55 protein-coding genes (2 of these 55 running past the window's edge) are annotated in these 54,689 nt (G+C 68.8%); 32 read left to right on the top strand and 23 right to left on the bottom strand.

Annotated elements, in window-relative coordinates:
* The 3 genes from rpmA to proB form a co-directional block, all read left to right on the top strand.
* Positions 1-65: the final stretch of a 50S ribosomal protein L27 gene (gene rpmA / locus ABID77_RS12460; protein WP_429595907.1), read on the top strand. 205 nt of this gene lie to the left of the window's left edge; only the last 65 of its 270 coding nucleotides appear in the window; its start codon lies off the left edge, out of view; the stop codon is at positions 63-65.
* 96 nt (positions 66-161) lie between these two features.
* Positions 162-1,217: an Obg family GTPase CgtA gene (gene cgtA / locus ABID77_RS12455; protein ID WP_429595904.1), complete on the top strand. Its 1,056-nt coding sequence runs from the start codon at positions 162-164 to the stop codon at positions 1,215-1,217.
* Positions 1,214-2,380, top strand: coding sequence for a glutamate 5-kinase (proB, locus tag ABID77_RS12450; protein WP_429595901.1), 1,167 nt, complete (start codon positions 1,214-1,216; stop codon positions 2,378-2,380). Before cgtA ends, proB begins: the two co-directional genes overlap by 4 nt.
* A gap of 70 nt (positions 2,381-2,450) precedes the next feature.
* Here proB and ABID77_RS12445 read toward each other — a convergent pair whose 3' ends face one another.
* Positions 2,451-2,966, bottom strand: coding sequence for a CNP1-like family protein (locus tag ABID77_RS12445; RefSeq protein WP_429595898.1), 516 nt, complete (start codon positions 2,964-2,966; stop codon positions 2,451-2,453).
* A complete protein-coding gene (locus tag ABID77_RS12440) occupies positions 2,947-3,627 on the bottom strand; it encodes an RNA pyrophosphohydrolase (RefSeq protein ID WP_429595895.1) in 681 nt (226 codons plus the stop codon). The genes ABID77_RS12445 and ABID77_RS12440 overlap by 20 nt, the downstream gene beginning before the upstream one ends.
* 191 nt (positions 3,628-3,818) lie before the next feature.
* Here ABID77_RS12440 and ABID77_RS12435 point away from each other — a divergent pair, with 191 nt between their 5' ends.
* Together ABID77_RS12435 and ABID77_RS12430 are read left to right on the top strand one after the other, a co-directional pair.
* Positions 3,819-5,567, top strand: a complete 1,749-nt coding sequence (locus ABID77_RS12435) for a proline--tRNA ligase (RefSeq protein WP_429595893.1) — start codon at positions 3,819-3,821, stop codon at positions 5,565-5,567.
* Positions 5,564-6,211 carry a lytic transglycosylase domain-containing protein gene (locus ABID77_RS12430; protein WP_429595891.1) on the top strand — a complete coding sequence of 216 codons (648 nt, stop codon included), beginning with the start codon at positions 5,564-5,566 and terminating at the stop codon, positions 6,209-6,211. The genes ABID77_RS12435 and ABID77_RS12430 overlap by 4 nt, the downstream gene beginning before the upstream one ends.
* Before the next feature lie 111 nt (positions 6,212-6,322).
* On the opposite strand, the gene ABID77_RS12425 is transcribed toward ABID77_RS12430, so the two are convergent.
* The 5 genes from ABID77_RS12425 to hemA all read right to left on the bottom strand — a co-directional run bounded on the left by ABID77_RS12425 (position 6,323) and on the right by hemA (position 11,692).
* Positions 6,323-7,633 carry a hemolysin family protein gene (locus tag ABID77_RS12425; RefSeq protein WP_429595888.1) on the bottom strand — a complete coding sequence of 437 codons (1,311 nt, stop codon included), beginning with the start codon at positions 7,631-7,633 and terminating at the stop codon, positions 6,323-6,325.
* 115 nt (positions 7,634-7,748) lie between these two features.
* On the bottom strand, positions 7,749-8,078 hold the full coding sequence (grxD, locus tag ABID77_RS12420; RefSeq protein WP_429595885.1) for a Grx4 family monothiol glutaredoxin: 330 nt from the start codon (positions 8,076-8,078) through the stop codon (positions 7,749-7,751).
* A 36-nt stretch (positions 8,079-8,114) separates the two neighbouring features.
* Positions 8,115-9,098, bottom strand: a complete 984-nt coding sequence (gene prmC / locus ABID77_RS12415) for a peptide chain release factor N(5)-glutamine methyltransferase (RefSeq protein ID WP_429595882.1) — start codon at positions 9,096-9,098, stop codon at positions 8,115-8,117.
* On the bottom strand, positions 9,095-10,183 hold the full coding sequence (gene prfA / locus ABID77_RS12410; RefSeq protein WP_429595879.1) for a peptide chain release factor 1: 1,089 nt from the start codon (positions 10,181-10,183) through the stop codon (positions 9,095-9,097). Before prfA ends, prmC begins: the two co-directional genes overlap by 4 nt.
* Positions 10,184-10,402: 219 nt before the next feature.
* On the bottom strand, positions 10,403-11,692 hold the full coding sequence (gene hemA / locus ABID77_RS12405; RefSeq protein ID WP_429595876.1) for a glutamyl-tRNA reductase: 1,290 nt from the start codon (positions 11,690-11,692) through the stop codon (positions 10,403-10,405).
* A gap of 117 nt (positions 11,693-11,809) precedes the next feature.
* On the opposite strand from hemA, the gene ABID77_RS12400 reads away from it, so the two are divergent.
* Positions 11,810-12,085 (top strand): hypothetical protein, encoded by a 276-nt coding sequence (locus ABID77_RS12400; protein ID WP_429595874.1) that lies wholly within the window; start codon positions 11,810-11,812, stop codon positions 12,083-12,085.
* A gap of 132 nt (positions 12,086-12,217) precedes the next feature.
* Here ABID77_RS12400 and ABID77_RS12395 read toward each other — a convergent pair whose 3' ends face one another.
* The 6 genes from ABID77_RS12395 to ugpB all read right to left on the bottom strand — a co-directional run bounded on the left by ABID77_RS12395 (position 12,218) and on the right by ugpB (position 19,993).
* Entirely contained in the window at positions 12,218-14,791 is a 2,574-nt protein-coding gene (locus ABID77_RS12395) for a DUF3772 domain-containing protein (RefSeq protein WP_429595871.1), read from the bottom strand.
* A gap of 29 nt (positions 14,792-14,820) precedes the next feature.
* Positions 14,821-15,609 (bottom strand): glycerophosphodiester phosphodiesterase, encoded by a 789-nt coding sequence (gene ugpQ, locus ABID77_RS12390; RefSeq protein WP_429595868.1) that lies wholly within the window; start codon positions 15,607-15,609, stop codon positions 14,821-14,823.
* Positions 15,610-15,643: 34 nt separating this feature from the next.
* Positions 15,644-16,651: a sn-glycerol-3-phosphate ABC transporter ATP-binding protein UgpC gene (gene ugpC, locus ABID77_RS12385; RefSeq protein WP_429595866.1), complete on the bottom strand. Its 1,008-nt coding sequence runs from the start codon at positions 16,649-16,651 to the stop codon at positions 15,644-15,646.
* Positions 16,652-16,795: 144 nt separating this feature from the next.
* Positions 16,796-17,647 carry a sn-glycerol-3-phosphate ABC transporter permease UgpE gene (gene ugpE / locus ABID77_RS12380; RefSeq protein ID WP_429595863.1) on the bottom strand — a complete coding sequence of 284 codons (852 nt, stop codon included), beginning with the start codon at positions 17,645-17,647 and terminating at the stop codon, positions 16,796-16,798.
* A gap of 1 nt (position 17,648) precedes the next feature.
* Positions 17,649-18,530, bottom strand: coding sequence for a sn-glycerol-3-phosphate ABC transporter permease UgpA (gene ugpA / locus ABID77_RS12375; protein WP_429595861.1), 882 nt, complete (start codon positions 18,528-18,530; stop codon positions 17,649-17,651).
* Positions 18,531-18,673: 143 nt separating this feature from the next.
* Positions 18,674-19,993: a sn-glycerol-3-phosphate ABC transporter substrate-binding protein UgpB gene (ugpB, locus tag ABID77_RS12370; RefSeq protein ID WP_429595858.1), complete on the bottom strand. Its 1,320-nt coding sequence runs from the start codon at positions 19,991-19,993 to the stop codon at positions 18,674-18,676.
* Between the two features lie 281 nt (positions 19,994-20,274).
* On the opposite strand from ugpB, the gene serA reads away from it, so the two are divergent.
* The 12 genes from serA (at position 20,275) to aspS (ending at position 35,010) form a co-directional block, all read left to right on the top strand.
* Complete coding sequence (gene serA, locus ABID77_RS12365) at positions 20,275-21,504, top strand: phosphoglycerate dehydrogenase (protein WP_429595855.1); 1,230 nt, start codon at positions 20,275-20,277, stop codon at positions 21,502-21,504.
* A 108-nt stretch (positions 21,505-21,612) separates the two neighbouring features.
* Positions 21,613-25,488, top strand: a complete 3,876-nt coding sequence (locus tag ABID77_RS12360) for a DUF3683 domain-containing protein (RefSeq protein WP_429595852.1) — start codon at positions 21,613-21,615, stop codon at positions 25,486-25,488.
* Positions 25,485-25,958, top strand: coding sequence for an HIT family protein (locus ABID77_RS12355; protein ID WP_429595850.1), 474 nt, complete (start codon positions 25,485-25,487; stop codon positions 25,956-25,958). Before ABID77_RS12360 ends, ABID77_RS12355 begins: the two co-directional genes overlap by 4 nt.
* 21 nt (positions 25,959-25,979) lie before the next feature.
* On the top strand, positions 25,980-26,399 hold the full coding sequence (locus tag ABID77_RS12350; RefSeq protein WP_429595847.1) for a gamma-butyrobetaine hydroxylase-like domain-containing protein: 420 nt from the start codon (positions 25,980-25,982) through the stop codon (positions 26,397-26,399).
* Between the two features lie 82 nt (positions 26,400-26,481).
* Positions 26,482-27,213 (top strand): bifunctional demethylmenaquinone methyltransferase/2-methoxy-6-polyprenyl-1,4-benzoquinol methylase UbiE, encoded by a 732-nt coding sequence (gene ubiE / locus ABID77_RS12345; RefSeq protein ID WP_429595845.1) that lies wholly within the window; start codon positions 26,482-26,484, stop codon positions 27,211-27,213.
* 43 nt (positions 27,214-27,256) lie between these two features.
* Entirely contained in the window at positions 27,257-28,318 is a 1,062-nt protein-coding gene (locus ABID77_RS12340) for a Tim44 domain-containing protein (protein ID WP_429595843.1), read from the top strand.
* Positions 28,319-28,385: 67 nt separating this feature from the next.
* On the top strand, positions 28,386-28,961 hold the full coding sequence (locus ABID77_RS12335; RefSeq protein WP_429595840.1) for a ubiquinone biosynthesis accessory factor UbiJ: 576 nt from the start codon (positions 28,386-28,388) through the stop codon (positions 28,959-28,961).
* Complete coding sequence (gene ubiB, locus ABID77_RS12330) at positions 28,958-30,523, top strand: ubiquinone biosynthesis regulatory protein kinase UbiB (protein WP_429595837.1); 1,566 nt, start codon at positions 28,958-28,960, stop codon at positions 30,521-30,523. Before ABID77_RS12335 ends, ubiB begins: the two co-directional genes overlap by 4 nt.
* Positions 30,524-30,572: 49 nt before the next feature.
* The gene (locus ABID77_RS12325) at positions 30,573-32,021 is read left to right on the top strand and encodes a sodium:solute symporter family protein (RefSeq protein WP_429595834.1); all 1,449 of its coding nucleotides are present in this window, start codon (positions 30,573-30,575) and stop codon (positions 32,019-32,021) included.
* Positions 32,022-32,151: 130 nt separating this feature from the next.
* Positions 32,152-32,526, top strand: coding sequence for an FmdB family zinc ribbon protein (locus tag ABID77_RS12320; protein ID WP_429595832.1), 375 nt, complete (start codon positions 32,152-32,154; stop codon positions 32,524-32,526).
* An 11-nt stretch (positions 32,527-32,537) separates the two neighbouring features.
* Positions 32,538-33,161 carry a DUF502 domain-containing protein gene (locus ABID77_RS12315; RefSeq protein ID WP_429596161.1) on the top strand — a complete coding sequence of 208 codons (624 nt, stop codon included), beginning with the start codon at positions 32,538-32,540 and terminating at the stop codon, positions 33,159-33,161.
* 43 nt (positions 33,162-33,204) lie between these two features.
* Positions 33,205-35,010 (top strand): aspartate--tRNA ligase, encoded by a 1,806-nt coding sequence (aspS, locus tag ABID77_RS12310; protein ID WP_429595829.1) that lies wholly within the window; start codon positions 33,205-33,207, stop codon positions 35,008-35,010.
* A gap of 112 nt (positions 35,011-35,122) precedes the next feature.
* Here the strand turns inward: aspS and mqo are convergent, their stop codons facing one another.
* Positions 35,123-36,796, bottom strand: coding sequence for a malate dehydrogenase (quinone) (mqo, locus tag ABID77_RS12305; RefSeq protein ID WP_429596158.1), 1,674 nt, complete (start codon positions 36,794-36,796; stop codon positions 35,123-35,125).
* Positions 36,797-37,107: 311 nt separating this feature from the next.
* Here mqo and nudB point away from each other — a divergent pair, with 311 nt between their 5' ends.
* The 6 genes from nudB to ABID77_RS12275 all read left to right on the top strand — a co-directional run bounded on the left by nudB (position 37,108) and on the right by ABID77_RS12275 (position 40,066).
* Positions 37,108-37,569 (top strand): dihydroneopterin triphosphate diphosphatase, encoded by a 462-nt coding sequence (gene nudB / locus ABID77_RS12300; protein ID WP_429595827.1) that lies wholly within the window; start codon positions 37,108-37,110, stop codon positions 37,567-37,569.
* On the top strand, positions 37,566-38,327 hold the full coding sequence (locus ABID77_RS12295) for an endonuclease/exonuclease/phosphatase family protein (RefSeq protein ID WP_429595824.1): 762 nt from the start codon (positions 37,566-37,568) through the stop codon (positions 38,325-38,327). The genes nudB and ABID77_RS12295 overlap by 4 nt, the downstream gene beginning before the upstream one ends.
* A gap of 71 nt (positions 38,328-38,398) precedes the next feature.
* Complete coding sequence (gene folE / locus ABID77_RS12290; protein ID WP_429595821.1) at positions 38,399-39,130, top strand: GTP cyclohydrolase I; 732 nt, start codon at positions 38,399-38,401, stop codon at positions 39,128-39,130.
* 9 nt (positions 39,131-39,139) lie between these two features.
* Positions 39,140-39,562, top strand: a complete 423-nt coding sequence (locus tag ABID77_RS12285) for a BLUF domain-containing protein (RefSeq protein ID WP_429595818.1) — start codon at positions 39,140-39,142, stop codon at positions 39,560-39,562.
* Between the two features lie 155 nt (positions 39,563-39,717).
* Complete coding sequence (locus ABID77_RS12280; RefSeq protein ID WP_429595815.1) at positions 39,718-39,915, top strand: CsbD family protein; 198 nt, start codon at positions 39,718-39,720, stop codon at positions 39,913-39,915.
* 13 nt (positions 39,916-39,928) lie between these two features.
* The gene (locus tag ABID77_RS12275; protein WP_429595812.1) at positions 39,929-40,066 is read left to right on the top strand and encodes a hypothetical protein; all 138 of its coding nucleotides are present in this window, start codon (positions 39,929-39,931) and stop codon (positions 40,064-40,066) included.
* A 34-nt stretch (positions 40,067-40,100) separates the two neighbouring features.
* Here the strand turns inward: ABID77_RS12275 and ABID77_RS12270 are convergent, their stop codons facing one another.
* The 4 genes from ABID77_RS12270 to ABID77_RS12255 all read right to left on the bottom strand — a co-directional run bounded on the left by ABID77_RS12270 (position 40,101) and on the right by ABID77_RS12255 (position 42,965).
* Positions 40,101-40,604 carry a hypothetical protein gene (locus tag ABID77_RS12270; protein WP_429595809.1) on the bottom strand — a complete coding sequence of 168 codons (504 nt, stop codon included), beginning with the start codon at positions 40,602-40,604 and terminating at the stop codon, positions 40,101-40,103.
* A complete protein-coding gene (locus tag ABID77_RS12265; protein ID WP_429595806.1) occupies positions 40,594-40,974 on the bottom strand; it encodes a phage holin family protein in 381 nt (126 codons plus the stop codon). Before ABID77_RS12265 ends, ABID77_RS12270 begins: the two co-directional genes overlap by 11 nt.
* 103 nt (positions 40,975-41,077) lie before the next feature.
* Complete coding sequence (locus tag ABID77_RS12260; RefSeq protein WP_429595803.1) at positions 41,078-41,449, bottom strand: hypothetical protein; 372 nt, start codon at positions 41,447-41,449, stop codon at positions 41,078-41,080.
* A gap of 202 nt (positions 41,450-41,651) precedes the next feature.
* Positions 41,652-42,965, bottom strand: coding sequence for a CHASE3 domain-containing protein (locus tag ABID77_RS12255; RefSeq protein WP_429595800.1), 1,314 nt, complete (start codon positions 42,963-42,965; stop codon positions 41,652-41,654).
* Between the two features lie 131 nt (positions 42,966-43,096).
* On the opposite strand from ABID77_RS12255, the gene ABID77_RS12250 reads away from it, so the two are divergent.
* Entirely contained in the window at positions 43,097-43,729 is a 633-nt protein-coding gene (locus ABID77_RS12250; RefSeq protein ID WP_296308520.1) for a response regulator, read from the top strand.
* A 115-nt stretch (positions 43,730-43,844) separates the two neighbouring features.
* Here ABID77_RS12250 and ABID77_RS12245 read toward each other — a convergent pair whose 3' ends face one another.
* Positions 43,845-44,243, bottom strand: coding sequence for a response regulator (locus ABID77_RS12245; RefSeq protein WP_429596155.1), 399 nt, complete (start codon positions 44,241-44,243; stop codon positions 43,845-43,847).
* A 288-nt stretch (positions 44,244-44,531) separates the two neighbouring features.
* On the opposite strand from ABID77_RS12245, the gene ABID77_RS12240 reads away from it, so the two are divergent.
* On the top strand, positions 44,532-46,541 hold the full coding sequence (locus tag ABID77_RS12240) for an AsmA family protein (protein ID WP_429596153.1): 2,010 nt from the start codon (positions 44,532-44,534) through the stop codon (positions 46,539-46,541).
* 13 nt (positions 46,542-46,554) lie between these two features.
* Here the strand turns inward: ABID77_RS12240 and ABID77_RS12235 are convergent, their stop codons facing one another.
* The 3 genes from ABID77_RS12235 to gpmA all read right to left on the bottom strand — a co-directional run bounded on the left by ABID77_RS12235 (position 46,555) and on the right by gpmA (position 49,679).
* Positions 46,555-47,322, bottom strand: coding sequence for a HesA/MoeB/ThiF family protein (locus ABID77_RS12235; protein WP_429595797.1), 768 nt, complete (start codon positions 47,320-47,322; stop codon positions 46,555-46,557).
* Between the two features lie 67 nt (positions 47,323-47,389).
* Positions 47,390-48,835, bottom strand: a complete 1,446-nt coding sequence (locus ABID77_RS12230) for a S41 family peptidase (protein ID WP_429595794.1) — start codon at positions 48,833-48,835, stop codon at positions 47,390-47,392.
* A gap of 100 nt (positions 48,836-48,935) precedes the next feature.
* Positions 48,936-49,679 carry a 2,3-diphosphoglycerate-dependent phosphoglycerate mutase gene (gpmA, locus tag ABID77_RS12225; RefSeq protein ID WP_429595791.1) on the bottom strand — a complete coding sequence of 248 codons (744 nt, stop codon included), beginning with the start codon at positions 49,677-49,679 and terminating at the stop codon, positions 48,936-48,938.
* 81 nt (positions 49,680-49,760) lie between these two features.
* Between gpmA and ABID77_RS12220 the strand changes: the two genes are divergently transcribed.
* The 6 genes from ABID77_RS12220 (at position 49,761) to nadA (ending at position 54,309) form a co-directional block, all read left to right on the top strand.
* Entirely contained in the window at positions 49,761-50,168 is a 408-nt protein-coding gene (locus tag ABID77_RS12220) for a rhodanese-like domain-containing protein (RefSeq protein ID WP_429595789.1), read from the top strand.
* 84 nt (positions 50,169-50,252) lie between these two features.
* A complete protein-coding gene (gene grxC, locus ABID77_RS12215) occupies positions 50,253-50,513 on the top strand; it encodes a glutaredoxin 3 (protein WP_429595787.1) in 261 nt (86 codons plus the stop codon).
* 142 nt (positions 50,514-50,655) lie between these two features.
* Positions 50,656-51,114: a protein-export chaperone SecB gene (secB, locus tag ABID77_RS12210; protein WP_429595784.1), complete on the top strand. Its 459-nt coding sequence runs from the start codon at positions 50,656-50,658 to the stop codon at positions 51,112-51,114.
* Positions 51,115-51,181: 67 nt separating this feature from the next.
* Complete coding sequence (locus ABID77_RS12205) at positions 51,182-52,201, top strand: NAD(P)H-dependent glycerol-3-phosphate dehydrogenase (RefSeq protein WP_429595781.1); 1,020 nt, start codon at positions 51,182-51,184, stop codon at positions 52,199-52,201.
* Between the two features lie 107 nt (positions 52,202-52,308).
* Entirely contained in the window at positions 52,309-53,190 is an 882-nt protein-coding gene (nadC, locus tag ABID77_RS12200; protein ID WP_429595778.1) for a carboxylating nicotinate-nucleotide diphosphorylase, read from the top strand.
* A 3-nt stretch (positions 53,191-53,193) separates the two neighbouring features.
* Positions 53,194-54,309: a quinolinate synthase NadA gene (gene nadA, locus ABID77_RS12195; RefSeq protein ID WP_429595776.1), complete on the top strand. Its 1,116-nt coding sequence runs from the start codon at positions 53,194-53,196 to the stop codon at positions 54,307-54,309.
* 39 nt (positions 54,310-54,348) lie between these two features.
* Here nadA and ABID77_RS12190 read toward each other — a convergent pair whose 3' ends face one another.
* A protein-coding gene (locus ABID77_RS12190) for a 5-carboxymethyl-2-hydroxymuconate Delta-isomerase (RefSeq protein ID WP_429595773.1) crosses the window boundary here: on the bottom strand, positions 54,349-54,689 show its 3' portion. 22 nt of this gene lie beyond the right edge of the window; the window shows 341 of its 363 coding nt (coding positions 23-363); its start codon lies off the right edge, out of view — the gene reads right to left on this strand; the stop codon is at positions 54,349-54,351.

Genomic DNA, 54,689 nt, shown 5'->3' with positions numbered 1-54,689 from the left:
TCGGCTTCAAGGGTTCGCTGAACAAGCACACGATCAGCGTGACGCCGGCGGCCGCACAGGCCTGAGCGCGTCGTCCTGACCGGATCGAAGCCCCGCTCGTCGGGGCTTCTTCGTTTCTCGCCGCGCCTCCCTGCGGCACTCATTTGTAGACTGAGTCCATCATGAAGTTCGTCGACGAAGCCTTCATCGACATCGCCGCGGGCGATGGCGGCAACGGCTGCGTGTCGTTCCGTCATGAGAAGTACAAGGAATTCGGCGGCCCCAACGGCGGCGACGGCGGCCGGGGCGGCCACGTGTTCGCGGTGGCCGACATCAACCTCAACACCCTGGTCGATTTCCGCTATTCGCGCCGGCACGACGCCAAGCGCGGCCAGCACGGCATGGGCTCCGACATGTTCGGCGCCGCCGGCGACGACGTGGTGCTCAAGATGCCCGTGGGCACCATCGTCAGCGACGCCGAGACCGGCGAGGTGCTCTACGAACTGCTGGTGCCCGGCGAGATGGTCATGATCGCCAAGGGCGGCGACGGCGGCTTCGGCAACATGCGCTTCAAGAGCGCCATCAACCGCGCACCGCGCCAGAAGACGCCCGGCTGGCCCGGCGACAAGAAGAGCCTGAAGCTCGAACTGAAGGTGCTGGCCGACGTCGGCCTGCTGGGCATGCCCAACGCCGGCAAGTCGACGCTGATCAGCGCCATCTCCAACGCCCGGCCGCGCATCGCCGACTATCCCTTCACCACCCTGCACCCCAACCTGGGCGTGGTCCGCGTCGGTCCCGAGCAGAGCTTCGTCGTCGCCGACCTGCCCGGCCTGATCGAAGGCGCGTCCGAGGGCGCCGGTCTGGGCCACCTGTTCCTGCGCCACCTGCAGCGCACGCGATTGCTGCTGCACGTGATCGACATCGCGCCCTTCGACGAGGGCGTGGACCCGGTCGCGCAAGCCAAGGCCATCGTCGGCGAGCTCAAGAAATACGACGCCGGCCTGCATGCCAAGCCGCGCTGGCTGGTGCTCAACAAGCTCGACATGGTGCCCGGTGACGAACGCGCCGCGCGCGTGAAGGATTTCGTCAAGCGCATGCGCTTCAAGGGCCCGGTCTTCGAGATCTCGGCCCTGACGCGCGAGGGCTGCGAGCCGCTGGTGCAGGCGATCTACCAGCACGTGAAGGCGCAGCAGGTGGCCGAGCAGCCGCCTGAGGACATCGACCCGCGCTTCGCATGAGCACGCCGCAGAACGTCATCGCTTCCTCCTCGACGGCGCTGCGCAACGCGCGGCGCATCGTGGTCAAGGTCGGCTCCAGCCTCGTCACCAACGAGGGCCGGGGGCTCGACGACGTCGCCATCGGCGAGTGGTGCCGACAGCTCGGCGCGCTGATGCGCGAGGGCCGCGAGGTGGTGATGGTCTCGAGCGGCGCCATCGCCGAGGGCATGAAGCGCCTGGGCTGGCGCACGCGGCCGAAGGAGATCAACGAACTCCAGGCCGCCGCCGCCGTCGGGCAGATGGGCTTGGCGCAGATCTACGAGACCAAGCTGCGCGAGCACGGCGCGGGCAGCGCGCAGGTGCTGCTCACGCACGCCGACCTGGCCGACCGCGAGCGCTACCTGAACGCGCGTTCGACCCTCGTGACCCTGCTCAAGCTCGGCGTGGTGCCGGTCATCAACGAGAACGACACCGTCGTCAACGACGAGATCAAGTTCGGCGACAACGACACCCTGGGCGCGTTGGTCGCCAACCTGGTGGAAGCCGATGCCCTTGTCATCCTGACCGACCAGAAGGGCCTGTTCACCGCCGATCCGCGGCGGGACCCCGACGCGCGCTTCGTGCACGAGGCCGTCGCCGGCGATCCGGCGCTGGAGGCGATGGCCGGCGGCGTCGGCTCGGCGATCGGCAGCGGCGGGATGATCACCAAGATCCTGGCGGCCAAGCGCGCGGCGGGCTCCGGTGCGTCGACCGTCATCGCCTGGGGCCGCGAGCCCGACGCCCTGCTGCGCCTGATGCGCGGCGAGTCGATCGGCACGCTGCTGGTGGCGCAGACCGCCAAGCACCAGGCGCGCAAGCGCTGGATGGCAGACCACCTGCAGTTGCGCGGGTCCGTGACGGTCGACGGCGGCGCGGCCGACAAGGTGCGTGCCGAGGGCAAGAGCCTGCTGCCGATCGGCATGACCGGCGTCGAGGGCGATTTCTCGCGCGGCGACGTGATCGCGGTGCGCGATGCGCAGGGCATCGAACTGGCGCGCGGACTGGCGAACTATTCGAGCGCCGAGGCGCGCCTGCTGTGCCGCAAGCCGTCGGCCGATTTCGAGCGGCTGCTGGGCTATGCCGCCGAGCCGGAGATGGTGCACCGCGACAACATGGTGCTCGCCCGGGACGCCACGCCTCGCTGAGCCGCGTCGCCTCCGTCGTCGCCCCTGGTCGGCAAGCGGCAACGGGAGCGATGGCAGGCCGTCGTTCCCGTCACTCCGATTCGCGGACCGGTTTCTTCAAGCGGCCGATCATCTCGCTCACGGAAGAGCGCGGCGCGCCGCCCTGGCACAGGGCCTGCTGTGCGATCGCCTTGGTGTAACTCGAATTCATGGCGCGGAAGGATCGCCATTGCGGATCTGCCACCGTCTCCCAGCCCCCGCCGCTCGATCGCGCGTAACCCTTCATCTCTTCCGTGGCGCAGCGCACGCCCTCGTAGAAGGCATTGACCGCGCCGCCCGCCGGATTGCGTGCCACGACGACGTAGCGCACGACGCCATCGCCGGTGATGACGATCGTCGCCGGATCGACGCCGAAATTGAGCGTCATGTAGCCCGGCATGCCGATCGTCACCAGGCGGGCGACGTCGAAGGCGGGCGGCGGCGGTGCCGGGCTTTCCTGCCAATCGGTGTTGGCGAACAACTGCGCCGAGGCGCTGCCGGCCATGCACGACAGGCAGACCGCGAGCAGGGCCGCGAGACGACGGGGGCTACCGATCGCCCGATCCACGGAGACCGTCGGCGGAAGAGGCGGTGAAAGGCGGGAGATCGTTCGCGGCAGGTGGAAGGCTGGCATTGGGGTCCGGGTCGAAGGTGGCGCCCGGGGGCAGGTCGAAGTGGGGGTCCATGCCGTTCGCGGACGAACGGTCGAGATCGCGCGCACGCGAGTTGCTGCGCAGGAAGCGGTTGCGGAAGTCCTGGCGCGGTAGGTAGCGCGACAGCTCGGTCAGCGCCATCTCGTAGACGCCGCGCTTGAATTCCACCACGACGTCGAGCGGCACCCAGTAGTCGTGCCAGCGCCAGGCGTCGAATTCCGGATGGTCGGTGGCGCGCAGGTTGAGATCCCAGTCGTGGCCGACCAGCTGCAGCAGATACCAGATCTGCTTCTGGCCCTTGTAGTGACCACGGGCGTCGCGTCGGATGAAGCGATCCGGCACCTCGTAGCGCAACCAGTCACGGGTACGGGCCATGATCCGCACGTGCTCCGGGTGGAGGCCCACCTCTTCATGCAGTTCCCGGAACATGGCCTGCTCGGGACTCTCGCCGCGGTCGATGCCGCCTTGCGGAAACTGCCAGGAGTGGGTGCGGATGCGTTTGCCCCAGAAAACCTGGTTTCTCTGGTTGAGCAGGATGATGCCGACGTTGGGCCTGAAGCCGTCACGGTCGAGCATAATCAAACCCCAATTTTTAAACTGCTTTGATTATGCATGCCGGGCCACATTCGTGGCCCGTCTCGTCGGCAGTGAACCCACCGTCGTGTCGTCGGTGCGGTCCGGGAAGGTCGGGGCATCGCCATCCGGCCGCTTGTCCCGGAGCCTCCGTCGCGACGCTTCCTCCTTCCCTCTTTTTCCGAACGCGATCGATGAAAGCTTCCCGTTTCTTTGTCTCCACCCTGAAGGAAGCGCCGGCCGATGCCGAGGTGGCGAGCCACCGACTCATGATGCGCGCCGGCATGATCAAGAAGCTGGGCGCGGGCGTCTACACGTACATGCCCATGGGCCTGCGGGTGATCCGCAAGGTGGAAGCCATCGTGCGCGAGGAGATGGACCGCGCCGGCGCCGTCGAGCTGACCATGCCGGTGATCCAGCCGGCCGAACTCTGGCAGGAGACCGGGCGCTTCGAGGCCATGGGCCCGGAGCTGCTGCGCATCAAGGACCGCCACGACCGCGACTTCGTCGTGCAACCCACCAGCGAGGAGGTCGTCACCGACATCGCGCGCCAGGAATTCCGCAGCTACAAGCAGCTGCCGAAGAACTTCTACCAGATCCAGACCAAGTTCCGCGACGAGCGCCGGCCGCGCTTCGGCCTGATGCGCGGGCGCGAATTCATCATGAAGGACGCCTACAGCTTCGACCGCAGCCCGGACGCCGCCAAGGCCAGCTACCAGGTCATGGCGCAGGCCTACCGCCGCATCTTCGACCGCTTCGGGCTGCGCTACCGCGCCGTGGCGGCCGACAGCGGCGCCATCGGCGGCGATCTGAGCGAGGAGTTCCAGGTCATCGCCGCGACCGGCGAGGACGCCATCGTCTACTGCCCGGAGAGCGATTACGCCGCCAACATGGAGAAGGCCGAGGCGCTGGCGCCCGCTGCCCCGCGCGGTGCCGCGACGCTGCCGCTCGCGAAGACGCCGACGCCGGGCGCGAGCACCTGCGCCGACGTCGCCGCGCTGCTGGGCGTGCCGCTCGCGACCACCGTGAAGTCGCTGGTGCTGGCCACCGACGCGCTCGACGCCGCCGGCAACCCCCGGGCCGCGCAGGTCTGGCTGCTGCTGCTGCGCGGCGACCACGACATGAACGAGATCAAGGTCGGCAAGCTGCCCGGGCTCGACCAGGGCTTCCGCTTCGCGACGACGGCGGAGATCGAGGAGCACTTCGGCTGCCGCCCCGGCTACCTCGGCCCGCTGAACCTCCTGCGGCCGGTGAAGGTGGTCGCCGATCGCGAGGTCGCCGTCATGGCCGACTGGATCTGCGGCGCCAACGAGGTCGACTTCCACGTCACCGGCGTCAACTGGGGCCGCGACCTGCCCGAGCCCGACCTGGTGGCCGACCTGCGCAACGTGGTCGCGGGCGACGCCTCACCCGACGGCAAAGGCACGCTCGCGATCGAGCGCGGCATCGAGGTCGGCCACGTGTTCTACCTCGGCACCAAGTACAGCAAGCCGATGGGCGCCACCTTCCTCGACGAGGGCGGCAAGCCGCAGTTCCTGGAGATGGGCTGCTACGGCATCGGCGTCACCCGCCTGCCGGCCGCCGCCATCGAGCAGAACCACGACGAGCGCGGCATCGTCTGGCCCGACGCCATCGCGCCGTTCACGGTGGTGGTCTGCCCGATCGGCATGGACCGCAGCGCCGAGGTCAAGGCCGCCGCCGAGTCGCTCTACGAGCAGCTGCGCGCGGCCGGTGTCGACGTGCTGCTCGACGACCGGGGCGAGCGCCCGGGCGCGATGTTCGCCGACTGGGAACTCATCGGCGTGCCGCACCGCGTGGTGCTCTCCGACCGGGGGCTGAAGGAAGGCGAGGTCGAGTACCAGGGCCGCCGCGACACCGCCGCGACCAAGGTGCCGGTCGCCGCGATCACCGGCTTCATCGAGAAGCGGCTCGCCGCGCGATGAATCCGGGCCCGTCGCGGCGCCAGTGTCTCGGCGGCGCGGCCGGCGCGGTCCTGATGCCGTGGCTGGCGGCGCTGCCACGCCCGGCGCGGGCCGGCGCGCAGATCGAGGAGCCGTTGATCGATTCGGTGCGCACGGCGCTGAGTTCGGCGGTGCGCAACACCGCGCCTCCGGTGCCCGAATTCGCCAGCACCGAGGCCCGGCTCGCCCACCTGCGCTGGCTCGGCGAGATGAGCGAGCGGTTGAAGAAGAAGCTGCCCGACGCGGCGACGCGGATCGAATTCCTGCAGACGGCCTGGTACGAGGCCAAGCGCTCCGGACTCGACGTCAGCCTGGTGCTGGGGCTGGTGCAGGTGGAGAGCAACTTCCGCAAGTTCGCCGTCTCCAGCGCCGGCGCGCGCGGCTACATGCAGGTCATGCCCTTCTGGACCCGCGTGATCGGCGACGCCGACCCGGCCAAGCTCTTCCACATGCAGACCAACCTGCGCTTCGGCTGCGTCATCCTGCGCCACTACCTCGACCGCGAGCGCGGCGACCTCTTCCTCACCCTCGGCCGCTACAACGGCAGCCGCGGCCGCGCCCCGTACCCCGACGCCGTCTTCGCCAACCAGCGCCTCTGGCTGTTCAAGGACCGTGCGGACGCCTGACGGCGCTATCTCGCTGCCGCTTCAAACGGCTCCCCTTTTTCAACGCCGGAGACACCGCGGAACCGGCTCCGCCGGGCCGCCGGTGTCGCCCCTGGAAAGGGGTTGGCGCTGCTACACGGAGTGAGCAAGCCTGGGGTCGAGCCTTGTCACCATGACCTGGTCGATGCGGTGGCTGTCGACATCCATCACCTCGAAGGTGTGGCCGGCGCAGGTCACGCTGTCGGTGCGCTTGGGCACGCGGCGCAGCATCGTCATCAGGAAGCCCGCGAGGGTCTCGTACTCGTCGGGATGGGGCAGGGCGTCGATCTCGAGCGCGCGCAGCACGTCCTGGATCGGCGTCACGCCGTCGATCAGCCAGGAGCGCTCGTCGCGCCGCACGATCTGCGGCTCCTCGTCCTGCGGGCCGACCAGGTCGCCCATCACGGTGCTCATGACGTCGTTCAGGGTGATCACGCCCACCACCAGGCTGTACTCGTTGACGACGATGGCGAAGTCCTCGCGCGCCTGGCGGAACTGCTCCAGCACCTCGGTGAGCGAGAGCCGGTCGGGCACCACCAGCGCCTTGTGCAGCGGCACGCCCTGGTCGAGCGCGAGCGGCTGGCCGCTCAGCACGCGCTGGAACATGTCCTTGGCGTCCACGTAGCCCAGCACGTGGTCGATGTCGCCGTCGCACACCGGGTAGGCGGAGAAGGGTTCGGCCACGATGCGCGCGCGCAGCACCGACTCCGGGTCGTCGTCGAAGAACCAGGCGACGCGCTCGCGCGGCGTCATGACGCTGCTGACCAGCCGCGTGTCGAGCTCGAAGACGTTGGCGATCACCTGCTGCTCGCGCAGCGCCAGCACGCCCGCGCGGGCGCCGGCCTCGGTCATGGCCAGGATGTCGGCCGAGGTAATCTGCTCGACGCGGTGCAGCGGCAGCCCCATCAGCTTGAAGAGGCCGTCGGTGCTGCGCGTGAACAGCCACACCAGCGGCTTGAAGGTGGTGATGAGCACCTGCATCGGTCCCACCATGCGCACCGCCAGCCGCTCCGGCTCGCTCATGCCCAGGCGCTTGGGGAACAGGTCGGCGAAGACCAGGAAGACCGAGATGATGGTGACGAACGAGGCCGCGAAGGCGGCGCCGGCGGCGGTCTCGGGACTCAGCCACAGCGCGAAGAGGCGCGCGAAGTACGGACTCAGGGCGCCTTCGCCGACCACGCCGCCGAGGATCGCGACCGCGTTCAGGCCGATCTGCACGACGGTGAAGTAGTGCCCCGGCTGTTCCTGCACGCGCAGCACGCGTTCGGCGCGCGCGTCGCCCTCGTCGGCCATCTGACGCAGCCGCAGGCGGCGCGAGGCCGCGAGCGTGATCTCCGCCAGCGAGAAGAAGGCGCTCGTGACGATCAGCGCCGCGATGAGCAGCAGGCTCTGGATCAGGCTCATGGGAGAGAGGTGGCGGCCCGGGGCGGCACGGCGCTTGAGGCGTGCGCGCGGCCCGGCCGGGCACGGGCATGGACGCGGGAGGCCGCCGTGGCCCCGGTGCGCGCCGGGCGGCCGGTCAGGCCGCGGCGCCGCCGCCGACGACCTGCTGCAGCTCGCCCGACTCGTACATCTCCATCATGATGTCCGAGCCGCCGATGAATTCGCCCTTGACGTAGAGCTGCGGGATGGTGGGCCAGTTGCTGTATTCCTTGATGCCCTGGCGGATCTCGGCGTCGTCGAGCACGTTGACCGTCTTGAGCGAGCGGGTGTCGACGCCGACGGCCTTGAGGATCTGGATGGCGCGGCCGGAGAAGCCGCACATCGGGAAGCTGGCGTTGCCCTTCATGAAGAGCACGATGTCGTTGGTCTTGACGAGGTCGTCGATGCGTTGCTGGGAATCGGACATGGGAAGGCTCCTGAAGGGAAGAATGGACTGCGCGGATTATTTCACCGTGGCGGCGGCGGCGCCCGTCGCGGGCCCCAAGTCCTCGCCCGTCGGAAGCCCGGACGGCGCGGCCCGCCGGCCGCCGGAGCAGCGCTCGATGCCGGCGAGGTCCTCCCGGCTGGCGACGTCGATGAAACCGTGCGCCGCCAGCAGGGCGCGCACCGCGGCGGCCTGGTCGTGGCCGTGTTCGAGCAGCAGCCAGCCGCCCGTGCGCAGGTGGGACGGGGCGGCGGCCACGATGCGGCGCAGGTCGTCGAGCCCGTCGGCGCCCGCGACCAGCGCCGACGCGGGCTCGTGCGCCAGGGCCGGCAGGTGCGGATCGCCGGCGGCGATGTAGGGCGGGTTGGAGACGATCAGGTCGCAGGCGCCGGCGGGGGTGCCGTCGAGCCAGTCGGCCTGCCGGAAGCGCACCGGCAGCCCGAGCCGGGCCGCGTTGTCGCGCGCGACCTCGAGCGCCTCGGCGCTCGCGTCCACCGCCTCGACCCGGAGGTCGGGCCGGGCCCGCTGCAAGGCCAGCGCGATGGCGCCGCTGCCGGTGCCCAGGTCGAGCACCGACGGCGCGGCCGCCTCGTGCAGGGCGGCGGCCGCACCGGCCGCACCCGTCGTTTCGGCGGCATCGACGAGCGCGTCGGCCGACCGTGCCGGCCGCGCCGGAGGCAGCACCGCCAGCGCCCATTCGACCAGCGTCTCGGTGTCCGGACGCGGCACCAGCACCCGGGTGTCGACCCGCAGCGCGAGGCCGTGGAACTCCTTCTCGCCGACGAGGTAGGCCACCGGCTCGCCGGCGGCGCGGCGCGCGGCGTGGGCGTCGAAGCGCACCCGGACCGCGTCGGGCAGGGCGTCGTCGTCGTGCGCCAGCAGCCAGGCGCGGTCGTGGGCGGGACGGCCGAGGGCGTGCAGCAGCAGCAGCTGGGCGTCGAGCCGGTCGAGGCCCGCCGCCGCCGCGGCGCGCAGCGCCTGCGCGAGCGTCGCGGCGCTCATGCCGGCAGGCTCGATTCGAGTTCGGCCAGCTGCTCGGCCTCGTGCGCGGCGACCAGCGCGGCCAGCACGTCGCCGAGATCGCCTTCCATGATCGACTGCAGCTTGTAGAGCGTCAGGTTGATGCGGTGGTCGGTGAGCCGGCCCTGCGGGAAGTTGTAGGTGCGGATGCGGTCGCTGCGGTCGCCGCTGCCCACCAGGCCCTTGCGCAGGGCGGCGTCCTTGGCGGCGCGCTCGCTGCGGTCCTTCTCCTGGATGCGCGCGGACAGCACCTGCAGCGCCTTGGCCTTGTTGCGGTGCTGGCTGCGGTCGTCCTGGCACTCGGCCACGATGCCGGTCGGGATGTGCGTGACGCGCACGGCCGAGTCGGTCTTGTTGATGTGCTGGCCGCCGGCGCCGCTCGCGCGGTAGGTGTCGATGCGCAGGTCGGCCGGGTTGATCTGCACGGCGACGGCCTCGTCAGGCTCGGCCAGCGCGGCGACGGTGCAGGCGCTGGTGTGGATGCGGCCCTGCGTCTCGGTGGCCGGCACGCGCTGCACGCGGTGGCCGCCGGACTCGAAGCGCAGCCGGCCGAAGACGCCCTCGCCGACGATGCGGATCACCACCTCCTTGAAGCCGCCGAGCTCGCTCGGGCTCTCGCTGACGATCTCGCAGCGCCAGCCGGCGCGCTCGCAGTGGCGCGTGTACATGCGCAGCAGGTCGCCGGCGAAGAGGGCCGACTCGTCGCCGCCGGTGCCGGCGCGGATCTCCAGGAAGGCGTTGCGCGCGTCGTCTGGGTCCTTGGGCAGCAGCAGGCGCTGCAGTTCGTCCTCCAGCCTGAGCAGGTCGGCCTCGGCGGCGGCGATCTCCTCGTGCGCCATCTCGGCCATCTCGGGGTCGGCGAGCATCTCGCGCGCGCCGGCCAGGTCGGCCTCGCGCTGCACGAAGCGGGCGTGGCGCCCGGCGATCTGCGTGACCTCGGCGTGCTCGCGCGAGATGGCGCGGTACTGCGCCATGTCGGCCATGATGTCCTCGCGCGAGAGCAGGAAGTCGAGTTCGCCCAGGCGCTGGGCATAGCGCTCGAGCTGGTGGCGGAGGAAGGGTTTCACGGCGGACCTCGAAGGACGGAAAGCGGAAGGCTGGAAAGATTCGAAGGACGGGGGGTCGGCGGGCCGGGTAGGGCGGTATCGCGGTCGACGCGGGAGGCGGCCGGCCTGTCCGACCCGTCTCGCCGAGGGAGTGTCCGGATCGACCGGGAAGCGGACCCGGCGCCGGAGCGCTTCGCCGCCGCCCGTCGCCAGGCCCGTCCGTGTGGAAGGACGGCGTCGCTAACGCTCTTTGCGCGTGGCGTCGCCGCGCAGGAACAGGCGCGAGAGGGTCTGCGCGGTCTGCTCGCGCGCGTCGGCATCGCCGGCGTGGAGCTCGGCCATGGCGCCGTGCAGCATCTTCTGCGTCAGGCCGCGTGCCAGGGCCTCGAGCACGGCCTCGACCGGCTCGCCCTTGGCCAGCAGCTTGCGGGCGCGCGCCAGTTCCAGCGTGCGCCACTCTTCGGTGCGCGCCTGGAGCTGGCGGATCAGGGGCACCGTGCCGCGCTGGCCGAGCCAGTGCATGAAGCTGTCGACGCCGGCGTCGATGATGACCTCGGCCTGCGCCACCGCCGCCTGCCGGCTGGCCTGGCCCTGCTGCACCACGGCGGCGAGGTCGTCGACGGTGTAGAGGTAGACGTCCTCCAGGTCCTTGACCTCGGGCTCGATGTCGCGCGGCACGGCCAGGTCGACCATGAACATCGGGCGGTGCCGGCGCTGGCGCAGGGCGCGCTCGACCGCGCCCAGGCCGATCAACGGCAGGGTGCTGGCGGTGCAGCTGACGACGATGTCGAACTCGCCCAGCCGGGCGGGCAGGTCGGCCAGCCGCATCGCCTGGCCGCCGAAGCGCACGGCGAGCTGCTCGCCGCGCTCGGCCGTGCGGTTGGCGATGGTGATCGACTTCGGCTGCCGGGCGGCGAAGTGCGTCGCGGCCAGCTCGATCATCTCGCCGGCGCCGACGAACAGGACGCGCGTCTCGCGCAGGTCCTCGAACAGCTGCCCGGCCAGGCGCACGGCGGCGGCGGCCATGCTGATGGAGTGCGCGCCGATCTCGGTGGCGGTGCGCACCTCCTTGGCGACGGCGAAGGAGCGCTGGAACAGCTGGTTGAGCGTGCTGCCCAGGGCGCCGGCGGTCTCGGCGGCGCGCACGGCGTCCTTCATCTGGCCGAGGATCTGCGCCTCGCCCAGCACCATCGAGTCGAGTCCGCTGGCGACGCGGAAGGCGTGGCGCGCGACGGCGTCGTCGTGCAGGGCGTAGGTGTGCGAGCGCAGGACGTCGCGGCTGACGCCGCCGCTGTCGGCCAGCCAGCCGACGGTGTGGTCGAGCGCGGCCTGGTGGTCGGAGACCCAGTAGATCTCGGTGCGGTTGCAGGTGGAGATGATGGCCGCCTCGACCTCCGGGTGATGGCCGGAGGCGAAGGACTGGCGCAGGCTGTGCAGGGTCGGGGGGATCTGATCGACCGCGAACGCGAAACGACCGCGCAGATCGAGCGGCGCGGTCGTGTGGTTCAAGCCGAGGGCCCAGACTGACATGGTCTCCGATTATAAAATTTGTCGTCGCCCCTGCCCGCGGGCGCCGCGCATGCCCCGCCCGGGGGCTGCGGAATGCCACTCCCTCTCATCGCCGGGCCATCGCCGGCCGCTCGCGCCATGTCCTTCCTCCAGCTCCTCGACGCCCTGTTGAACTTCGTCGCGCCCGCCCTGGTCCTGGCGCCGGTGCTGGCCCTGGCCGCGCGCTGGATGCTGCGCCGCGACGCCGGTGCGCCGGGGTTCTGGGCGCAGGCGGGACTGAACTTCGCCGCCGGCGTGGCGGTGCTGGCGCTCGGGCTGTTCTTCTTCGGACGCGACGGCCGGATGGCCAGCTACGTCGCGCTGGTGGTGGTCTGCGGCAGCGTGCAGTGGGCTTCGGCACGCGGCTGGAGGTAGGTTCCACCCCCAGTCTGCGCGCACTTCGTGTCGCTTCGCCAACCCCCTCGAGGGGGCGATACCGGCGGACCGGCGGAGCCGGTTCCGCGGTATCCCCCGCCTGGAATGCGCCAGTTTTGACGGGTGGGGGTATCAGCCCGCCGCGGCGACGGGCGGGGGCAGGGGACTCGACGGCGACGACGGGGCGACGGGGGCGGGCGCCGGCGCGGCGGCGTAGGCGGCCAGGGGGAGGTCGCGTTCGCGCAGGCGCTCGAGCATCGTGAAGAGCAGGTCGCTGCGCACGCCGCCGGCCAGGCGCGGGCTGGCGACATAGGCGATGACCTGGAAGATCAGGAAGCCGCCCTCGATGCCGTCGAGCGTGACCGAGGGTTCGGGCGTCGCCAGCACGCCGGTGTGGTCGGTGCAGGCGCCGAGCAGCACCTCGCGCGCCTGGTTGGCATCGGTGGACAGCGGCATCGGCAGGCGGATCAAGACCCGGCCCTCGGCGTTGACCAGCGTCATGTTGCGGACCGTCTTGGTGATGAATTCCGAGTTGGGCACGATCAGGGTGGAGCGGTCGCCCAGCTGGATCTCGGTGGCGCGCACGTTGATGCGCCGCACGTCGCCCTCGGCGTTGCCCAGCACCACCCAGTCGCCGACCTTCACCGGCCGCTCGGCCAGCAGGATGAGGCCGGAGATGAAGTTCTGCACGATCGCCTGCAGGCCGAAGCCGATGCCCACCGACAGCGCGCTGGCCACCCAGGCGATGCGCTCGATGCCCAGGCCCAGCGCCGACAGCGCCGAGCCGATGACCACCGCCCCGCCCACGTAGCCCAGCAGCGTGAGCAGCGAGCTGCGCATGCCGGGCTCCAGCGTCGTCGTCGGCAGGTAGCTGTCGTCGAGCCAGCGCTTGGTCACGCGCATGGCGACGAAGCCGCCCACCAGCACCGCGAAGGCGCCCAGCAGCGCGCCGGGCACGAGTTCGAACTGGCCGACCTTCAGGCTGGCGCCGAGGGTGCCGCTGCGCTGGAACAGCTCGTCGGGCGTGGTGCCCAACGGCGCCAGCAGGGCGATCACCAGGTAGAAGAACAGCGTGACGCGGCTGACCGCCGACAGCACCACGGCGGCCTGGTCGAGCGTGTGCGGCGCGATGTTGAAGCTCTTCTGCAGCCGCTGGCCGGTGGGGCCGCGCGAGGACAGCAGCGCCATGAACAGGTCGTCGGCGAACTTGAACAGCAGATAGGCCGCGGCGGCGACGATGCCGGTCCAGGTCAGCTGGCTGGCCACGAAGCTCGCCAGCGAGACGAAGCCCAGCGCGACCAGCGCGCAGATCGCGATCAGCACGGCGGTCATCACGCCGGTGACGATGCCCACCCAGAGCGGCCGGCCGGCGGCCACCGCCTCGTGTTCGGTCGGCGGTGCGTCGGCGTCGGTCCGGGCGGCGGCCTTCGCGTCCGGCGCGCCCGACTTGTTCGATGCGTCCGCTGCGGCCGCCACCACCGCCGTGCCGCCCGCCGCGTCGACGACGCTGGAGCTGCGCAGCCGCAGCAGCATCCAGGCCGACAGGGCGGCCAGCGCCAGCGCGGTCAATGCGTGCGTGGCCACGACCGCCGCCAGGCTCGCCTCGACGGCGGTGTTGACCTGCGTGACCGTCCAGATCAGCGTCGCGACCCCGGCGATCACCCAGGGCAATGGCGCCAGGCGTGAGGCGATGGCGTCGGACATCGGCGGCAGGCGCCAGCTCGTGCGGTGATTGGCCAGCAGCGCGCGGCCTAGACCGACCACGAAGCCGATGAAGGCGGCGAAGCGGGTCGCCGAATCGCCCAGGGCCTGCGCGACGGGCGACCAGTCGCCCTGGCGCAGCAGCGTCTGCCAGGCCCATTCGGTGCCCAAGGCGGTGATCGCGGTGGTGGCCGCCACGGTGGCGACGGCCAGCAGCGAGCGCCGCAGCCGCCCGACCGGGAAGACCCGCACCGCCAGCTTGATCAGCGCGTGCTCGGCGGCCCAGCTGCCCAGCACGACCAGCAGCAGCGCACCGGCGAGCGAGGCCAGGAACACGCCGCGCCCGTCGTCGCGCCAGGCGCTTGCCAGGCCGGCGCGCAGGTCGTCGCGCAGCGCGCGCAGGCGCGCCTGGTCGGCCGGCCAGGCCGCGCCGATGCGCCGCCAGAAGACCGCGCCCAGCGGGGACTCGACGCGTTCCAGGATGCGCGCCTCGAACAGCGCGCGGCGCCGCGCCTGCAGGTCGGCGGTGCGCTGCTGGGCGTCGACGGCGACCAGGCGGGCCAGGCGGATGTCGGCGTCGAGCGCGTTGCGCTCCTTCTCCAGCGCGGCGCGCTGGCGCGTGATGTTGGGGTCCTCGGTCGCGCCGGCGGCCGGCGCGGCGCCGAGTTCGCCCAGGCGCGCGTTCAGGTCGGCCAGCTGCCCTTCGCGCGAGCCGACGAAGCGCTGCGCCTGCGCGACGATGTCCTGCGTCTCGCCGATCAGGCGCGGCACGTCCGCGCTGTCGTCGACGGTCTCGGGCAGCTGGTCGAGGCGCTTGCGCAGCGCGGGCACGGTGACCTCGGGCGCGGCCTGGGCGGCGTCGCCGCCCGCCGCCGACGGTGGCTGCTGCTGCTGCGCGGACTGCGACGTCGACGGCTGCTGCGCCGCGGCCGGAGCGCCCAGAGCGAGCGTCAGCCAGAGGAAGAGGAGGGCGAGGAAGGAGGTCGGTCGGGAGGTCGTTCTCATCGGTGACGGGGCGGCGGGCGGGAAACCCGCTAGCTTGCCGGAGCGAAGAGGTCGACGCGGTCGGTGATGACGCCGTCCGTGCCGAGCGCGATCAGCCGTTGCGCCGCCCAGTCGTCGTTCACGGTGTAGCTCAGGGTGCGCAGGCCGGCCTCGCACGCCCGCGCCACCGTCCGCTCGTTCCACAGCGCCTGGTGGCAGACCACGGCGACGCAGCCCAGGCGCAGCGCCTCGTCGAGCCAGCCCTCGGGCAGGGTGTCGAGCAGCAGGCCGCGCGGCAGGTGCGCGGCGCCGTGGCGCGCGCCTTCGAGCGAGAGCGGCTGGAACGAGGTCAGCAGCGGCGGCACCGGCTGCCCGTCCCACAGGCGCGCGGCCTCCTGCGCCACCACCTCGCCGGTGCGGCGCTCGGTGCCGGGCGTGGGCTTGATCTCGATGTTCAGGTGGTGGCCGTTGCGCAGGCAGAAGCGCGCCACGTTCTCCAGCCGCGCCAGCGGCTCGCCGGCGTGGGCGCGCGAGTGCCAGCCGCCGGCGTCGAGCCGCGAGAGCTGGGCCCAGTCGAGCTCGCCGGCGTCGCCGTGGCCGTCGGTGGTGCGCCCAAGCGTGGCGTCGTGCAGCAGGAAGGGCACGCCGTCGGCGCTGAGCTTGACGTCGCACTCGAACATGCGGAAGCCGTGGGCGGCGCCGGCGCGGAAGGCGGCCAGCGTGTTCTCGGGCGCGAGGCGGCCGGCGCCGCGATGGGCGATCCAGCGCGGATAGGGCCAGTCGGCCCGGGGGGCGGCGGCGACCGGGGAATCGGGCGAGGGCGAGGGAATGGCGGTCATGGTGGGGTCCTGATCCGGATGACGATGCCCGAGTTCAGTCCACGCGCTTTCCGGAGCCGGCGTCGAAGGCGTGCAGTCGCTCGGGCGGCGCGCCCACGTGCACGGTGTCGCCCGCGCGCGGCGGCGCGTCGGCCTCGTCGATGCGCACGATGACCGGCTCCTCGCCGATGTGGCCGTACACCAGCCGCTCGGCACCCAGCAGCTCGACGTACTCGACCTGCACCGACCAGCCGGCCGGGTCGAGCTTCAGGTGCTCCGGCCGCACGCCCAGGATCTGCCCCGGGCGCACGCCCGGCGCGTGGCGCAGCAGGTTCATCGGCGGCGAGCCGATGAAGCTGGCCACGAAGGTGGTGGCGGGGCGGTTGTAGACCTCCTCGGGCGTGCCGAACTGGTCCATCACGCCGCCGTTCATCACGATGATGCGCTGCGCCAGCGTCATCGCCTCGACCTGGTCGTGCGTGACGAACAGCGAGGTGATGCCGAGCTCGCGGTGCAGCTTCTGGATCTCGATGCGGGTCTGCGCGCGCAGCTTGGCGTCGAGGTTGGACAGCGGCTCGTCGAACAGGAAGACCTGCGGCTGGCGCACGATGGCGCGGCCCATGGCCACGCGCTGGCGCTGGCCGCCGGAGAGCTCGCGCGGCTTGCGCGCGAGCAGGGCGCCGAGCTCGAGGATGCGTGCGGCCTTGTCCACGCGCACCTTGATCTCGTCGCGCGGCACCTTGGCGATCTTCAGCCCGTAGGCCATGTTGTCGAAGACCGTCATGTGCGGGTAGAGCGCGTAGTTCTGGAACACCATCGCGATGTCGCGCTCGGAAGGCTCGAGCTGGTTGACCACGCGCCCGCCGATGGCGATCTCGCCGGCGGAGACCTCCTCCAGCCCGGCGACCATGCGCAGCAGCGTCGACTTGCCGCAGCCCGACGGCCCGACGATGACTACGAACTCCCGGTCCCCGATCTCCGCGCTCACCCCGTGGATGACCTGGTTGGCCTTCGGGCCGGCGCCGTAGCGCTTGATGACATTGCGAAACGAAAGAGCAGCCATTTTTTTCCGTTAAACGCCCTCTGCCGGGAGGGCCCTGAATCCTGTGCCAGAAATACCGCGGAACCGGCTCTGCCGGGCCGCAGGTATTGCCCCCGGGCAGGGGGTTGGCGAAGCGACACGAAGTGCGCGCAGCCTGGGGGCGAGCTATTTCTCAGTGTCCACGAGACCCTTGACGAACCACTTCTGCATGGCGACGACGACGATCGCGGGCGGCAGCATCGCCAGGATGGCCGTGGCCATCACCACGTTCCATTCGTTCTGGCCGTCGCCGCCGGCGATCATCCGCTTGATGCCCACCACCACCGGGTACATGTCCTCGCCGGTGGTGGCGATCAGCGGCCAGAGGTACTGGTTCCAGCCGTAGATGAACTGGATCACGAACAGCGCCGCGATCGAGGTCTTCGACAGCGGCAGCAGCACGTCGAAGAAGAAGCGCATCGGGCTCGCGCCGTCCATGCGCGAGGCCTCGGTCAGCTCCTCGGGCACCGTCATGAAGAATTGGCGCAGCAGGAAGGTCGCCGTCGCCGAGGCGATCAGCGGCACCGTGAGCCCGGCGTAGGTGTTGAGCAGGTGCAGGTCGGCCAGCACCTTGTAGGTGGGCAGGATGCGCACCTCCACCGGCAGCATGAGCGTCACGAAGATGGCCCAGAACACCGTCTTCCTGAACGGGAAGCGGAAGTACACGATGGCGAAGGCCGACAGCAGCGAGATCGCGATCTTGCCCACGGCGATGACCAGCGCCGTCACCAGGCTGACCCACATCATGTGCGCCACCGGCGCGTTGGAGCCGACGCTGCTCTCGCGCCCGAACAGCGCCGCCGTGTAGCTCTCCTTCAGGTGCGAACCCGGCAGCAGCGGCATCGGCGCCTGCACGATCTCCTGCGCCGTGTGCGTGGAGGCGACGAACGCCAGGTAGAGCGGGAAGGCGACGATCAGCACGCCCAGCATCACGATGACGTGCGCCAGGAGGCCTTGGGTTCCGCGTTTTTCGACCATGTCAGTAGTTGACCTTTTTCTCGACGTAGCGGAACTGGATGACGGTCAGCACGACCACGATCCCCATCAGCACCACCGACTGCGCGGCCGAGCCGCCCAGGTCCATGGCCTTGAAGCCGTCGTAGTAGACCTTGTAGACCAGGATCGCCGTGTCCTTGCCCGGGCCGCCCTGCGTGGCGGCGTCGACGATGGCGAAGGTGTCGAAGAAGGCGTAGACGATGTTGATGACCAGCAGGAAGAAGGTGGTGGGCGACAGCAGCGGGAACTGCACCGTCCAGAAGCGGCGCCACGGGCGCGCGCCGTCGATGGCGGCGGCCTCGATGAGCGACCTCGGGATCGACTGCAGGCCGGCGAGGAAGAACAGGAAGTTGTAGGAGATCTGCTTCCAGATCGCCGCCATCACGATCAGCGTCATGGCGTGGCCGGAGTTCAGCAGGTGGTTCCAGTCGATGCCGAGCCGGCCCAGCGCATAGGCCACCACGCCCAGCGAGGGCGAGAACATGAACACCCACAGCACCGCCGCCACCGCCGGCGCCACGGCGTAGGGCAGGATCAGCATGGTCTTGTAGAAGGTGCCGCCGCGCGTGATGCGGTCGGCGAAGACGGCCAGCAGCAGCGACAGCGCGATGCCGATGCCCGCGACCAGTACCGAGAACAGCGCCGTGGTCTTGAACGAATCGACATAGCCCGGATCGGCGAACAGCTGGCGGAAGTTGTCCAGTCCGACGTACTCGACCGAGGTGCCGAACGGGTCCTGCTGCTGCAGCGACTGGTAGAGCGCCTGGCCGGCCGGCCAGAAGAAGAACACCAGGATGACCGCCATCTGCGGCGCCAGCAACGCCCACGGCAGCCAGCCGGAGCGGAAGAAGACACGCTTGTCCATAAGTTGAAACTAACCCCCAGTCTTCGCGCACTTCGTGTCGCTGCGCCAACCCCCTCGCAGGGGGCGATACCGGCGGCCCGGCGAAGCCGGTTCCGCGGTATCCCCGGCGGGGAGCGGTGGCTTCACGAGGCCGCGAGCGCGGATCAGCCCTTGTTGGCCTTCTGGAAACGTTCGAGCTGCTCGTTGCCGCGCTTGACGATGGCGTCGAGCGCTTCCTTGGCGGTCTTCTTGCCGTTCCAGACCTGTTCGAGCTCCTCGTCCTCGATGGCGCGGATCTGCACGTAGTTGCCCAGGCGGATGCCGCGGCTCTTGTCGGTCACCTTGCGGATCATCTGCGTCACGGCGACGTCGGTGCCGGGGTTCTGCTTGTAGAAGCCCGAGTCCTCGGTGAGCTTGTAGGCGGCGGTCGTGACCGGCAGGTAGCCGGTGCGCTTGTGGCTGGCCGACTGCACTTCGGGCGTCGAGATGAAGCTGAAGAACCTGGCGACGCCCTTGTATTTCTCGGGCGTCTTGCCCGACATCACCCACAGACTAGCGCCGCCGATGACGGTGTTCTGCGGCGCGCCGGGCACGTCCGGGTAGTAGGGCAGCGGCGCGACGCCGTAGCCGAACTTGGCGTTCTTGGCGACGTTGCCGTAGAAGCCGGAGGACGTGTTGATCATGGCGCACTCGCCGGAGATGAACGAGGCCTCGGGGATGTTGGAGCGGCCCTTGTAGATGAACAGGCCCTGCTTGACCATGCTCGCGAGGTTCTCGACATGGCGCAGGTGCAGCGGCGAGTCGACCTTCAGGCGCGCGTCGAGGCCGGCCAGGCCGTTGCTCCGGGTCGCGAACTCAACGTTGTGCCAGGCCGAGAAGCTCTCGATCTGGGTCCAGTTCTGCCAGGCGGTGGTGAACGGACACTTGTGGCCGCTGGCCTTGAGCTTGGCGGCGGCGGAGACCACCTCGGGCCAGGTCGAGGGCGCCTTGTCGGTGGGCAGGCCGGCGGCCTTGAAGGCGTCCTTGTTGAAATAGAAGACGGTGGTCGAGCTGTTGAACGGGAAGCTCAGCATCTGGCCGCCTGGCGCCGTGTAGTAGCCGGCGACGGCGGGGATGTAGGCGGCCGGGTCGAACTTCTCGCCGGCGTCCTTCATGACCTTGCCCACCGGCACGATGGCGCCCTTGCTGGCCATCATGGTGGCGGTGCCGACCTCGAACACCTGCAGGATGTCCGGCGCGTTGCCGGCGCGGAAGGCGGCGACGGCGGCGGTCATCGACTCCTCGTACAGGCCCTTGTAGGTCGGGACGATCCGGTAGTCCTTCTGGCTCTCGTTGAACTGCTTGGCCAGGTCGTTGACCCATTCGTTGTTGACGGCGGTCATCGAGTGCCACCACTGGATCTCGGTCTGGGCCTGGGCCGTGCCGGCCACGAGGGTGGTGGCCGCCAGTGCGGAGCACAGGGCGAGCGTCGTCTTGAATCGCATGAGAAGGAACTCCTGAAGGGAAAAGCGCGGATGGGCGCAGGGGCGCGAAAAGACGCGCATGCTGCACCGTGCTCGTGACACGGTGGCGACCCCGGTTTGTGCGGCCGGACGGCACTTTCTCCAAGGGGGGAAACCCTCCTGGCGCCACGGCGACCGCACCCGCTTGCTGCGATGCACCATGCTAGCATCGCCCTCCCTTTTCCCAGCCTCCGGCTGGCCCCGCGTCGGCTCCGACCGGGTCGGCATCGGGGCGAACCGGCCGCCTTCTCGCGGCACGCGCCATGACCAAGACCTCACTCGACAAAAGCAAGATCCGTTTCCTGTTGCTCGAGGGCATCCATCCCTCGGCCGTGGAGGTGCTGCGCAACGCGGGTTACACGCAGATCGAGACCCTGCCCAAGGCGCTGCAGGGCGAGGAACTCAAGGCCAAGCTGGCCGACGTCCATTTCCTGGGTATCCGCTCGCAGAGCCAGCTCACGGCCGACGTGCTGGCCGCGGCGCCCAAGCTGGTGGCCGTGGGGTGCTTCTGCATCGGCACCAACCAGGTCGACCTGAACGCGGCGCGCGAGCGCGGCGTGGCGGTGTTCAACGCGCCGTACTCCAACACCCGCTCGGTGGCCGAGCTGGTGCTGGCCGAGGCGATCCTGCTGCTGCGCGGCGTGCCGGAGAAGAACGCGCTGGCGCACCGCGGCGGCTGGCTGAAGTCGGCGGCCAACTCGCACGAGGCGCGCGGCAAGACATTGGGCATCGTGGGCTACGGCTCGATCGGCACGCAGCTGTCGGTGCTGGCCGAATCGCTGGGCATGCACGTCGCGTTCTACGACGTGGTCAACAAGCTGCCGCTGGGCAACGCGCGCCAGGTGCAGCGCCTGCACGACCTGCTCGCGCAGAGCGACATCGTGACGCTGCACGTGCCCGAGCTGCCGTCGACGCAATGGATGATCGGCTCCGACGAGATCGCCGCCATGAAGCCGGGCGGCATCCTGATCAACGCGGCGCGCGGCAAGGTGGTCGACATCGACGCGCTGGCCGCGGCGCTGAAGGCCAAGAAGCTCTGGGGCGCGGCGATCGACGTGTTCCCGGTCGAGCCGGGCAGCAACAACGAGGAGTTCGTCTCGCCCCTGCGTGGGCTGGACAACGTGATCCTGACGCCGCATGTGGGCGGCTCGACGATGGAGGCGCAGGCCAACATCGGCGGCGAGGTGGCGGAGAAGCTGGTCAAGTACAGCGACAACGGCACCTCGATCTCGTCGGTCAACTTCCCCGAGGTGGCGCTGCCGGCGCATCCGGGCAAGCACCGGCTGCTGCACATCCACGAGAACGTGCCGGGCGTGCTGTCGCAGATCAACCGCATCTTCTCCGAGAACCACATCAACATCGCCTCGCAGTTCCTGCAGACCAACGAGAAGGTCGGCTACGTCGTGACCGACATCGACGCGGCGTCGTCGGACCTGGCGCTGGAGAAGCTCGCGGCGGTGCCGGGGACGATCCGCAGCCGGGTGCTGTTCTAGGGATGGCGTCCGGGGGGGTGACCCTTCCGCGGTCGCGAAACCCCCGCTGACCTAAAATCCCCGGCCCGGCAAGCGGGTGCGCAGCGCCCGGCCGAGGCCAACTCCCCGATGAATGCACCCACCGCGCTGACGGCGTTGTTGTCGCAGGCCGCAGAGCCTGCGCGACTGCGCGAGATTCCCTACAACTACACGAGCTTCTCCGATCGCGAGATCGTGATCCGCCTGCTGGGCGAGCGCGGCTGGACGTTGCTGCAGTCGCTGCGCGACGAGCGCCGCACGGGCCGCTCGGCGCGCATGCTCTACGAGGTGCTCGGCGACATCTGGGTCGTGCAGCGCAACCCCTACCTGATCGACGACCTGCTGGACAACCCGCGCCGGCGCGGCCAGCTGGTCGAGGCGCTGAACCATCGCCTGGGCGAGGTCGGCAAGCGGCGCACCCCCGAGGTGGACGCGCAGCGCGACGCGCTGGTGGGCGAGCTCTCGGCGCTGGTGGCGGGCGCCATCGCCGCCTTCGACGCCATGTTCCGCGACGTCGCCGCATTGCGGCGCAAGGCCACGCGCGCCTTCCGCAAGCTCACGGCCAAGGACAACGTCAAGTTCGACGGCCTCTCGCGCGTGTCGCACGTGACCGACGCCACCGACTGGCGCGTCGAGTACCCCTTCGTCGTGCTGTGCCCCGACACCGAGGCCGAGATGGCGCTGCTGGTCAAGGGCTGCATCGAGCTGGGCCTGACGATCATCCCGCGCGGGGGCGGCACCGGCTACACCGGCGGCGCGATCCCGCTGACCTGGAACAGCGCGGTCATCAACACCGAGAAGCTGGAGGCGATGACCGAGGTCGAGCTGGTCGCGCTGCCGGGTTTGGCCGATCCCGTGCCGACCATCTGGACCGGCGCCGGCGTGGTCACGCAGCGCGTGGCCGACGCGGCCGAGCGCGCGGGCTACGTCTTCGCGGTCGATCCGACCTCGGCCGAGGCCTCCTGCGTGGGAGGCAACGTGGCGATGAACGCCGGCGGCAAGAAGGCCGTGCTGTGGGGCACGGCGCTGGACAACCTGGCCTCCTGGCGCATGGTGACGCCGCAGGCCGAGTGGCTGGAGGTCACGCGCATCGGCCACAACCTGGGCAAGATCCACGACGCCGAATCGGCCGTCTTCGAGCTGCAGTACTTCGCCGCCGACGGAACGACGAAGCTGCGCGCCGAGCGCCTGGAGATCCCCGGCCGCACCTTCCGCAAGGAGGGCCTGGGCAAGGACGTGACCGACAAGTTCCTCTCGGGCCTGCCGGGCATCCAGAAGGAAGGCTGCGACGGCCTGATCACCAGCTGCCGCTGGATCGTCCACCGCATGCCCTCGCACACGCGCACGGTGTGCCTGGAGTTCTTCGGCAACGCCAGGGACGCGGTGCCCAGCATCGTCGAGATCAAGGACTTCATGTTCGCCGAGCAGAAGCGCTCGGGCGTCCTGCTGGCCGGCCTCGAACACCTCGACGACCGCTACCTGAAGGCGGTCGGCTACGCCACCAAGTCGAAGAAGCACGGCGGGCTGCCGAAGATGGTGCTGTTCGGCGACATCGCCGGCGACGACGCCGACGCCGTGGCGCGCGCCACCTCGGAGGTGGTGCGCATCGCCAACTCGCGCAGCGGCGAGGGCTTCGTCGCCATCAGCCCCGAGGCGCGCAAGAAGTTCTGGCTCGACCGCAAGCGCACGGCGGCCATCAGCCGCCACACCAACGCCTTCAAGATCAACGAGGACGTGGTGATCCCGCTGCCGCGCATGGCGGAGTACACCGACGGCATCGAGCGCATCAACATCGAGCTGTCGCTGCAGAACAAGATCGCCTTCGCCGACGCGCTGGAGGACTTCTTCACGCGCGGCAACCTGCCGCTGGGCAAGAGCGACGACGCCAACGACATCCCGCCGGCCGAGCTGCTGGAGGACCGCGTGGCGCAGGCCGTGGCCCTGGTGCGCGAGGTGCGCGCGACGTGGGCGCTGTGGCTGCGCGACGTCGACGCGCTGTTCCCGCAGCTGCAGGACCATTCGCTGCGCGCGAGCTGGAAGACCCAGCTGCGCGCGCCGCTGGAGCAGATCTTCACGGGCGCCGAGTTCGCGCCGATCCTGGCCGAGTGCGCCGCCATCCACCAGAAGGTGCTCAAGGGCCGCGTGTGGGTCGCGCTGCACATGCACGCGGGCGACGGCAACGTCCACACCAACCTGCCGGTCAACAGCGACAACTACGAGATGCTGCAGACCGCCCACGCGGCGGTGGTGCGCATCATGGCGCTGGCGCGCAGCCTGGACGGCGTGATCTCCGGCGAGCACGGCATCGGCATCACCAAGCTGGAATTCCTCTCCGACGAGGAGCTGCGGCCGTTCACCGAATACAAGCAGCGCATCGATCCGGAAGGGCGCTTCAACAAGGGCAAGCTGCTGCGTGACGAGGCGGCCGCGCACGGCCTGAACGCCGACCTCACCAACGCCTACACCCCCAGCTTCGGCCTGATGGGCCACGAGTCGCTGATCATGCAGCAGAGCGACATCGGCGCCATCGCCGATTCGGTCAAGGACTGCCTGCGCTGCGGCAAGTGCAAGCCGGTGTGCGCGACCCACGTGCCGCGCGCCAACCTGCTCTACAGCCCGCGCAACAAGATCCTGGCGACCTCGCTGCTGGTCGAGGCCTTCCTCTACGAGGAGCAGACCCGGCGCGGCGTCAGCATCAAGCACTGGGAGGAGTTCGAGGACGTGGCCGACCACTGCACGGTCTGCCACAAATGCCTCACGCCTTGCCCGGTGAAGATCGACTTCGGCGAGGTCTCGATGAACATGCGCAACCTGCTGCGCAAGATGGGCCGGAAGAGCTTCCGCCCCGGCAACGCCGCGGCCATGATGTTCCTCAACGCCACCAACCCGTCGACCATCAAGGCGATGCGCGTGGGCATGGTCGACATCGGCTTCAAGGCGCAGCGCCTGGCCCACGACTTCTTCCGCCTGCCGGCGAAGAAGCAGACGGCGCTGCCGCCGGCCACGCTCGGACCGGCGCCGGTCAAGGAGCAGGTGATCCACTTCATCAACAAGAAGATGCCCGGCGGCCTGCCCAAGCAGACCGCGCGCGCGCTGCTCGACATCGAGAACGCCGACTACGTGCCGATCATCCGGGATCCGAAGGCCACCACCTCGGAGACGGAAGCGGTCTTCTACTTCCCCGGCTGCGGCTCGGAGCGGCTGTTCTCGCAGGTCGGCCTGGCCACGCAGGCGATGCTCTGGCGCGCCGGCGTGCAGACGGTGCTGCCGCCCGGCTACCTCTGCTGCGGCTATCCGCAGCGCGGCAGCGGCCAGTTCGACAAGGCCGAGCAGATGATCACGGACAACCGCGTGCTCTTCCACCGCGTGGCCAACACGCTCAACTACCTCGACATCAAGACGGTGGTGGTGAGCTGCGGTACCTGCTACGACCAGCTCCAGGGCTACCAGTTCGACAAGATCTTCCCCGGCTGCCGGATCATCGACATCCACGAGTACCTGCTGGAGAAGGGCATCACGCTGGGCGACGCCGGCGGTGGCGGCTATCTCTATCACGACCCCTGCCACAGCCCGATGAAGCTGCAGGACCCCATGAAGACCGTCAAGGCGCTGGTGGGCGATGGCGTGCAGAAGAACGACCGCTGCTGCGGCGAGTCCGGCACGCTGGGCGTCACGCGGCCGGACATCTCCACGCAGATCCGCTTCCGCAAGGAGGAGGAACTGAAGAAGGGCGAGGCCGCGCTGCGCGCTTCCGGCAAGGCGCCGGCGCAGGGCGACGTCAAGATCCTCACCAGCTGCCCGAGCTGCCTGCAGGGGCTGTCGCGCTACGGCAACGACCTGAACAACGGCCTGCTGGAGGCCGACTACATCGTCGTCGAGATGGCGCGCAAGATCCTCGGCGAGCAGTGGCTGCCCGAGTACGTCGCCGCGGCCAACGCCGGCGGCATCGAGCGGGTGCTGGTGTGAGCAGCGCCGGAGCGACGACGCCTGCCGCGCGGCGCCAGGGCGGCTGCCCGCTGTGCGACGCCGCGGGCGGGCGTGTCGTGTTCGAGGCGGCCGACTTCCGCGTGGTCCATGCCGAGGAGGCCGGTTTCCCGGCCTTCTACCGCGTCGTCTGGCGCGATCACGTGGCGGAGTTCTCCGACCTCGACGCGGCCGCGCGTGCGCGCTGCATGGCGGCCGTGGCGATGGTCGAGCGCGTCCTGCGCGAGCGGCTGGCGCCGGCCAAGGTCAACCTCGCCGCGCTCGGCAACATGGTGCCGCACCTGCACTGGCACGTGATCGCGCGCTTCGAGGACGACAGCCACTTTCCCGCGCCGGTCTGGGCCGAGGCCCGACGCCCCCGCGACGCCGCGCGCGAAGCCGCCGTCGCCGCGTCGCTGCCGGCGTTCGAGCGGACGCTCGCCGAGCGCCTGCGCGCCGCCGACATCCACTGAAACCCATCCGAGGACATTCCCATGGCAGGCCTGCACATCGGCGCACCGACGCCCCAATCGATCACCGTCCACGGCCAGTCGCGCGTGCTGGAGGTGGGTTTTTCCGACGGCGCGACCTTCCGAATCCCGTTCGAGCTGATGCGCGTGTACTCGCCCTCGGCCGAGGTGCAGGGCCACGGCCCCGGCCAGGAGGTGCTGCAGACCGGCAAGCGCGAGGTCGGTCTGCTGTCGCTGGAGCCGGTGGGCAACTACGCGGTCAAGCCGGTGTTCACCGATGGCCACGAGAGCGGCATCTTCACGTGGACGCTGCTCTACGAGCTGGGCTCGCAGCAGGAGGCGCTGTGGGCGCGCTACGAGCAGCGCCTGGCCGCCGCCGGGGCGGATCGCGACACGCCGATGGCCGCGTCGGGCGGCGGCGGACACGCCTGCAGCAGCCACTGACGAACCGCGTCCGTCGTCAATGTCCGCCGTCCTTGCGGGGTCGTCGGCTTGAGGTGAGTGCTTCCGCCCTAACATGACAGGCATGAGCACCACCCATTTCGGTTTCGAGAACGTCGACGAGCGCGACAAGGCGCGTCGCGTGCGGGGGGTCTTCGACTCGGTCGCCACGCGCTACGACCTGATGAACGACCTGATGTCGGTCGGCATGCATCGCGCCTGGAAGGCCTACACCGTGATGGTGGCCAACGTCGGCGAAGGCTCGCGCGTACTGGACATCGCGGGCGGCACGGGCGACCTGGCGCTGGCGTTCTCGAAGAAGGTCGGCGCCTCCGGCCAGGTGGTCCACACCGACATCAACGAAGCGATGCTGCGCACCGGCCGCGAGCGCCTGCTCGACGCCGGCGTGAGCCTGCCGACGATGGTCTGCGACGCCGAGAAGCTGCCGTTTCCCGACGACCATTTCGACGTCGTGACGGTCGCCTTCGGCCTGCGCAACATGACGCACAAGGACTTGGCGCTCAAGGAGATGAACCGCGTGCTCAAGCCGCGCGGCAAGCTGCTGGTGCTGGAGTTCTCCAAGGTCGCGCAGCCGCTGCGCAAGGCCTACGACTGGTATTCCTTCAAGGTGCTGCCGCGCCTGGGCAAGGTGGTGGCGGGCGACGATGCCAGCTACCGCTACCTGGCCGAATCGATCCGCATGCACCCGTCCCAGGACGAACTCAAGACCCTCATGAAGGAGGGCGGTTTCGGCCACGTGGACTATCACAACATGACGGGCGGCATCGTCGCCCTGCATGTTGGAATCAAGTGTTGAGTACTGACTTTTTCCGGGATTTTCCCGTTGAGGAGACGATGAGATGAAAAAGAACTTCTGGACCGCGTGCTTGGTGTGCGCGATGGTGCTCGTGAGCGCCCAGGCCGATGCCAAGCGCATGGGAGGCGGCCAGTCGATGGGCCGCCAGTCGAACAACGTGACGCAGCGCGAGGCGGCACCGCCGACGGCGCCCGGCGCGCCGACGCAGAACGCCAACAACGCGGCCGCACGGCCCGGCGCCGCCGCTCCGGCCGCTGCCGCTGCGCCCAAGCGCAACTGGGGCGGCATGCTCGGCGGTCTGGCCGCCGGCTTGGGCCTGGCCTGGCTGGCGCACTCGCTCGGTCTGGGCGAAGGATTCGGCAACATCCTGCTGATCCTCCTGGTGGTCATGGCCGGCTTCATGGCCTGGCGCTTCTTCGCGGCCCGCTCGCGCGCCGGCAACGGCGGTGGCCAGCGCAACGGCGACTTCGCCTTCCAGGGTGCCGGCAACGGCCCCGCCGACGCGCCGACGCCCACCCAGTACAGCCCCGCCAAGGTCGGCAACGACGCCTCGGCACGGCCCTGGGAGACGGGCGCCACGTCCTTCGACGCCAACGCGCAGCGTCCCGGCGCTTCCTCGGGCATCTCGTCGATGGCCAACGCGGCCGGCGCCGGTGCCGTGGGTGCCGCTGGCGGCAGCATGATCGGCTCGGCATTGGGTGGCGCCCAGTCGTGGGGCGTTCCGGCGGGATTCGACGCCGACGGTTTCCTGACCGCCGCCAAGCGCAACTTCGTGACGCTGCAGGATGCCTGGGATCGCGCCGACGTCGGCAGCCTGCGCGCCATGATGACCGACGGCATGCTCGGCGAGATCAAGTCGCAGCTCGCCGAACGCGAGACGCACACCGGTGGCCAGCCCAACAAGACCGAGGTCGTGATGCTCGACGCCAAGCTGCTGGGCATCGAGGAGCTGCCCGACGTCTACATGGCGAGCGTGGAGTTCTCCGGCATGATCCGCGAGGACGCCTCGGCCGGCCCGAGCCCGTTCCGCGAGGTCTGGAACATGACCAAGCCCACCAACGGTTCGGGTGGCTGGCTGGTGGCGGGCGTCCAGGCCCTGCAATGACCTGACGCGGCGCCATCGCGGCGCACCGGCCGACGGTCGGTGCGCAGGCGGACGGGATAATGGGGACATGGCTACACCATCGTCCCCTTTTTCTTTTCTCGACGGTCTGTTCGATCGCATCGGCAGCCGCCTGCGGCCGCCGACCTGGGCGGTCCACGAGATCCAGCAGCGCGCCGTGCTGTTCCTCAACCACGTCCTGCAGCAGGAACCCGAGGCCCAGCAGCGCCTGGTGCGCCAGAAGGGCCGCGTGGTGCGTTTCGAATGGCGCTTCGTCACCCTGCAGCTGGTGGCGACGCCCGCCGGCCTGCTCGACCTGGCGCCCGAGGGCGCCGTTCCCGAACTCACCCTGATCGTCACCGAGACCTCGCCGCTGAAGCTGGCTGGCGCGACCCTGCGCGGCGACAAGCCCTCGGTGCGCATCGTCGGCGACGTGCAACTCGCCGCCGAGGTCAACTGGCTGGTCGACCACGTGCGCTGGGACGTCGAGGACGACCTCGCGCGCGTCATCGGCGACGTGCCCGCGCACACCCTCGGCAACGTCGCGCGCCGCGTGGCGGCGGCCCTGCGCCAGTTCGTCGGCAAGGCGGCCGGCGGCCCGGGTCGCCCGGGCGCGGCGGCGTCCGGCGGCGCGGGTCGCGAATGAATCGTTTTTCCCGCGGTCTGTACATCGTCTGGATCGCGCTGCGCTACGGGCTCGACGAGCTGGTGCTCACGAGCTTCCAGAAGCCGTGGCTCGGCGTGGTGGCGCGCGTCCTCTCGGTCGGACGGCGTCTGGACGCGCCGCGCGGCCAGCGCCTGCGCGAGGCGCTGGAGCGGCTCGGTCCCATCTTCGTGAAGTTCGGCCAGGTGCTCTCGACGCGGCGCGACCTCCTGCCCCCGGACATCGCCGACGAATTGGCCTGGCTGCAGGACCGGGTCGCGCCGTTCCCTTCGTCGGTCGCCATCGCCACCATCGAGCGTGCCTTCAAGCGCCCGGTGGGCGAGGTCTTCGAGCGCTTCGACGAGACCCCGGTGGCCAGCGCCTCGATCGCGCAGGTGCACTTCGCGACCATCCGCAACGCCAAGGGCCGCGTGCGCGACGTCGCCGTGAAGGTGCTGCGCCCGGGCATGCGCCGCGTGATGGAGAAGGACCTGGCGCTGATGGCCATGATGGCCGGCTGGGTCGAGAGCCTGTCGGCCGATGGCAAGCGCCTGAAGCCGCGCGAGGTGGTCGCGGAGTTCAACAAGTACCTGCACGACGAACTCGACCTGGTGCGCGAGGCCGCCAACGCCGCCCAGCTGCGGCGCAACATGGCCGAACTCGACCTGGTGCTGATCCCCGAGATGATCTGGGACTTCTGCCACCCGGAGGTCATGGTGATGGAGCGCATGAACGGCGTGCCCATCGCCCAGCTCGACCGCCTGCGCGCGGCCGGCGTCGACATCCCGAAGCTGGCGCGCGACGGCGTCACGATCTTCTTCACCCAGGTGTTCCGCGACGGCTTCTTCCATGCCGACATGCATCCCGGCAACATCCAGGTCAGCCTGGAGGAGGCCACCTTCGGACGCTACATCTCGCTGGACTTCGGCATCGTCGGCACGCTGACCGAGTCGGACAAGGAGTACCTGGCGCAGAACTTCGTCGCGTTCTTCCGGCGCGACTACAAGCGCGTCGCCGAACTGCACCTGGAGAGCGGCTGGGTGCCGGAGGGCACGCGCATCGACGAGCTCGAGGCCGCCATCCGCACCGTCTGCGAGCCCTACTTCGACCGGCCGCTCAAGGAAATCTCGCTGGGCATGGTGCTTATGCGCCTGTTCCAGACCTCGCGCCGCTTCCACGTCGAGATCCAGCCGCAGCTGGTGCTGCTGCAGAAGACGCTGCTCAACATCGAGGGCCTGGGCCGCCAGCTCGACCCCGACCTCGACCTCTGGGCGACGGCCAAGCCGTTCCTGGAGAAGTGGATGCTCGACCAGATCGGGCCGAAGAAGCTCTTCGCCCAGCTGCGCGAGGAGGCCCCGCGCTACGCCAAGCTGCTGCCCCAGCTGCCGCGCCTGCTGCACGAGTACCTGGAGCATCGCCCCGACGACCACCGCCGCGAGCTGCTCGAGCTGCTGCAGGCGCAGAAGAAGACCATCGGCCTGCTGCAGGGGATGATCTACGGTGGCGTGGGTTTTGCGTTGGGGCTGCTCGCGATGCAGCTGCTGCTGCGCGTGAAGTTCCTGTAGCCCTCCCGTCCGTCCGTTCCGCCCGTTCCGCTTTCCCGGAGAAGTCCCCGTGCTGCTGACCCTGGTCGCCGTCTACCTGCTGTTCACGATCGCCATCGGCCTGGTGGCGGCCCGGCGGGTCAAGAACACGGCCGACTTCGCCATCGCCGGGCGGCACCTGCCGCTGTTCATGATCGTGACCACCACCTTCGCGACGTGGTTCGGCTCCGAGACCGTGCTGGGCATCCCGGCCAAGTTCATCGGCGGCGGCCTGCACGGGGTGGTCGAGGACCCCTTCGGCGCCGGCACCTGCCTGATCCTGGTCGGGCTGTTCTTCGCCGGCAAGCTCTACCGCATGACATTGCTGACCATCAGCGACTACTACCGCGAGCGCTACGGCCGCACGGTGGAGGTGGCCTGCACGCTCATCATCATGGTGAGCTACCTCGGCTGGGTGTCGGCGCAGGTGACGGCGCTCGGGCTGGTGTTCAACGTGCTGTCGGCCGGCGTCGTCTCGATCCCGATGGGCATGGTGATCGGCGTCGTCTCGATCCTGGCCTACACGCTGTTCGGCGGCATGTGGTCGGTGGCGGTGACCGACTTCATCCAGATGATCATCCTGGTGGTCGGCCTGGGCGTGATCGCGGTGTTCGCCGGACACATGGCCGGCGGCGCCGACAAGGTGGTGGCGTTCGCGATCAGCCGCGACCTGTTCCGCTTCTGGCCGGAGCCGAGCTTCCACGACATCGTGTTCTTCTTCGCCGCCGCCATCACCATCATGCTGGGCTCGATCCCGCAGCAAGACGTGTTCCAGCGCGTGATGTCCGCCAACAACCTGCGCTCGGCGACGCGCGGTCCGGTCATCGGCGGGGTGGCGTACATCCTGTTCGCCTTCGTGCCGATGTTCCTGGTGGCCAGCGCCCTGCTCATCATGCCGGAGCAGGCCCAGACGCTGCTCAGAGAAGATCCGCAGAAGGTGCTGCCCACCCTGGTGCTAGAGAAGATGCCGTTCGCGATGCAGGTGCTGTTCTTCGGCGCGCTGCTCTCGGCGATCAAGTCGACCGCCTCGGCCACCCTGCTGGCGCCGAGCGTCACCTTCACCGAGAACATCTGGCGCCAGTTCCGCCCGGCCGGCACCGACCGCGAGAACCTGCGCACCATGCGCGTCACCGTGCTGGTGTTCAGCGCCGCCGTGCTGGCCTACGCCATCCGCATGCAGGGCACGCCGATCTACGAGCTGGTCTCGGGCGCCTATCAGGTGCCGCTGGTGGGTGCCTTCGTGCCGCTGGTGTGCGGGCTCTACTGGCGGCGCGCCACCACCCAGGGCGCGGTGGCGGCGGTGGCGCTGGGCATCGGTGTCTGGCTGGCGTTCCTGGCGCTGCCCTGGGGCGAGGCGTTCCCGGCCCAGCTCGCCGGCGTGCTGGCCGCGTTCGCGGGCATGGCGGCCGGGTCGCTGGCGCCGCAATGGCTGACCAACGTGCGCACGCCGCACCGCCCGCTGGCGGCCGACCCGGCCTGACGAACGCTGCGGATGGGGGCGGCGCGGCACCTGCCGGACCGTCCCGCGGCGGGCCGTGTCCCGTACCCGCCGACCTATAATCGCGGGCTTTGCGAGCGGCCGCCGCGCCGCGTTTCCTCACCCCCATCCCATGCCCATCTACGCCTACAAGTGCAGCGCCTGCGGCTTCGCCAAGGACGCCCTGCAGAAAATGTCCGATGCCCCGCTGACGGTGTGTCCGGCGTGCGGCGCGAGCGCATTCGAGAAACAGGTCACCGCCGCCGGCTTCCAGCTCAAGGGCTCCGGCTGGTACGTGACCGACTTCCGCGAAGGCGGCAGCGGCAAGAAGCCCGCCGAATCGACCGCCGCGAAAAGCGGCGAGGGCGATGCCGGCAAGGCCGCTGCCACGCCGTCCGATGCCGCCGCGCCTTCGGGCGGCAGCGCGCCCGTCGCCGCACCGGCGCCCGCGGCCAGTCCCGCGCCGGCGCCGGCGCCCGCGCCCGCGCCCGCTAAGAAGAGCGATTGAAGGCCGTCGGCATGCACGCGCTGCGCAAATGGCTGCTCTCGGGCCTGCTGGTCATCGTGCCGCTGGTCATCACGCTGGGCGTGCTCAACTGGATCATCGGCACCCTCGACCAGACGCTCTGGCTGCTGCCCACCGAGTGGACCGACTGGCTCAACGCCCATCGCGTGCGCGGCCTGGGCGTGCTGCTCACGCTGGCCATCCTGCTGCTGGTCGGCGCGGTCGCCAGCAACTTCGTCGGCAAGCGCCTGCTGGGCTGGGGCGACGCCCTGGTGCGGCGCATCCCGGTGGTGCGCTCGATCTACTCGAGCGTCAAGCAGGTCTCGGACACGCTGTTCTCCGAGAACGGCAACGCCTTCCGCACGGCGGTGCTGATCCAGTGGCCGCGCGAGGGATCGTGGACCATCGCCTTCGTCACCGGCACGCCGGGCAACGAGGTGCGCGAGCAGCTCGGCGGCGGCGACTACCTGGGCGTCTACGTGCCCACCACGCCCAACCCGACCGGCGGCTACTTCGTGATGCTCAAGCGCAGCGACTGCATCGAACTGAAGATGAGCGTGGACGACGCGCTCAAGTACATCGTCTCGATGGGCGTGGTGGTCCCCGGCGGCCCCGCGACCCTCGCGACCCACACCTAGACCCGGACAGACACATCGCGCCCCCGGCGCCGGAATCGATCCCATGACCATGCGTTCCCACTATTGCGGTCTCGTGACCGAAGCCCTGATGGGCCAGACCGTGACCCTCTGCGGCTGGGTCAACCGCCGCCGCGACCATGGCGGCGTCATCTTCATCGACGTGCGCGACCGCGAAGGCTACGTGCAGGTGGTGTGCGACCCCGACCGTGCCGCCACCTTCGGCGTGGCCGAGGACCTGCGCAACGAGTTCTGCGTCCAGGTCACGGGCCTGGTGCGCGCGCGTCCCGAGGGCACCACCAACGACAACCTCAAGAGCGGCAAGATCGAGGTGCTCTGCCACGACCTGACGGTGCTCAATCCGTCGGTCACGCCGCCCTTCCTGCTCGACGACGACAACTTGAGCGAGACCACGCGCCTCACGCACCGCGTGCTCGACCTGCGCCGTCCGGCCATGCAGCGCAACATGATGCTGCGCTACAAGGTCACGATGGAGGCGCGCAAGTTCCTCGACGCCAACGGCTTCATCGACATCGAGACGCCGATGCTGGGCAAGTCCACGCCCGAGGGCGCGCGCGACTACCTCGTGCCCAGTCGCGTGCACGACGGCAGCTTCTTCGCGCTGCCGCAGTCGCCGCAGCTCTTCAAGCAGCTGTTGATGGTGGCCGGCTACGACCGCTACTACCAGATCGTCAAGTGCTTCCGCGACGAGGACCTGCGTGCCGACCGCCAGCCCGAGTTCACGCAGATTGACATCGAGACCTCGTTCATGGCGGAGGAGGAGATCCGCGAGATGTTCGAGGGAATGATCCGCAACGTCTTCCGCAACGCCGCGGACATCGATCTGCCGGTGTTCCCGACCATGACGTACGGCGACGCCATGTTCAAGTACGGCTCGGACAAGCCCGACCTGCGCGTCAAGCTCGAGTTCACCGAACTCACCGAGCTGATGAAGCGCGTCGAGTTCAAGGTCTTCTCCAACGCCGCGACGATGAAGGGCGGCCGGGTCGTCGCCCTGCGCGTGCCGGGCGGTGGTGGCGAGGGCGGCCTGTCGCGCGGCGAGATCGACGCCTACCAGGAGTTCGTCAAGATCTACGGCGCCAAGGGCCTGGCCTACATCAAGGTCAACGACGCGGCGGCCGGCCGCGACGGCCTGCAGAGCCCGATCGTCAAGAACCTCGACGACGCTGCGCTGGCCGAGATCGTCGCGCGCACGGGCGCGCGCAACGGCGACATCCTGTTCTTCGGTGCCGACAAGGAGAAGGTCGTCAACGACGCGATCGGCGCCCTGCGCGTGAAGATCGGCCACAGCGCCTTCGGCCGCAAGAGCGGCCTGTTCGACGACCGCTGGGCACCGCTGTGGGTGGTCGACTTCCCGATGTTCGAGTTCGACGAGGACGGCCAGCGCTGGTCCGCCGTGCACCACCCGTTCACCGCGCCGAAGGACGGCCACGAGAACCTGATGGACACCGCGCCCGAGAAGTGCATCGCCAAGGCCTACGACATGGTGCTCAACGGCATCGAGATGGGCGGTGGCTCGGTCCGTATCCATCGCGAGGAAGTGCAGAGCAAGGTCTTCCGCGCGCTGAAGATCAGCGCCGAGGACGCGCAGCTGAAGTTCGGCTTCCTGCTCGACGCGCTGCAGTACGGCGCGCCGCCGCACGGCGGCATCGCCATCGGCCTGGACCGCCTGGTGATGCTCATGACCGGCGCCGATTCGATCCGCGACGTCATCGCCTTCCCCAAGACCCAGCGCGCGCAGGACCTGCTGACGCAGGCGCCCAGCCCGGTCGACGAGAAGCAGCTGCGCGAACTGCACATCCGCCTGCGCAACGTCGAGGCCAAGGCCTGACCGAGACGCCGCGCGGCGAACGTCGCGCGCCGGAAAGAAAAAAGGGGCACCGACGGGTGCCCCTTTTTTTTCGTTCGTCGTCGTCGCCCCGCGGCGATCGACGCATCGAGCCTCAGAGCGCCATGTCGGTCGCCGCCTTCGATGGCTGGCGCGTGGCCGGCTGGCCGCTCGGTGCGGTGCGGGCCGTCGGTGCCGTTGGCTGTGCCGGCGATGCCGTCGCGGCGTCCGGCGCGGGGGGCGGTGTCAGTTGCAGGACCTGGCTGGTCGCCGTCCATTCCTGCTGGACCTTCTCGGCGCTGGCGTTGAGCGCCGTGCCGTAGCTGGGCACCATCTCGCGGATGCGCGACTGCCAGGCCGGCGTGGCCAGCCTGTCCTTGAAGACCTGCTTCATCAGGTCCAGCATGATCGGCGCCGCGGTGGAGGCGCCGGGCGAGGCGCCCAGCAGGCCGGCCATGCTGCCGTCCTGCGAGCTGACGATCTCGGTGCCGAGCTTCAGCACGCCGCCCTTGGCCTTGTCGCGCTTGATGATCTGCACGCGCTGGCCCGCCTGCCAGAGGCGCCAGTCCTCCTTCTTCGCGTTCGGGAAGTACTCGCGCAGTGCCTTCATCCGGTCGTCGTCCGACAGCATGACCTGACCGGCCAGGTACTCGACGAGCGCGTATTCCGCCGTGCCGACCTTCACCATCGGCCAGACGTTGTGCGGCGTCGTGCTGGTGAGCAGGTCGAGGTAGGAGCCTTCCTTGAGGAACTTGGTCGAGAAGGTGGCGAAGGGGCCGAAGAGGATGACGCGCTTGCCGTCGAGGATGCGCGTGTCCAGGTGCGGCACCGACATCGGCGGCGATCCCACCGACGCCTTGCCGTAGGCCTTGGCCAGGTGACGTTCGGTGATCGCCGGGTTCTCGGTCACCAGGAAGGAGCCGCCCACCGGAAAGCCCGCGTAGTCCTTGGCCTCGGGGATGCCGGACTTCTGCAGCAGGTGCAGAGCGCCGCCGCCCGCACCGACGAAGACGAACTTCGCATCGGTCTGCGAGGTGCTGCCGTCCTTCAGGTTCTTGTAGCCGATGCGCCAAGTGCCGTCGGCATTGCGCGTGATGTCCTGCACCTCGCTGGAGAGCTTGAGCGAGAAGTTCGGCCGCGTCTGCAGATGGCCGACGAACTGGCGCGTGATCTCGCCGAAGTTCACGTCCGTGCCGACCGGCGTCCAGGTCGCGGCGATCTTCTGCGTGGCGTCGCGGCCCTCCATCATGAGAGGCACCCACTTGCCGATCTGCGCCGGATCCTCCGAATACTGCATGCCGCGGAACAGCGGGCTGGCCTGCAGCGCCGCATGGCGCTTCTTCAGGAAGGCGATGTTCTCGTCGCCCCAGACGAAGCTCATGTGCGGCGTCGAGTTGATGAACGAGCGCGGGTTCTTCAGCACGTTGCCCTTGACCTGCGAGGCCCAGAACTGGCGCGAGATCTGGAACGCCTCGTTGATCTCGATGGCCTTGACGATCTCGACCTTGCCGTCCTTCTCCGGCGTGTAGTTGAGTTCGGCCAGGGCCGAATGCCCGGTGCCGGCGTTGTTCCAGCCGTTCGAGCTCTCCTTGGCCACGCCGTCGAGGCGCTCGACCATCTCCATTGACCAGCCGGGTTCGAGCTCGCCGAGCATGACGCCCAAGGTCGCGCTCATGATGCCGCCGCCGATCAGCAGCACATCGACCTTCCGGGGTTCGGCCGCATGCGCGCCGGCGAGCGCCATCGACAGGGTCACGCCCACCAGGGCCGGGTAGGTTTTCTTCAACATCATCTGATTCATCTCTTCGGGATACGGAAACGGCAAGGCAGGCCCGATGGCTCGGGCCTCGGACGGGGGAAAAGGCTCATGTCTCCCGCATCGGCGGCCCGGACACGTCGGAGGGTGGCGGGACGCTGGAAGCTCGCGCGGCGGACGGTGAACGTCCGGGGGGCTCCTTGGGATTCGCGATGCGCCGGGTCGGACCCGGCCACGCGATCGATGCGCAGGAGGCGGATTTTACAGGGGCCATGCGTGTACCCGGGAAACCGAACCCGATGCGCTACCGTGTGGCTCCCGGGTTTCCCGATCACCTGCAGACGATGCGTCCCTTCAAGATCCCCGAATCCGTGCTGGTCGTGATGTACACGCCGGCCCTCGACGTGCTGCTCATCCGCCGCGCCGACGCGCCCGACTTCTGGCAATCCGTCACCGGCAGCAAGGACGCCGAGGACGAGCCGCTCGCGCTCACCGCCGCGCGCGAGGTGATGGAGGAGACCGGGATCGACTGCGGTCCCGACAGCCCGTTCGGGACGCGCCTGACCGACTGGCATCTCCAGAACGTCTACGACATCTATCCGCGGTGGCGTCACCGCTACGCCCCGGGCGTGACGCGCAACACCGAGCACCTGTTCGGGCTGTGCCTGCCGCATCGCATCGAACCCGTGCTGGCGCCGCGCGAGCACACGGCGTGGCAGTGGTTGCCCCACCGCGAGGCCGCCGACCGCTGCTTTTCGCCTTCGAACGCCGAAGCCATCCTGCTGCTGCCACAATTCGCGCCATGAACGCGACGACGGCCCCCCTTCTACGGGTGGCGACCTACAACATCCACAAGGGCGTCCAGGGCATCGGCCCTGCGCGCCGGCTGGAGATCCACAACCTCGGTCACGCCATCGAACAGCTCGACGCCGACATCGTGTGCCTGCAGGAAGTGCGCAAGATGAACCGGATGGGCGCGCAGCGCTTCGCCCGCTGGCCCGATCAGCCGCAGGCCGACTTCCTGGCGCCCGAGGGCTACACGGCCGTCTACGAAACCAACGCGGTCACGCGCCACGGCGAGCACGGCAACGCATTGCTCACGCGCTGGCCCGTGATCCGGACCGGGCACCAGGACATCTCCGACCACCGCTTCGAACAGCGTGGTCTGCTGCACGTGCTGATCGACGTCGACGGTGTGCCGGTGCATGCCATCGTGGTCCATCTGGGCCTCATCAAGGGCAGTCGCGTGCGGCAGGTGAGCCGGCTGCGCGAGTTCATCGAGCGCGAGATCCCCGCTAACGAAGCGGTCATCGTGGCCGGCGACTTCAACGACTGGGGCGCGCGCATGCGCCTGGCGATGAACGCCATGGGCATGCGCGATTCCAGCGACCTGCGCGGCCCGCCGACGTTGACCTACCCCTCGCGCCTGCCGGTGACGCAGCTCGACTTCATCTACGCCCGCCAGGTGGTGCCGGTGTCCTGCAGCGTCCCGCGCGGTCCGGTCTGGGCCCGCATGTCGGATCACCTGCCGCTGCTCACCGAGTTCTCGCTCCCCGCCCCCTGAGCCTTCCAGGCCGCCGGACGAGCTTTCCGGCGGTCTTCGGAAGACGCTTGTCCCGCTGATAGGATTTGTACATGTCAAGGAAGATCGATGCCCTCCCGAGCCCCAGCGCCGGTGCAGAGGAGGAGGGCACGCCGGTTTCGGTCAGGATTCGCGAGCGCCTGAAGGCGGCCCAGCGCCGCTTCAACGCCAACGACAACATCGCGGAATTCCTCGAACCCGGCGATCTGGCCGCGTTGCTCGACGAGGTCGAGGTCAAGATGAGGGGCGTGCTCGAGAGCCTGGTGATCGACATCGACCACGACCACAACACCGACAACACGGCGCGCCGGGTGGCCAAGATGTATCTCAACGAGGTGTTCCAGGGCCGCTACGTGCCGCCGCCCAAGCTCACCGAGTTTCCCAACGCCGAGCACCTCAACGAACTGATGATCGTCGGCCCCATCACGGTCCGCAGCGCCTGCTCGCACCATTTCTGCCCGATCATCGGCAAGCTGTGGATCGGCGTGATGCCCAACGAGCACACCAACGTGATCGGCCTGTCGAAATACGCTCGCCTGGCCGAATGGATCATGGGACGGCCGCAAATCCAGGAGGAGGCGGTGGTGCAACTCGCCGACCTGATCCAGCAGAAGACCCAGCCCGACGGCCTGGCGCTCGTCATGGAGGCCGAGCATTTCTGCATGGCATGGCGCGGCGTGAAGGAAATGGACAGCAAGATGATCAACTCCGTCATGCGCGGCGTGTTCCTCAAGGATCCCAACCTGCGCCGCGAATTCCTGTCGCTGCTGCCTCGTCAACGCTGAAGGAAACCCATGCTCGTCCGTCTCCTGTACGCCAGTCGCGCCGTCGACGACAGTCCCCGTTCCATCGACGCCATCCTCGCCCAGGCCCGCATCCACAACACGGCCTGCGGTCTCACGGGCATCCTGTGCTACGGCAACGGGGTGTTCCTGCAGGCCATCGAGGGCAGCCGCAATGCCGTCAACGACCTCTATGGCCACATCCAGAAGGACCCGCGGCACAAGGACGTGGCCCTGTTGTACTTCGAGGAGATCGCCGAACGCCGCTTCGGTGGGTGGACCATGGGCCAGGTGCATCTGACCCGCGTCCACGCGTCGACGCTGATGCGTTTTTCCGAGCGGGCCGAACTCGATCCTTACGCGGTGTCGGGCAAGGTCTCACTGGCCCTGCTGGAAGAGCTGATGGCGACCGCCGCGGTGGGCGTGCGTAACTGAGGGTTCCGGTCGCGGCATCCGACAGGGCGAGATGACTTGTTGGAGTCCTACAGTCGCTTGGGACAACAGCCAACGTGCGTCGGACGACGAGGTGCCTAGATTCACTCCATGGCCGAAACGCCATGCATTCCATCCACCGCAACCAAGGAACAGCCATGAACAAAGACCAAGTCGAAGGCCGTGTTGACCAAGTCAAGGGCAAGATCAAGGAAGTCGCGGGCCGCGTGACCGGCAACGAGGAACTCGAAGCCAAGGGCAATGTGGACCAAGCCTCGGGCAAGGTCCAGAGCACCTATGGCGACACCAAGGAAAAGGCCAAGGATGCCGTCAAGTCCGGAGCCGACAAGCTCTGACATCCAAAGCGCCATGAAAGAAGGCCTGATCTTGTATCAGGCCTTCTTTCATGGCGCTTTCGGCTTTTCATTCTTGGAGCGAACCTGGGAGTCCGAAGTGGCCAAGGAAAAACGCCGAAGCCCCTTCGGCAGGGACTTCGGCGTCCGGTGATGCCTCGACTCGACAGGACCCGATCCAAGGCAAATCAAGGTCTGTCGTCGTCCCGCTCGGCCAGCTGCCCGTGCATCAGTGTCGTCACCATGTCGGCCACGTCCGAGGTCTTGAGGACCGCCGCGACCAAGGCCGTCACCGACAGCAGGCGCCACGGCTTGACCAGCATGATGACCGCTCCCGTGCCTGCCGCGATCGCGATCAACTTGCCCGGCTGTTTTCTGGCATAGCGCTGGAGCAGCGGTTGTGCCAGCTGTACCACGGCATTGGCCGGGTGCCGGCGCCACCAGCGGGCACCGAAGCTCTGCGCCACCGAAAGCCAGGGTAGGCCATCGAGAAGGCCGCGTTTTTTCTTTCGCGGGACATGGGATGGCGATCCTCCAGAAGCCTCCGCGTATGCCGATGTCGTCGCCGCTGAGCGCGAATTTCCGGCCGGCGCGGCGTCGTGTTCCGATGCCGAGTCGATCTGGTTGAAAAGCGCACGGCGCGAAATGGCCAAACGCTGCTGGGGTGTCAAGCTCGATCGATCAATGGCCATTGCGTGCTCCGGCAACGTGCATGGCGTGCATGTCGGCACTCAATTGGGCTTGCAAATCCTGGAAACCATGGAAAGTGGAAGGGCGGGCGGCGATGGAAGCCGCCACGGCGGCGACCAGCAAGGTCAAGCCGGGCACCAGCACCAGCACCCAATGGAAAGAGCCGTTCACCCCTCCGAGCATGATGGCGACGCCTGCGAAGACCAGTCCCAGCAATCCCGCCACCACGGCGATGGCGCCGGCGATGGCCCTTTTCACGACACTGCGCTTGGCCTCCAATGCCTCTGCCTTGATCAGCGCGCCGTAATTGGCCAAGTGATCCGCAACGAGTTCGGGATGACCGAGCAGTGTGGAATAAATAGGATGGAACATGGAATCAACTGCCCGCAGACGAAAGTCGAAAGAAAATCAATTGAAGCCTCGTCGACACGCCCGGCGTGTCTGAATCGAGGCTTCTTCAGATCGAACGATCAGTTCAGTATTCGTCGCGGCCGCTGCGGCTGGCCAGGACGATGAGCGCGGTGATGGCCGCACCCGCTGCAGCAGCGATCAGCACCGAGCGGACGGGTTGATCGGAAATGTACTTGCCGGTGACGTCCGCCGCCTGCTCCAGACGACGTTGGGCGCGTGCGCTCGTGGTCGAGGCTGCTTCGAGGCCACGCTGCACGGCCTGCTGGACACGCGCGGCGATCTGTTCGACGGCGGGCTCCGCTTCGCGGCGCAGGTCGCGGACCTTCTCGCCTGCCGCGTTCACGGCGTTCTGTGCGTAGTTGCGCGTGGTCTCGATGGCGTCGTTGGCGGTCTTGCCGGCATCATCGGCGAGTTGCGAGGCTGACTTGGTGTTCATGAAGAAATCCTTTCCTTGGTTCCATTGAATATACCGGCCAAATTTCTGTCAGTGAAGCATTTCAAGAACTTCAAAATCCACGAAATAAAGACGCGAAATGAAATCTACCCCGGGACGGGAAATCTCCTGTCAGCAGCATGGGATTAGGGTCGTAGGAGAGCGACGTATGAGAGGAATGAGGTCGCGCAAGGAATAATTCGTCTCAGTTCTTCAACGGCAGCATCGCGACCAGCCGGGCACCGTTTCCCGGGGTCGACGCCACCGTCAGCGTGCCGCCCGCCGCCTCGACACGGTGCCGCATTCCCGCCAGTCCATGGGTCGAGGCGCGGATGTGGAGGGTATCGAAACCGCCACCGTTGTCGGTCACCTCGACCGTCGCGTGGTCCTGGTGATTCCTCATCGCGACGATCACCTCGGTCGCCTGAGCATATTTGCCGATGTTCGTCAGGCTCTCCTGCACCATGCGGTAGATCGTGAGTTGGCGGGATTCGTCGGTCTCGATGGGCTCCAGCACCATCTCGACCTGCAGACCGGACTGGTCCGCGAACTCGCGGCCGAGGATTTCCAGCGATGCCACGAGCCCCAGGTTCGACAACGACGAGGGACGCAGGTCCTCGATGATGCGCCGCTTCAATGCGATGCCGCTGTTGAGCAGTTCCGTCAGGTGCTGCAGGCGCTGCATCGCATCGGGCGCCTCGGCGAGCCGCGATTTCAGCCGGGCGACATCGAGCTTGGCGGCGGTCAGGAGCGAGCCGAGTTCGTCGTGCAGCTCGCGCGCCAGATAGCCGCGCTCGGTTTCCCGCACTTCCTGGAGGTGAGTCGCCAGTTCCTTCAGGTTCGCCGTGCGTTCCTGGACCTGCACTTCGAGCGCGTTGCGTTCGCGCTGGAGGGTGTCCTGCTGACGTTCGCCGATGGACCGCAAGGCGTGCGTCTGGCGCAGGTAGAGCCAGAAGGCGACCCAGGCGGTGAGGACGATGGCCACGATGCCCAGGCGTCCGAAGCGCAGCGCATGCTCGATCTGCTTCTGGCCCTCCCGCATGGCCACGTCGCTGCCGCCGATGAGCGCTTCGGTCTGGGTGCGGATGGCGACCATCTCCTCGCGGCCGACATCGGTGGTCATGACGAACTTCCAGGCCTGTTCGTCGCCGCTGCGGCGCAGCCGGACGCTGGTGTCCATCTCGGCCAGCTTGCGCGCGACATGCCGTTGCAGGTCATCGAGGCGCTTCAGGTCTTCCTGGCGGTCGACATAGAGACGCCGCAGTTCGGCCATCCTGCCGTCCACCTGCGCGACGGCGTTGTCGTAAGGCTCGCGATAACTCGGTTCGCCGGTCAACAGATAGCCTCGCTGGCCCGTTTCTGCATCGAGGATGTTCTGCATGAGCCGCAGCAGCGTCGTGCGCACCTTCTGCGCATTGCGCACGGCCTCGAGCGCGTCGCTGGACCGCAGGTAGCCCGCTTCGTTGATGCCCACCACCGCCACCGCGGCCAATGTGGCCAGCGTGAGGCCCAGGGCCATCTTCGAAAAAGCTATCCAACGCATGAGGTCTCCGCGAGATGCCAGCGATCCAAATTCGGGAATAATCGAAGCCGACCAATAATCAGCATATTGCGACGCTCAACCGCGCAGGACAACGAACAAGGTAAATGATGATCAAGATCGGAATTGTGGACGACCACGCCATCGTGCGCTCCGGTTTGCGCCAGTTTTTCTCGGAGCATGTCGACCTCAGAGTGGTCGGTGAAGCAGGCACGGGACGCGAAGCCATCGAGCTGGTGCGCACCACCGAGCTCGACGTGCTCGTCATGGATTTGTCGATGCCCGGCCAAAGCGGGATCGACGCCCTGGCCATGATCCGCGCCAAGGCGCCGGACGTGGGCATCCTGATCCTGAGCGGCTATCCGGAGGAGCACTACGCGATGAACCTCATCCGGCAGGGCGCCAGCGGCTACCTGAACAAGGAATGCGACCCGATCGAGATCGTCAACGCGATCCGCACGATCTCGCTGGGCCGCCGCTACATCACTCCCGCCGTGGCCGAACTGCTGGCTCGCCAGCTCGATCGCAAGGACGACGCGGCCCCCCACGAACAGCTGTCGGAACGCGAGTTCCAGGTGTTCCTGAAGCTGGCCAAGGGCGAGACGGCGGGCGACATCGCCAAGACGCTGTCGCTGTCGGTCAAGACGGTCAGCACCTACCGCACCCGGCTGATGGAGAAGATGAATCTGTCGTCCAACAGCGACCTGACTTACTACGCGCTGAAGAACAAGCTGATCGACTGATCAGCGCGCGGCCGCGCCGCGCGGTCTTCCATGACGCCACAGGACGCGCCTTCGGGGCGCGTCTCCTTTTTGGGTCGTCCGGACCTCCTGTCGGAGGCGCGCGTGGCTTCCTTTCTCAGGCCATGCGCGCGGGCCGGGCCGAGGCCTGCGCGACACAAAAATCGATCAGGGCATCGATCTCGTTGGACTTGTCGAACACCGCATCGGCACCGAGTTGCAGGCACCGTCGACGGATGTCGGTCGTCGCGTAGTTGCTCAGGACGATCACCTTCTGGTGAGGCCTGCGCTCGACGCAGCCCTGCAGCACCCCCAGCCCGCTGCCTTGCTTGAGGAACAGGTCGACGATGGCCAATTCCCAGCTGTCGGTGTTGCGATCGAACCAGTTCCGGGCTTCGTCTTCCGCCTCGGCGTGGCCGACCGCCACGATGCACGTCAGTTCTTCCAACGCGTCGACGAGGTTTTCGCGGATCGTGGAGTTGTCTTCGACGATGAAGGTTTTCAATCTGGAGTCCATGCCGAAGCCATATCGTGTCATGCACGCCGACCTTGGCATGCCAACCGGGATCATGTTGATTGTTGGAGATCGCCCGCCGGAGTCTTGCAAGGCTTCGAAGTCTGCGACCGTAGGAGCCCTCTTACCGGGAAAGGCCGGATCGCCGTAGGCCATCCCCCACAGGTCGTGCGGTCCCCAGATGACCGGTATTCGGGCCCAAAACCCTTTAAGTTGCGAGAGGTGACGGATGATCGGACGAAGGGGTCCGGCGTCCAGTCGTCTCTTTCCGATTCGGGAGGCCTACCGCCCATGCACACAACAACGAACACATCGCGGCGACATCTCCTCAGGCGCATCGGCATCGCCGCGGGCATGCTGCTGCTGGCGATGATCCTCGTCCTGGCATTCTTCCCATGGGACATGCTGCGCGGGCCGATCAATCGCTATGTCAGCGAGAAGACCGGACGCAAGTTCGAGATCACGCGCCATCTGGATGTCGGGTTGGGCCTTCGCACGGCCACCGTGAAGCTCGACGGCATCGAATTCGCCAATCCGGCCTGGGCGCGCGACCCCTACCTGGTGCGGGCCGAGCGCGCCGAAATCGACGTCCGCATCTGGCCGTTGCTGGTCGGCCGTGTCGTCTTGCCCCGCCTCGTGCTGTCGTCGCCTTCGGTAGGCCTTCAGATGGAGGAGGACGGGCGGCGGACGTGGGCGCTCGGCACTGACACCTCGGACCCGAAGACGACGCCGGAGATCGGCCTGGTCCAGATCGACAAGGGATCGATCGACTTCCTGGCCAAGCACCTGGGTGTCGACATGCACGCCGATGTCGATTTCGACAACGGCCGGGACGAGATGCCGCTCGACTACCGCATCAAGGGCACCTACAAGAACCAGCCCTTGACGGCGCAGGGGCGCACCGGCAACGTGATGCAGTTGACCAAGGTGGCCGGGTCGTCGCCGCCGTTTCCGTTGGAGATCGATGCCGCCGCCGGCCAGACCCGTTTGAAGGCGAAGGGCACCGTCGCGGCCCTGGAGGGTTTCGACGGCATCCAGGCCGACTTCGCACTGAGAGGTCGGAGTCTGGGCGAACTGTTCTCGCTGCTCGGCGTCGCGCTGCCCGACACGTCGCCCTATGCGTTGAGCGGCCGGGTCACCAAGGAGGCCGCGTTGTGGAAGGTGGAGGGCCTTCAGGGCAAGCTGGGACTCTCCGACATCGAAGGTGCGATGCGGTTCGACCAGGCGCAGAAGGTACCCCAGTTGAACGGCGCATTGCGCTCCAAGATCCTCGACATGGATGATCTGGGCCCCTTGATCGGCCTGCCGCCCACGGAGCGCTCCGCCAAGGCGATCGAGGGCGTCGAGGCACCCAAGCGCACGGGAAGCGGCAGCCGGGACAAGGTGTTCCCGACAGCCACGCTGGATTTCACCCGGCTGCGTGGCGTCAATGCCGACGTGAAGTACACCGCCGACCGCATCCGCAACGTCCGCGACGTGCCGCTCGATCGTGGCAGCGTGCATGTGCTGCTCAAGGATGGCCTGCTGACGCTGGACCCGCTCGACCTCGGCGTCGCCGGCGGCAAGGTGGCGGGAGCGATCCGCATCGACGCCGCGCAGAACCCGGCCGACATCCGGGCGTCGCTCCAGGTGAGCGCGGTGCAGATCAACCGTCTGATTCCCAAGGTCGAGACGATGCGCACCAGCCTGGGCCGCCTCGACGGTCGCATCAACCTGTCGGGTCGCGGCACCTCGGTGGCTTCCTGGCTGGGTGGCGCGTCGGGCGACGTCGCCGCCATGACGGGACGGGGCGAGTTCAGCAACCTGTTGCTCGAATTCATGGGCCTCGACGGTGCCGAGATCGTCAAGTTCTTCATCAAGGGCGACCGCAACGTCGTGCTGCGTTGCGCGGCCGTGGCGTTCGACGTCGACAAGGGCGTGATGTCCGGGCGCAGCCTGGTCTTCGACACGACCGACACCGTGTTCCATGCCGAAGGCAACGTGAACCTGGCCAAGGAAACGCTCGATTTCGTCATCAAGCCGCAGCCCAAGGACATGAGCATCCTGTCGCTGCGCACGCCCCTGGTCATCGGCGGCACGCTCGGATCGCCTTCGGCGGGCGTCGAAGCGGCACCCCTGGTCGCGCGTGGTCTGGCGGCCTTGGCGCTGGGCGCGATCAATCCGCTGCTCGCCTTGGCCGCGACGGTGGAAACCGGACCGGGCCAGAACGCCGACTGCCAGGAGGTGCTCAGCGAAGCGCGCACGCCGCAATCGGCGGCCGCCAAGGAAGGCGCGATCAAGGGCAAGGCTGCCAAGCAGTAGGAAGCGGGGCGCCTCAGTCGGCCGGAAACCGAGCACGGTCGCTGCAGACCGGACATTGCGGATCGCGTGCGAGGCCGAAGCTGTCGAACGCGACGCTTCGCCCGTCGAAGACGAGCAGACGCCCCGCCAGCGAAGGACCGATGCCCGCCAGCAGCTTGAGCGTCTCGTTGGCCTGCAGGGTGCCGATCGTGCCGACGACGGTCGAGAAGGCCCCCAGCACGGCGCAGCGGGTCTCTTCGAAGACCGCATCGGGCGGAAAGACGCAGGCGTAGCAAGGCGATGCCGGATCCCGGGGGTCGTAGACGCTCAGCTGGCCGTCGAAGCGGATGGCCGCGCCCGACACCAGCGGCACGCCGGCGCGCATGCAGGCGCGGTTGACGTCGTGCCGGGTCGCGAAGTTGTCGCTGCAATCCACCACCACGTCGATGTCGACCATCGCCTCGGCCAGCCAAGCCGGGTCGGCGCGCCGTTCGAGCGCCGTGACGGCGATGTCGGGATTGATCTCCTGCATGGCGGCCGCAGCCGACGTCACCTTGGATTGACCTACGCGCGCCGTCGAATGGGCGATCTGGCGCTGCAGGTTGGTGAGGTCGACGAGGTCGTCGTCGATCAGCGTGATGCGCCCCACGCCGGCCGCCGCGAGGTACAGGCACACCGGCGAGCCCAGGCCACCCGCGCCGATCACCAGCGCGTGGGCCGCACCGACGCGCGACTGGCCATCGATGCCGAATTCCTCCAGCAGGATGTGCCGCGAATAGCGCAGCAGCGCGTCGTCGTCCATGCGAGACCCGGAAACACCGGAAGGCAGCGCGATGCGGGCCGTCGACGGCCCGCCCGGCTCGGGCCTCCTAGTTCTCCTTCTTCTCTTCCTTGTTCTCCACCACGACCTGGGTCTTGCTGGCGACCACCGGCACGCCCTTGAGGTTGTTGAGCGCCTGGCGCAGCGGGAAGTCCTCGGCGCTGCCGAACTCGGGCGTCTTGCGATCCTGCGGCGGCTTCTTGGCTTCTTCCTCGAGCCGCTTGCGGGCCTCGTCGCGGGCCTTCTCGCGCTCGGGGTCCTTCTGCTCCGGACCCTGGCCGCTGGCCAGATGCTTCTCCAGGTCGGCCTCGCGCATGCGCAAGGCGGCGTAGGGACTGCCCTCGGCGGTCTCGTCGACCAGCACGTTGGGCACGATGCCCTTGGCCTGGATCGACGTGCCGCTGGGCGTGTAGTAGCGGGCCGTGGTGATCTTCAGGCCCGTGTCCGGGCCGAGCGGGCGCACGGTCTGCACCGAGCCCTTGCCGAAGGTCTGGCTGCCGATGACGGTGGCGCGCTTGTGGTCCTGCAGCGCGCCGGCGACGATCTCGCTGGCCGAGGCCGAACCTTCGTTGACCAGCACCACCAGCGGCACCGTCTTGAGCGCGGCGGGCAGGCTGCGCAGCGCGTCGCTGTCGCTCGGGCGGCGTTGGTAGAACTCGGGCGCCGCCTTGTAGACCGCCTTGCTCTCGGCGAGCTGGCCGTCGGTGGAGACCACGGTGACGTTGGCCGGCAGGAAAGCCGTGGAGATCGCGACCGCCGCGTCGAGCAGGCCGCCCGGATCGTTGCGCAGGTCGAGCACCAGGCCCTTGAGGTTGGGGTCCTGCTTGTAGATCTCGTCGACCTTCTTGACGAAGTCGTCGACCGTGCGCTCCTGGAACTGCGACAGGCGGATCCAGGCATAGCCCGGCTCCACGATCTTGCCGCGCACCGACTGCGTGCGGATCTCCTCGCGCGTGATGGTGACGGGGAAGCTGCGGTTCTCGTCCTTGCGGAAGATCGTCAGCAGCACCTTGGTGTTGGCTTCGCCGCGCATCTTCTTGACGGCGTCGTTGAGCGACAGGCCGCGCACGGCGGTGTCGTCGATGCGGGTGATCATGTCGTTGGGCTTGATGCCGGCGCGGAACGCGGGCGAGCCTTCGATGGGGGAGACGACCTTGATCAGTCCGTCTTCCTGGGCGATCTCGATGCCCACGCCGACGAAGCGCCCGGAGGTGCCTTCTCGGAATTCCTTGAAGGACTTCTTGTCGAAATACTGCGAATGGGGATCGAGCCCGGCGACCATGCCGGAGATGGCGTCGGAAATGAGCTTCTTCTCGTCGACGGTCTCGACGTAGTCGCTCTTGACCATGCCGAAGACGGCGGCGAGCTGCTGCAGTTCCTCCAGCGGCAGCGGCGCGAGCGAGCCGCGCGCGACGGTCTGCAGCGAGACGGTGGTCAGCACACCGGCGACGGCGCCGGCGGCGACCCAGCCGGTGATTTTCAGTTTCTGGCCCATGTGTGATTCCTTGTCGGCTGTCGGATCAATATACAGCCCGCTGCTTGGAAGCGATCGGCGTGGCGCGGTTCCCCTGACGCATCGTCCGGTTACGCGCGCGTCAGGCCTTGCCCTGCGACGCGACGGCCGCGGCGGCCTTCGCCACGGCCTCGGCATCGCCCAGGTAGTAGTGACGCAGCGGCTTGAGCTGGTCGTCGAGTTCGTAGACCAGCGGGATGCCGTTGGGGATGTTCAGGCCGACGATGTCGTCGTCGGAGATGCCGTCGAGGTACTTGACCAGGGCGCGGATCGAGTTGCCGTGCGCCGCCACCACCAGGCGGCGTCCGCTGCGGATGGCCGGCGCCATCGATTCGTTCCAGAAGGGCAGCACGCGCGCGACGGTGTCTTTCAGGCACTCGGTCAGAGGGATCTGCTCCTGGGCCAGCTTGGCGTAGCGGATGTCGCCGCGCTCGCTGCGCGGGTCGGCGGCGTCGAGCGGCGGCGGCGGCGTGTCGTAGCTGCGGCGCCACACCAGCACCTGCTCGTCGCCGTACTTCTTGGCCGTCTCGCCCTTGTTGAGGCCCTGCAGCCCGCCGTAGTGGCGCTCGTTGAGGCGCCAGGAATGCACCACCGGCAGCCAGGTGCGGTCGAGTTCGTCGAGCGTGTGCCACAGCGTGCGGGTGGCGCGCTTGAGCACGCTGGTGTAGGCGACGTCGAAATCGTAGCCTTCGGCCTTGAGCAGCCGGCCGGCCTGCTTGGCCTGCTCGACGCCGGTGGGCGTCAGGTCGACGTCGGTCCAGCCGGTGAAGCGGTTCTCGAGATTCCAGGTCGATTCGCCGTGGCGGATCAGTACCAGCTTGTGCATGAGGGAGGCCTTTGAGTGCGGAGGCAGCGGACTGCGAAAGGCAGCATTCTAAAATCCGCGGTTTGCCATTCAAGGAACATCGTGAAATTCATCGTCGACAACTGGATGCTGATCCTGATCGCGCTGAGCTCGGGCGGCATGCTGGCCTGGCCGCTGATCAGCGGCGCGCGCGGCGGATCGCTCACGGCCCAGGGCGCGGTGCAGCTCATCAACCGCGAGCGCGCGGTCATGGTCGACGTGCGCGAACCCGACGAATTCGCCGCCGGCCATGCCACCGGCGCGCGCAACGTGCCTTTCGGCCAGCTCGAACAGAAGCTCGTCGGTGCCGTCAAGAACAAGTCCGTGCCGCTGCTGCTGATGTGCGCCAGCGGCACGCGCGCCCAGCGCGCGCTGGCCACGGCCAAGAAGCTCGGCTACGAGCAGGCCCAAGTCGTGGCGGGCGGACTCAAGGCGTGGAAAGAGGCTAACCTGCCCATCGAGAAGGCCTGAGCCGGACGGCTCGCCCGCTCTCCGCGCCGTCCCCGGCGTCCATCGGGACGCGGACGGCATCCTCAACCCCACGACCCCTTTCCCATGCAAACCGTCAAGATGTACACGACGGCCGTCTGCCCCTACTGCATTCGCGCCAAGCAGATCCTCAAGTCCAAGGGCGTCGAGCAGATCGAGGAGATCCGCATCGACAGCGACCCGCAGGCGCGCGTCGCCATGATGGCGTCGACGAAGCGTCGCACGGTGCCGCAGATCTTCATCGGCGACACCCACGTCGGCGGCTGCGACGACCTGATCGCGCTCGATGGCCGCGGCGGTCTCGTGCCCCTTCTGCAAGGCGCCTGAACCGCGCGCGACGGCCTGCTTCCGGTCGTCCCGGGACCGGCGTCGCCACAGGCCATAATCGCCGGCTCGTTCCCATCCGGCCTGCGATTCCGGCGTCCCCGTACCCGCCGCAGGCTCTCCATTCGACTTCGAAAGCTCAGCCATGGCCGACACCTCCGATCCCGTGTTCCAGATTCAGCGCGTCTACCTGAAGGACCTGTCGCTGGAACAGCCCAACTCGCCCGGCATCCTGCTGGAGCAGGAACAGCCGACCGTCGACATCCAGCTCGGCGTCGACGCCCAGCCGGTCGCCGAAGGCGTCTTCGAGGTCACCGTGTCGGCCACCGTGCAGACCAAGATCGGCGACAAGACCGTGTTCCTGGTCGAGGCCAAGCAGGCCGGCATCTTCGAGATCCGCAACCTGCCCGAAGACCAGATGAGCCCGATCCTGGGCATCGCCTGCCCGCAGATCGTCTATCCGTACCTGCGCGGCAACGTCGCCGACGTGATCCAGCGCGGCGGCTTCCCTCCGGTGCATCTGGCCGAGATCAACTTCCAGGCCATGTTCGAGCAGCAGCAGGCGCAGGCCGCCGGCCAACCGTCCTCCATCCTCACCCAGTGATCCGGCCCGTCCCGGCGCCGCGGCTCGCCGTCGGACGTCGAGGCGAACGCCGGATCGGCCGCTGCCCATGAAGATCTGCGTCCTCGGTGCCGGTGCCTGGGGCACGGCGTTGGCCGTCGGTGCCGCCGAGCGCCACGACGTGACGCTCTGGGCACGCGACGCGGCCCAGGTCGCGGCCATGTCGGCCGCGCGCGAGAACATCCGCTACCTGCCCGGCATCGCCTTGCCGGCCTCGCTGCGCATCGCCGGCGGCGACGCTGCGGCGCTGGCCCGCGAGGCCGACCTCGTCGTCGTCGCCACGCCGATGGCCGCCCTGCGCGAGCAACTGACGGCCCTGCGCGACCTCGACGTGCCGCTCGCCTGGCTGAGCAAGGGCATCGAACCGATCCCCTCGTCGAGCGATGCGGGCGATGGCACGCGAACCCGCCACGGCCTGCTGCCGCACGAGGTCCAGGCGCAGGTCGCGCCGCGCCTGCGTGCCGGGGCCCTGAGCGGACCGAGCTTCGCGCAGGAGGTGGCGCGCGGCCAGCCCACGGCATTGGTCGCCGCCAGCGTGCACGCGGACGTGCGCCAGGCGCTGGTCGATGCCTTCCACGGTCCCCGGCTGCGCGTCTACGCCAACGACGACATCGTCGGCGTCGAGGTCGGCGGCGCCTTGAAGAACGTGCTGGCCATCGCCACCGGGCTGTGCGACGGCCTGTCGCTCGGACTCAACGCGCGCGCGGCGCTCGTCACGCGCGGGCTGGCCGAGATGACGCGCTTCGGCCTGGCATTGGGCGCGCGGGCCGAGACCTTCATGGGCCTGTCCGGCCTGGGCGATCTGGTGCTGACGTCGACCGGCGACCTGTCGCGCAACCGCAAGGTCGGCCTGCTGCTGGCGCAGGGCCGCACGTTGGCGCAGGCGGTGGAGTCGCTCGGCCACGTGGCCGAAGGCGTCTACTGCGCGCGCACCGTGGTCCAGCGCGCGCAGCACCTGGGCATCGACATGCCGATCGCCTGCGGCGTGGTCGCGCTGCTCGACGGCCGCATGCGGCCGGACGAGGCGGTGGTCGAACTGATGGGCCGCGGGCCGGGCGTCGAGCCCTGAAGGCGGCCGACCATGTCGTGCGACGACCGCGCGGACGCGCAGCCATCGATCGGATCGCGACAGTCACCGGCGCGCCGAGCCCGAATCCATTGCTCCCGGAACACCCCATGAACGACCGCTTCTTCGATTTCTCGACGGCCGGCGTGGCCGCGCTCGCCGCCGCCGACGCCGCCCGGGCGCTCGCCGAGGACGTGGGCGACGGCGACCTCACGGCCGGCCTGATCCCCGCCGATCGCCGGGCGACGGCGCGCGTGCTGCTGCGCGAGCCGGCGGTGCTGTGCGGCGCGCCCTGGGCCGAGGCGGTCGTGCGCCGGCTCGATCCCGGGGCGCGCATCGTCTGGCACGGCGCCGAGGGCGCGCATTGCGAGGCCGGGCGGACCGTGCTGGAGATCGAGGGCGACGCGCGCGCCCTGCTGACCGCCGAACGCACCGCGCTGAATTTCCTGCAGCTGCTCAGCGCCGTCGCGACCTGCACGGCCCGCCACGCCGAGGTGCTCCGCGGCACCCGCGCCGTCGTCGTCGACACCCGCAAGACCCTGCCCGGCCTGCGCCTGGCGCAGAAGTACGCGGTGGGAATCGGCGGCGGCACCAACCACCGCATCGGCCTCTACGACGCCATCCTCATCAAGGAGAACCACATCGCCGCGGCCGGCGGCATCGCCGCGGCGCTGCGGGCCGCCGAACCGCTGGCGGGGCGGGCGAAGTTCGTCCAGGTCGAGGTCGAGACCCTGGACCAGCTCGACGAGGCGCTGGCCTGCGGCGCGCGCATGATCCTGCTGGACAACATGGACCTGCCGACGCTGCACGAGGCCGTGCGCCGCAACGGCGCGGACGCCGGCCGGCGGGCGGTGCTGGAGATCTCCGGCGGCGTCACGCTCGAGGGCCTGCGCGCCCTGGCCGAGACCGGCGTGGACCGCATCTCGGTCGGTGCGCTGACCAAGGACGTGAAGGCCATCGACCTCTCGATGCGCTTCCAGGAACAGGACTGAACCATGGCGTCTCCCGTCATCAGCGTCGACTACGAACAGCCGCTGGCCGCCGGCACCGCGTGCGACACGCGCCACGCCTGGGCCCGCGTGCCGCCCGAGCCGGCTCCGGCCGAGCGCGAGGCGCTCCAGCAGCGCATCCGCCATCTGCTGCGCGAGCGCGACGCCGTGATGGTGTCGCACTACTACGTGCATCCCGACCTTCAGGACCTGGCCGAGGAGACCGGCGGGCTGGTGAGCGACTCGCTGGAGATGGCGCGCTTCGGCCGCGACCATCCGGCGCGCACGCTGGTGGTCTCGGGCGTGCGCTTCATGGGCGAGACGGCGAAGATCCTGTCGCCGGAGAAGCGGGTGCTCATGCCCGACCTCGACGCCACCTGCTCGCTCGACCTGGGTTGCCCGGCCGACGAGTTCGGCGCCTTCTGCGACCGCCATCCCGACCGCACGGTCGTCGTCTACGCCAACACCAGCGCGGCCGTGAAGGCGCGCGCCGACTGGCTGGTGACCTCGAGCTGCGCGCTCGACGTGGTGCGCGCCCTGTCGGCGCAGGGCCGCAAGATCCTCTGGGCGCCCGACCGGCACCTGGGCGACTACATCCGGCGCGAGACCGGCGCCGACATGGTGAGCTGGGAGGGCGCGTGCATCGTGCACGACGAGTTCAAGGCGCTCGAGCTCGAGCTGCTCAAGCAGGCGCATCCCGAGGCCCGCGTGCTGGTGCATCCGGAGTCGCCCGCCGAAGTGGTCGCGCTGGCCGATGCCGTGGGCTCGACCTCGGCCATCCTCGACGCCGCGCGGCAGATGGACGCCGCCACCTTCATCGTCGCCACCGACAGCGGCATGCTGCACAAGCTGCGCACGCTCAACCCGGGCAAGACCTTCATCGAGGCGCCCACGGCCGGCAGCGGCGCGAGCTGCAAGAGCTGCGCGCACTGTCCGTGGATGGCCATGAACGGCCTGGCCGACCTGGCCCGCGCCCTGGAGACGGGCGTCGGCGAGATCCACGTCGACCCCGCGCTCGGCCTGCGCGCCCGCGTGCCGATCGACCGCATGCTGGCCTTCACCGCCGGATTGAAGAACGGCCTGCCGCCCGGCGCGCTGGTGCCGCACCTCGGCGCGGCCTGATCCGGGGCGTCGCCGGGGCGCGCGTCCCGCGCGTGCGTGCTACGCCAGCCGTTCCTTCACGTACGACGGCCGGTCCATGTCCACGATCTCCACGCTCAGCTGCACCAGTACGCCCGCGGGGCGGGGCGCGTGGCGGCGCAGGACGTCGGCGATGCGGCCGGTCAGGTCCCGCTTGGTATCGGCGTCGCGACCCGACAGCAGGCGCAGCTGGGCGTGGACGAAGGCGCGGTCCTCGGGGGCGGTGCCGATGGCGAAGCGCGAGACCGGGACGAAGCGCGTCTTCAGGTCGGCTTCGTTCTGGATCTCCGGGCTGGCCGTGACGGCGGCGTTGAGCTCGGCGAGGACCCGGGCTTCCGGGAAGTCGCTCAGGTTGCTGGTGT

Source organism: Variovorax sp. PvP013 (assembly GCF_050435945.1).
Taxonomy (GTDB): domain Bacteria; phylum Pseudomonadota; class Gammaproteobacteria; order Burkholderiales; family Burkholderiaceae_C; genus Variovorax.
The sequence above is the reverse complement of the archived record's forward strand: the minus strand, read 5'-3'. Positions and strand labels throughout refer to the sequence as shown.

Excerpts from the sequence above, each read along its gene's own strand:
- ABID77_RS12235 (WP_429595797.1), bottom strand. The coding sequence starts at position 47,322 with ATGGACGACGACGCGCTGCTGCGCTATTCGCGGCACATCCTGCTGGAG.
- mqo (WP_429596158.1), bottom strand. The coding sequence starts at position 36,796 with ATGTTGAAGAAAACCTACCCGGCCCTGGTGGGCGTGACCCTGTCGATG.
- ABID77_RS12285 (WP_429595818.1), top strand. The coding sequence starts at position 39,140 with ATGCTCGTCCGTCTCCTGTACGCCAGTCGCGCCGTCGACGACAGTCCC.
- secB (WP_429595784.1), top strand. The coding sequence starts at position 50,656 with ATGGCCGACACCTCCGATCCCGTGTTCCAGATTCAGCGCGTCTACCTG.
- ABID77_RS12440 (WP_429595895.1), bottom strand. The coding sequence starts at position 3,627 with ATGCTCGACCGTGACGGCTTCAGGCCCAACGTCGGCATCATCCTGCTC.
- ABID77_RS12340 (WP_429595843.1), top strand. The coding sequence starts at position 27,257 with ATGAAAAAGAACTTCTGGACCGCGTGCTTGGTGTGCGCGATGGTGCTC.
- ABID77_RS12255 (WP_429595800.1), bottom strand. The coding sequence starts at position 42,965 with ATGGCCCTGGGCCTCACGCTGGCCACATTGGCCGCGGTGGCGGTGGTG.
- serA (WP_429595855.1), top strand. The coding sequence starts at position 20,275 with ATGACCAAGACCTCACTCGACAAAAGCAAGATCCGTTTCCTGTTGCTC.
- ABID77_RS12260 (WP_429595803.1), bottom strand. The coding sequence starts at position 41,449 with ATGAACACCAAGTCAGCCTCGCAACTCGCCGATGATGCCGGCAAGACC.
- ABID77_RS12245 (WP_429596155.1), bottom strand. The coding sequence starts at position 44,243 with ATGGACTCCAGATTGAAAACCTTCATCGTCGAAGACAACTCCACGATC.
- prmC (WP_429595882.1), bottom strand. The coding sequence starts at position 9,098 with ATGAGCGCCGCGACGCTCGCGCAGGCGCTGCGCGCCGCGGCGGCGGCG.
- cgtA (WP_429595904.1), top strand. The coding sequence starts at position 162 with ATGAAGTTCGTCGACGAAGCCTTCATCGACATCGCCGCGGGCGATGGC.
- ABID77_RS12295 (WP_429595824.1), top strand. The coding sequence starts at position 37,566 with ATGAACGCGACGACGGCCCCCCTTCTACGGGTGGCGACCTACAACATC.
- ugpC (WP_429595866.1), bottom strand. The coding sequence starts at position 16,651 with ATGGCTGCTCTTTCGTTTCGCAATGTCATCAAGCGCTACGGCGCCGGC.
- ABID77_RS12240 (WP_429596153.1), top strand. The coding sequence starts at position 44,532 with ATGCACACAACAACGAACACATCGCGGCGACATCTCCTCAGGCGCATC.
- nadA (WP_429595776.1), top strand. The coding sequence starts at position 53,194 with ATGGCGTCTCCCGTCATCAGCGTCGACTACGAACAGCCGCTGGCCGCC.
- ugpA (WP_429595861.1), bottom strand. The coding sequence starts at position 18,530 with ATGGACAAGCGTGTCTTCTTCCGCTCCGGCTGGCTGCCGTGGGCGTTG.
- ABID77_RS12280 (WP_429595815.1), top strand. The coding sequence starts at position 39,718 with ATGAACAAAGACCAAGTCGAAGGCCGTGTTGACCAAGTCAAGGGCAAG.
- ugpQ (WP_429595868.1), bottom strand. The coding sequence starts at position 15,609 with ATGACCGCCATTCCCTCGCCCTCGCCCGATTCCCCGGTCGCCGCCGCC.
- nadC (WP_429595778.1), top strand. The coding sequence starts at position 52,309 with ATGAACGACCGCTTCTTCGATTTCTCGACGGCCGGCGTGGCCGCGCTC.
- folE (WP_429595821.1), top strand. The coding sequence starts at position 38,399 with ATGTCAAGGAAGATCGATGCCCTCCCGAGCCCCAGCGCCGGTGCAGAG.
- ugpB (WP_429595858.1), bottom strand. The coding sequence starts at position 19,993 with ATGCGATTCAAGACGACGCTCGCCCTGTGCTCCGCACTGGCGGCCACC.
- ABID77_RS12205 (WP_429595781.1), top strand. The coding sequence starts at position 51,182 with ATGAAGATCTGCGTCCTCGGTGCCGGTGCCTGGGGCACGGCGTTGGCC.
- grxC (WP_429595787.1), top strand. The coding sequence starts at position 50,253 with ATGCAAACCGTCAAGATGTACACGACGGCCGTCTGCCCCTACTGCATT.
- ABID77_RS12400 (WP_429595874.1), top strand. The coding sequence starts at position 11,810 with ATGTCCTTCCTCCAGCTCCTCGACGCCCTGTTGAACTTCGTCGCGCCC.
- nudB (WP_429595827.1), top strand. The coding sequence starts at position 37,108 with ATGCGTCCCTTCAAGATCCCCGAATCCGTGCTGGTCGTGATGTACACG.
- ABID77_RS12335 (WP_429595840.1), top strand. The coding sequence starts at position 28,386 with ATGGCTACACCATCGTCCCCTTTTTCTTTTCTCGACGGTCTGTTCGAT.
- aspS (WP_429595829.1), top strand. The coding sequence starts at position 33,205 with ATGACCATGCGTTCCCACTATTGCGGTCTCGTGACCGAAGCCCTGATG.
- grxD (WP_429595885.1), bottom strand. The coding sequence starts at position 8,078 with ATGTCCGATTCCCAGCAACGCATCGACGACCTCGTCAAGACCAACGAC.
- ubiE (WP_429595845.1), top strand. The coding sequence starts at position 26,482 with ATGAGCACCACCCATTTCGGTTTCGAGAACGTCGACGAGCGCGACAAG.
- ABID77_RS12425 (WP_429595888.1), bottom strand. The coding sequence starts at position 7,633 with ATGAGCCTGATCCAGAGCCTGCTGCTCATCGCGGCGCTGATCGTCACG.
- ABID77_RS12230 (WP_429595794.1), bottom strand. The coding sequence starts at position 48,835 with ATGGGCCAGAAACTGAAAATCACCGGCTGGGTCGCCGCCGGCGCCGTC.
- ubiB (WP_429595837.1), top strand. The coding sequence starts at position 28,958 with ATGAATCGTTTTTCCCGCGGTCTGTACATCGTCTGGATCGCGCTGCGC.
- proB (WP_429595901.1), top strand. The coding sequence starts at position 1,214 with ATGAGCACGCCGCAGAACGTCATCGCTTCCTCCTCGACGGCGCTGCGC.
- ABID77_RS12395 (WP_429595871.1), bottom strand. The coding sequence starts at position 14,791 with ATGAGAACGACCTCCCGACCGACCTCCTTCCTCGCCCTCCTCTTCCTC.
- ugpE (WP_429595863.1), bottom strand. The coding sequence starts at position 17,647 with ATGGTCGAAAAACGCGGAACCCAAGGCCTCCTGGCGCACGTCATCGTG.
- ABID77_RS12250 (WP_296308520.1), top strand. The coding sequence starts at position 43,097 with ATGATCAAGATCGGAATTGTGGACGACCACGCCATCGTGCGCTCCGGT.
- ABID77_RS12360 (WP_429595852.1), top strand. The coding sequence starts at position 21,613 with ATGAATGCACCCACCGCGCTGACGGCGTTGTTGTCGCAGGCCGCAGAG.
- ABID77_RS12320 (WP_429595832.1), top strand. The coding sequence starts at position 32,152 with ATGCCCATCTACGCCTACAAGTGCAGCGCCTGCGGCTTCGCCAAGGAC.
- ABID77_RS12430 (WP_429595891.1), top strand. The coding sequence starts at position 5,564 with ATGAATCCGGGCCCGTCGCGGCGCCAGTGTCTCGGCGGCGCGGCCGGC.
- ABID77_RS12435 (WP_429595893.1), top strand. The coding sequence starts at position 3,819 with ATGAAAGCTTCCCGTTTCTTTGTCTCCACCCTGAAGGAAGCGCCGGCC.
- ABID77_RS12350 (WP_429595847.1), top strand. The coding sequence starts at position 25,980 with ATGGCAGGCCTGCACATCGGCGCACCGACGCCCCAATCGATCACCGTC.
- ABID77_RS12270 (WP_429595809.1), bottom strand. The coding sequence starts at position 40,604 with ATGGCCATTGATCGATCGAGCTTGACACCCCAGCAGCGTTTGGCCATT.
- hemA (WP_429595876.1), bottom strand. The coding sequence starts at position 11,692 with ATGTCAGTCTGGGCCCTCGGCTTGAACCACACGACCGCGCCGCTCGAT.
- gpmA (WP_429595791.1), bottom strand. The coding sequence starts at position 49,679 with ATGCACAAGCTGGTACTGATCCGCCACGGCGAATCGACCTGGAATCTC.
- ABID77_RS12315 (WP_429596161.1), top strand. The coding sequence starts at position 32,538 with ATGCACGCGCTGCGCAAATGGCTGCTCTCGGGCCTGCTGGTCATCGTG.
- ABID77_RS12265 (WP_429595806.1), bottom strand. The coding sequence starts at position 40,974 with ATGTTCCATCCTATTTATTCCACACTGCTCGGTCATCCCGAACTCGTT.
- ABID77_RS12275 (WP_429595812.1), top strand. The coding sequence starts at position 39,929 with ATGAAAGAAGGCCTGATCTTGTATCAGGCCTTCTTTCATGGCGCTTTC.